This is a genomic window from Dolichospermum sp. DET69, from assembly GCA_017355425.1.
Lineage (GTDB): Bacteria > Cyanobacteriota > Cyanobacteriia > Cyanobacteriales > Nostocaceae > Dolichospermum.
On sequence record CP070233.1, the window covers coordinates 4,178,063 to 4,235,733 of the forward strand.

The 57,671-nt window shown below is 38.0% G+C and carries 60 protein-coding genes (2 of these 60 running past the window's edge); 23 read left to right on the forward strand and 37 right to left on the reverse strand.

What is annotated here, in order from left to right:
- A protein-coding gene (gene cofG / locus EZY12_19095) for a 7,8-didemethyl-8-hydroxy-5-deazariboflavin synthase subunit CofG (protein QSX66856.1) crosses the window boundary here: on the reverse strand, positions 1-589 show its 5' portion. Its footprint begins 374 nt before the window's first position; only the first 589 of its 963 coding nucleotides appear in the window; its start codon is at positions 587-589; its stop codon lies beyond the left edge, outside the window.
- Positions 590-1,126: 537 nt separating this feature from the next.
- On the opposite strand from cofG, the gene psbA reads away from it, so the two are divergent.
- On the forward strand, positions 1,127-2,209 hold the full coding sequence (gene psbA / locus EZY12_19100; GenBank protein ID QSX66857.1) for a photosystem II q(b) protein: 1,083 nt from the start codon (positions 1,127-1,129) through the stop codon (positions 2,207-2,209).
- A gap of 54 nt (positions 2,210-2,263) precedes the next feature.
- Here the strand turns inward: psbA and EZY12_19105 are convergent, their stop codons facing one another.
- Complete coding sequence (locus EZY12_19105; protein ID QSX66858.1) at positions 2,264-2,710, reverse strand: cyclase; 447 nt, start codon at positions 2,708-2,710, stop codon at positions 2,264-2,266.
- Positions 2,711-3,071: 361 nt separating this feature from the next.
- On the opposite strand from EZY12_19105, the gene EZY12_19110 reads away from it, so the two are divergent.
- The 3 genes from EZY12_19110 to EZY12_19120 all read left to right on the forward strand — a co-directional run bounded on the left by EZY12_19110 (position 3,072) and on the right by EZY12_19120 (position 5,822).
- Entirely contained in the window at positions 3,072-3,401 is a 330-nt protein-coding gene (locus tag EZY12_19110) for an RNA-binding protein (GenBank protein ID QSX66859.1), read from the forward strand.
- A 361-nt stretch (positions 3,402-3,762) separates the two neighbouring features.
- The gene (locus tag EZY12_19115) at positions 3,763-4,677 is read left to right on the forward strand and encodes a ribonuclease D (GenBank protein ID QSX66860.1); all 915 of its coding nucleotides are present in this window, start codon (positions 3,763-3,765) and stop codon (positions 4,675-4,677) included.
- Between the two features lie 302 nt (positions 4,678-4,979).
- Positions 4,980-5,822, forward strand: coding sequence for a tetratricopeptide repeat protein (locus tag EZY12_19120; GenBank protein ID QSX66861.1), 843 nt, complete (start codon positions 4,980-4,982; stop codon positions 5,820-5,822).
- A gap of 162 nt (positions 5,823-5,984) precedes the next feature.
- Here EZY12_19120 and EZY12_19125 read toward each other — a convergent pair whose 3' ends face one another.
- Positions 5,985-6,779, reverse strand: a complete 795-nt coding sequence (locus EZY12_19125; GenBank protein ID QSX66862.1) for an Rpn family recombination-promoting nuclease/putative transposase — start codon at positions 6,777-6,779, stop codon at positions 5,985-5,987.
- A 207-nt stretch (positions 6,780-6,986) separates the two neighbouring features.
- Positions 6,987-8,354, reverse strand: coding sequence for a hypothetical protein (locus EZY12_19130; protein ID QSX66863.1), 1,368 nt, complete (start codon positions 8,352-8,354; stop codon positions 6,987-6,989).
- A 170-nt stretch (positions 8,355-8,524) separates the two neighbouring features.
- Here EZY12_19130 and EZY12_19135 point away from each other — a divergent pair, with 170 nt between their 5' ends.
- Positions 8,525-10,033 carry a UbiD family decarboxylase gene (locus EZY12_19135; protein QSX66864.1) on the forward strand — a complete coding sequence of 503 codons (1,509 nt, stop codon included), beginning with the start codon at positions 8,525-8,527 and terminating at the stop codon, positions 10,031-10,033.
- Positions 10,034-10,074: 41 nt separating this feature from the next.
- On the opposite strand, the gene EZY12_19140 is transcribed toward EZY12_19135, so the two are convergent.
- Complete coding sequence (locus EZY12_19140) at positions 10,075-10,956, reverse strand: TauD/TfdA family dioxygenase (protein ID QSX66865.1); 882 nt, start codon at positions 10,954-10,956, stop codon at positions 10,075-10,077.
- A 142-nt stretch (positions 10,957-11,098) separates the two neighbouring features.
- Positions 11,099-11,518, reverse strand: a complete 420-nt coding sequence (locus EZY12_19145; protein QSX66866.1) for a plastocyanin — start codon at positions 11,516-11,518, stop codon at positions 11,099-11,101.
- A 188-nt stretch (positions 11,519-11,706) separates the two neighbouring features.
- Here EZY12_19145 and leuC point away from each other — a divergent pair, with 188 nt between their 5' ends.
- The 5 genes from leuC to EZY12_19170 all read left to right on the forward strand — a co-directional run bounded on the left by leuC (position 11,707) and on the right by EZY12_19170 (position 17,795).
- On the forward strand, positions 11,707-13,110 hold the full coding sequence (gene leuC / locus EZY12_19150; GenBank protein ID QSX66867.1) for a 3-isopropylmalate dehydratase large subunit: 1,404 nt from the start codon (positions 11,707-11,709) through the stop codon (positions 13,108-13,110).
- Between the two features lie 76 nt (positions 13,111-13,186).
- On the forward strand, positions 13,187-13,795 hold the full coding sequence (gene leuD / locus EZY12_19155; GenBank protein QSX66868.1) for a 3-isopropylmalate dehydratase small subunit: 609 nt from the start codon (positions 13,187-13,189) through the stop codon (positions 13,793-13,795).
- A gap of 1,116 nt (positions 13,796-14,911) precedes the next feature.
- Positions 14,912-15,370, forward strand: a complete 459-nt coding sequence (locus EZY12_19160; protein QSX66869.1) for an EVE domain-containing protein — start codon at positions 14,912-14,914, stop codon at positions 15,368-15,370.
- 90 nt (positions 15,371-15,460) lie between these two features.
- Positions 15,461-16,744, forward strand: a complete 1,284-nt coding sequence (locus tag EZY12_19165; protein ID QSX66870.1) for a 50S ribosome-binding GTPase — start codon at positions 15,461-15,463, stop codon at positions 16,742-16,744.
- 487 nt (positions 16,745-17,231) lie between these two features.
- The gene (locus tag EZY12_19170) at positions 17,232-17,795 is read left to right on the forward strand and encodes a hypothetical protein (protein QSX66871.1); all 564 of its coding nucleotides are present in this window, start codon (positions 17,232-17,234) and stop codon (positions 17,793-17,795) included.
- Between the two features lie 379 nt (positions 17,796-18,174).
- Here EZY12_19170 and EZY12_19175 read toward each other — a convergent pair whose 3' ends face one another.
- The 5 genes from EZY12_19175 to EZY12_19195 all read right to left on the reverse strand — a co-directional run bounded on the left by EZY12_19175 (position 18,175) and on the right by EZY12_19195 (position 24,778).
- Entirely contained in the window at positions 18,175-19,275 is a 1,101-nt protein-coding gene (locus EZY12_19175) for a fatty acid desaturase (protein QSX66872.1), read from the reverse strand.
- Positions 19,276-19,811: 536 nt separating this feature from the next.
- Entirely contained in the window at positions 19,812-20,693 is an 882-nt protein-coding gene (fabD, locus tag EZY12_19180) for an ACP S-malonyltransferase (GenBank protein ID QSX66873.1), read from the reverse strand.
- A gap of 50 nt (positions 20,694-20,743) precedes the next feature.
- Positions 20,744-21,745, reverse strand: coding sequence for a ketoacyl-ACP synthase III (locus EZY12_19185; protein ID QSX66874.1), 1,002 nt, complete (start codon positions 21,743-21,745; stop codon positions 20,744-20,746).
- Positions 21,746-21,966: 221 nt separating this feature from the next.
- The gene (plsX, locus tag EZY12_19190; GenBank protein QSX66875.1) at positions 21,967-22,992 is read right to left on the reverse strand and encodes a phosphate acyltransferase PlsX; all 1,026 of its coding nucleotides are present in this window, start codon (positions 22,990-22,992) and stop codon (positions 21,967-21,969) included.
- 313 nt (positions 22,993-23,305) lie between these two features.
- Positions 23,306-24,778 (reverse strand): leucyl aminopeptidase, encoded by a 1,473-nt coding sequence (locus EZY12_19195; protein ID QSX66876.1) that lies wholly within the window; start codon positions 24,776-24,778, stop codon positions 23,306-23,308.
- Between the two features lie 159 nt (positions 24,779-24,937).
- Between EZY12_19195 and EZY12_19200 the strand changes: the two genes are divergently transcribed.
- Positions 24,938-25,438, forward strand: coding sequence for an acyl-CoA thioesterase (locus tag EZY12_19200; protein QSX66877.1), 501 nt, complete (start codon positions 24,938-24,940; stop codon positions 25,436-25,438).
- A gap of 22 nt (positions 25,439-25,460) precedes the next feature.
- On the opposite strand, the gene EZY12_19205 is transcribed toward EZY12_19200, so the two are convergent.
- On the reverse strand, positions 25,461-25,649 hold the full coding sequence (locus EZY12_19205; GenBank protein QSX66878.1) for a hypothetical protein: 189 nt from the start codon (positions 25,647-25,649) through the stop codon (positions 25,461-25,463).
- A gap of 184 nt (positions 25,650-25,833) precedes the next feature.
- On the opposite strand from EZY12_19205, the gene EZY12_19210 reads away from it, so the two are divergent.
- A complete protein-coding gene (locus EZY12_19210; GenBank protein QSX66879.1) occupies positions 25,834-26,175 on the forward strand; it encodes a Dethiobiotin synthetase in 342 nt (113 codons plus the stop codon).
- A gap of 1 nt (position 26,176) precedes the next feature.
- Here EZY12_19210 and EZY12_19215 read toward each other — a convergent pair whose 3' ends face one another.
- The 4 genes from EZY12_19215 to EZY12_19230 all read right to left on the reverse strand — a co-directional run bounded on the left by EZY12_19215 (position 26,177) and on the right by EZY12_19230 (position 28,961).
- The gene (locus EZY12_19215; GenBank protein ID QSX66880.1) at positions 26,177-26,788 is read right to left on the reverse strand and encodes a hypothetical protein; all 612 of its coding nucleotides are present in this window, start codon (positions 26,786-26,788) and stop codon (positions 26,177-26,179) included.
- A 160-nt stretch (positions 26,789-26,948) separates the two neighbouring features.
- The gene (locus EZY12_19220; protein ID QSX66881.1) at positions 26,949-27,971 is read right to left on the reverse strand and encodes an alcohol dehydrogenase catalytic domain-containing protein; all 1,023 of its coding nucleotides are present in this window, start codon (positions 27,969-27,971) and stop codon (positions 26,949-26,951) included.
- 662 nt (positions 27,972-28,633) lie between these two features.
- The gene (locus EZY12_19225; GenBank protein ID QSX66882.1) at positions 28,634-28,831 is read right to left on the reverse strand and encodes a hypothetical protein; all 198 of its coding nucleotides are present in this window, start codon (positions 28,829-28,831) and stop codon (positions 28,634-28,636) included.
- The gene (locus EZY12_19230) at positions 28,815-28,961 is read right to left on the reverse strand and encodes a hypothetical protein (GenBank protein QSX66883.1); all 147 of its coding nucleotides are present in this window, start codon (positions 28,959-28,961) and stop codon (positions 28,815-28,817) included. The genes EZY12_19225 and EZY12_19230 overlap by 17 nt, the downstream gene beginning before the upstream one ends.
- Before the next feature lie 351 nt (positions 28,962-29,312).
- Between EZY12_19230 and xth the strand changes: the two genes are divergently transcribed.
- Entirely contained in the window at positions 29,313-30,095 is a 783-nt protein-coding gene (gene xth / locus EZY12_19235) for an exodeoxyribonuclease III (GenBank protein QSX66884.1), read from the forward strand.
- A 427-nt stretch (positions 30,096-30,522) separates the two neighbouring features.
- On the opposite strand, the gene EZY12_19240 is transcribed toward xth, so the two are convergent.
- Positions 30,523-31,863, reverse strand: a complete 1,341-nt coding sequence (locus EZY12_19240) for a hypothetical protein (GenBank protein ID QSX66885.1) — start codon at positions 31,861-31,863, stop codon at positions 30,523-30,525.
- Positions 31,864-31,963: 100 nt separating this feature from the next.
- Here EZY12_19240 and EZY12_19245 point away from each other — a divergent pair, with 100 nt between their 5' ends.
- Both EZY12_19245 and EZY12_19250 read left to right on the forward strand, forming a co-directional pair.
- Positions 31,964-35,074, forward strand: a complete 3,111-nt coding sequence (locus tag EZY12_19245; GenBank protein ID QSX66886.1) for an alpha-mannosidase — start codon at positions 31,964-31,966, stop codon at positions 35,072-35,074.
- Positions 35,075-35,208: 134 nt separating this feature from the next.
- Entirely contained in the window at positions 35,209-35,487 is a 279-nt protein-coding gene (locus EZY12_19250) for a BrnA antitoxin family protein (GenBank protein ID QSX66887.1), read from the forward strand.
- A 15-nt stretch (positions 35,488-35,502) separates the two neighbouring features.
- Here the strand turns inward: EZY12_19250 and EZY12_19255 are convergent, their stop codons facing one another.
- The 7 genes from EZY12_19255 to EZY12_19285 form a co-directional block, all read right to left on the reverse strand.
- Positions 35,503-35,910: a type II toxin-antitoxin system VapC family toxin gene (locus EZY12_19255; protein ID QSX66888.1), complete on the reverse strand. Its 408-nt coding sequence runs from the start codon at positions 35,908-35,910 to the stop codon at positions 35,503-35,505.
- A gap of 2 nt (positions 35,911-35,912) precedes the next feature.
- Positions 35,913-36,128, reverse strand: a complete 216-nt coding sequence (locus EZY12_19260) for a hypothetical protein (protein ID QSX70734.1) — start codon at positions 36,126-36,128, stop codon at positions 35,913-35,915.
- Between the two features lie 73 nt (positions 36,129-36,201).
- A complete protein-coding gene (locus EZY12_19265; protein ID QSX66889.1) occupies positions 36,202-36,345 on the reverse strand; it encodes a hypothetical protein in 144 nt (47 codons plus the stop codon).
- A gap of 15 nt (positions 36,346-36,360) precedes the next feature.
- Positions 36,361-36,570 carry a hypothetical protein gene (locus EZY12_19270; protein QSX66890.1) on the reverse strand — a complete coding sequence of 70 codons (210 nt, stop codon included), beginning with the start codon at positions 36,568-36,570 and terminating at the stop codon, positions 36,361-36,363.
- Positions 36,557-36,808: a PIN domain-containing protein gene (locus EZY12_19275; protein QSX66891.1), complete on the reverse strand. Its 252-nt coding sequence runs from the start codon at positions 36,806-36,808 to the stop codon at positions 36,557-36,559. The genes EZY12_19270 and EZY12_19275 overlap by 14 nt, the downstream gene beginning before the upstream one ends.
- 344 nt (positions 36,809-37,152) lie before the next feature.
- Positions 37,153-37,326, reverse strand: coding sequence for a hypothetical protein (locus EZY12_19280; GenBank protein ID QSX66892.1), 174 nt, complete (start codon positions 37,324-37,326; stop codon positions 37,153-37,155).
- A 205-nt stretch (positions 37,327-37,531) separates the two neighbouring features.
- The gene (locus tag EZY12_19285) at positions 37,532-38,386 is read right to left on the reverse strand and encodes a DUF2887 domain-containing protein (GenBank protein QSX66893.1); all 855 of its coding nucleotides are present in this window, start codon (positions 38,384-38,386) and stop codon (positions 37,532-37,534) included.
- A gap of 149 nt (positions 38,387-38,535) precedes the next feature.
- On the opposite strand from EZY12_19285, the gene EZY12_19290 reads away from it, so the two are divergent.
- From EZY12_19290 to hetR, 5 genes are all read left to right on the forward strand, one after another.
- Positions 38,536-40,281 (forward strand): FAD-dependent oxidoreductase, encoded by a 1,746-nt coding sequence (locus EZY12_19290; protein QSX70735.1) that lies wholly within the window; start codon positions 38,536-38,538, stop codon positions 40,279-40,281.
- Positions 40,282-40,388: 107 nt separating this feature from the next.
- On the forward strand, positions 40,389-40,622 hold the full coding sequence (locus tag EZY12_19295) for a hypothetical protein (GenBank protein ID QSX66894.1): 234 nt from the start codon (positions 40,389-40,391) through the stop codon (positions 40,620-40,622).
- Positions 40,623-41,490: 868 nt separating this feature from the next.
- Complete coding sequence (locus EZY12_19300; GenBank protein ID QSX66895.1) at positions 41,491-42,735, forward strand: inorganic phosphate transporter; 1,245 nt, start codon at positions 41,491-41,493, stop codon at positions 42,733-42,735.
- A gap of 413 nt (positions 42,736-43,148) precedes the next feature.
- Positions 43,149-45,608, forward strand: a complete 2,460-nt coding sequence (locus tag EZY12_19305; protein QSX66896.1) for an EamA family transporter — start codon at positions 43,149-43,151, stop codon at positions 45,606-45,608.
- A gap of 677 nt (positions 45,609-46,285) precedes the next feature.
- Positions 46,286-47,185 (forward strand): heterocyst differentiation master regulator HetR, encoded by a 900-nt coding sequence (gene hetR, locus EZY12_19310; protein ID QSX66897.1) that lies wholly within the window; start codon positions 46,286-46,288, stop codon positions 47,183-47,185.
- A gap of 98 nt (positions 47,186-47,283) precedes the next feature.
- Here hetR and EZY12_19315 read toward each other — a convergent pair whose 3' ends face one another.
- Positions 47,284-47,832 carry a hypothetical protein gene (locus tag EZY12_19315; protein QSX66898.1) on the reverse strand — a complete coding sequence of 183 codons (549 nt, stop codon included), beginning with the start codon at positions 47,830-47,832 and terminating at the stop codon, positions 47,284-47,286.
- A 251-nt stretch (positions 47,833-48,083) separates the two neighbouring features.
- On the opposite strand from EZY12_19315, the gene rpsD reads away from it, so the two are divergent.
- On the forward strand, positions 48,084-48,692 hold the full coding sequence (gene rpsD, locus EZY12_19320; protein ID QSX66899.1) for a 30S ribosomal protein S4: 609 nt from the start codon (positions 48,084-48,086) through the stop codon (positions 48,690-48,692).
- A gap of 224 nt (positions 48,693-48,916) precedes the next feature.
- Here the strand turns inward: rpsD and moaA are convergent, their stop codons facing one another.
- Positions 48,917-49,903: a GTP 3',8-cyclase MoaA gene (gene moaA, locus EZY12_19325; GenBank protein ID QSX70736.1), complete on the reverse strand. Its 987-nt coding sequence runs from the start codon at positions 49,901-49,903 to the stop codon at positions 48,917-48,919.
- Positions 49,904-50,130: 227 nt separating this feature from the next.
- Here moaA and EZY12_19330 point away from each other — a divergent pair, with 227 nt between their 5' ends.
- Complete coding sequence (locus EZY12_19330; protein ID QSX66900.1) at positions 50,131-50,385, forward strand: hypothetical protein; 255 nt, start codon at positions 50,131-50,133, stop codon at positions 50,383-50,385.
- Positions 50,386-50,871: 486 nt separating this feature from the next.
- On the opposite strand, the gene EZY12_19335 is transcribed toward EZY12_19330, so the two are convergent.
- The 7 genes from EZY12_19335 to EZY12_19365 all read right to left on the reverse strand — a co-directional run bounded on the left by EZY12_19335 (position 50,872) and on the right by EZY12_19365 (position 54,738).
- Entirely contained in the window at positions 50,872-51,348 is a 477-nt protein-coding gene (locus tag EZY12_19335; GenBank protein ID QSX66901.1) for a Uma2 family endonuclease, read from the reverse strand.
- Between the two features lie 135 nt (positions 51,349-51,483).
- A complete protein-coding gene (locus tag EZY12_19340) occupies positions 51,484-51,870 on the reverse strand; it encodes a type II toxin-antitoxin system VapC family toxin (protein ID QSX70737.1) in 387 nt (128 codons plus the stop codon).
- On the reverse strand, positions 51,867-52,148 hold the full coding sequence (locus tag EZY12_19345; protein QSX66902.1) for a hypothetical protein: 282 nt from the start codon (positions 52,146-52,148) through the stop codon (positions 51,867-51,869). Before EZY12_19345 ends, EZY12_19340 begins: the two co-directional genes overlap by 4 nt.
- A 176-nt stretch (positions 52,149-52,324) precedes the next feature.
- Positions 52,325-52,690: a hypothetical protein gene (locus EZY12_19350; protein QSX66903.1), complete on the reverse strand. Its 366-nt coding sequence runs from the start codon at positions 52,688-52,690 to the stop codon at positions 52,325-52,327.
- 561 nt (positions 52,691-53,251) lie between these two features.
- The gene (locus EZY12_19355) at positions 53,252-53,587 is read right to left on the reverse strand and encodes a DUF5615 family PIN-like protein (GenBank protein ID QSX66904.1); all 336 of its coding nucleotides are present in this window, start codon (positions 53,585-53,587) and stop codon (positions 53,252-53,254) included.
- The gene (locus EZY12_19360; protein ID QSX66905.1) at positions 53,571-53,897 is read right to left on the reverse strand and encodes a DUF433 domain-containing protein; all 327 of its coding nucleotides are present in this window, start codon (positions 53,895-53,897) and stop codon (positions 53,571-53,573) included. Before EZY12_19360 ends, EZY12_19355 begins: the two co-directional genes overlap by 17 nt.
- A 133-nt stretch (positions 53,898-54,030) precedes the next feature.
- Positions 54,031-54,738 carry a ribulose-phosphate 3-epimerase gene (locus EZY12_19365; GenBank protein ID QSX66906.1) on the reverse strand — a complete coding sequence of 236 codons (708 nt, stop codon included), beginning with the start codon at positions 54,736-54,738 and terminating at the stop codon, positions 54,031-54,033.
- Positions 54,739-55,160: 422 nt separating this feature from the next.
- Here EZY12_19365 and EZY12_19370 point away from each other — a divergent pair, with 422 nt between their 5' ends.
- On the forward strand, positions 55,161-56,741 hold the full coding sequence (locus EZY12_19370) for a S8 family serine peptidase (protein QSX66907.1): 1,581 nt from the start codon (positions 55,161-55,163) through the stop codon (positions 56,739-56,741).
- An 18-nt stretch (positions 56,742-56,759) separates the two neighbouring features.
- Here the strand turns inward: EZY12_19370 and EZY12_19375 are convergent, their stop codons facing one another.
- From EZY12_19375 to EZY12_19390, 4 genes are all read right to left on the reverse strand, one after another.
- A complete protein-coding gene (locus EZY12_19375) occupies positions 56,760-56,957 on the reverse strand; it encodes a type II toxin-antitoxin system HicA family toxin (GenBank protein QSX66908.1) in 198 nt (65 codons plus the stop codon).
- Positions 56,954-57,157 (reverse strand): type II toxin-antitoxin system HicB family antitoxin, encoded by a 204-nt coding sequence (locus EZY12_19380; GenBank protein ID QSX66909.1) that lies wholly within the window; start codon positions 57,155-57,157, stop codon positions 56,954-56,956. Before EZY12_19380 ends, EZY12_19375 begins: the two co-directional genes overlap by 4 nt.
- A 165-nt stretch (positions 57,158-57,322) precedes the next feature.
- On the reverse strand, positions 57,323-57,550 hold the full coding sequence (locus EZY12_19385; protein QSX66910.1) for a type II toxin-antitoxin system HicA family toxin: 228 nt from the start codon (positions 57,548-57,550) through the stop codon (positions 57,323-57,325).
- A protein-coding gene (locus EZY12_19390; protein ID QSX66911.1) for a type II toxin-antitoxin system HicB family antitoxin crosses the window boundary here: on the reverse strand, positions 57,547-57,671 show its 3' portion. It continues 82 nt past the right edge of the window; only the last 125 of its 207 coding nucleotides appear in the window; its start codon lies off the right edge, out of view; its stop codon occupies positions 57,547-57,549. Before EZY12_19390 ends, EZY12_19385 begins: the two co-directional genes overlap by 4 nt.

Below are 57,671 nucleotides of genomic sequence, written 5' to 3' on the forward strand. Positions count from 1 at the left end.
GAATTACCTCTTGAATATGATGGTAATGGGCATGAGATTCAGAAATAGCCGCTAAAGTTTCCCACCAATCTGCCTCAGTTTCCCCTATTCCTAAAAGTAACCCGGTGGTAAAAGGGATTTTTAACTCTCCGGCCCATTGTAATTGTTGCGATCGCACTTGGGGCAATTTACTCGGTGCATGACGATGGACAGTATTTAATAGTTTTGGTGTCAACTGCTCCAACATCAACCCCATTGACACATTCACAGTTTTGAGTTTTTCCATTTCTGCCCAACTCAGTGGACCAACGTTAGTATGAGGTAAAAATCCCATTTCTAGTGCTAATGCACACAAATCATAAATTCGTTGAAACCACGCTTCCCGTCTAGCTGAATGGGGATGAACTTCACCACTAAGCATGAGGATTTCACAGATATTTTGATTTTTGAGTTGTAATAAAGTTTTTTCAGCTTCCGCAAGAGTCAACCAAGGACTTTGACCCGGTTCGGTGCGAAAATTGCAATATGTACATCTATTAAAACATTCATAAGTGGGAACAACCGTATAAGCAGGGCTATAAGTGACAATATTTTGATTAGATAGAGACATATTGAGCAATTAAAAATTAAAAATAAAACTGAAATACTGACTAGCACCGCAGGGCGGAAGTCAAAAGTCAAAAGTCAAAAGTCAAAAGTCAAAACGAATACAGTATAGGCTTTTGGGAGATTTATCATGGTTGGTTTATTTACGCCGTGCTGTACTAGTAGTCTGTCAAGAACTAATTGACGGGTTCATTCGTTACCATTTTGATTCTTCCTTCTTCCTTCGTGTCCTTCGCTCCTTCGTGGTTCGTTTCTTATCCGTCAAAATTTATTTGACAGACTACTAGTAGGGGCGCAAGGCTTGCGCCCAGGAATTCAATGATCAGTTAGTTTACGAGAAAATCAAAAATTGTTACAAAAAAAATAATCCTGAAAAACCTTACTCTGTCTAGTTTATTGCCATTTGGATTACCCAGTTAGCAAGATTTATTAAAAAATATTACGAAAACCCCTTTACAAATCGAAACATAAGGGCTACTATAAATTCATCAGGTAGAAACGCCTACCAAAACATACATACCTCAAACGCAATTATAAACACATGACCACAACTTTACAACAGCGCGAAAGTGCTAACGTATGGGATAACTTTTGTGAATGGATCACCAGCACCGACAACCGGATTTATATCGGTTGGTTCGGCGTTCTCATGATTCCTACCCTGTTAGCTGCTACCACCTGCTTCATCATCGCTTTCATCGCTGCGCCTCCCGTTGACATTGACGGTATCCGTGAGCCAGTTGCAGGTTCTTTAATGTACGGAAACAACATCATCTCTGGTGCAGTTGTTCCTTCTTCTAACGCTATCGGTTTGCACTTCTACCCAATCTGGGAAGCAGCTTCCTTAGATGAGTGGTTGTATAACGGTGGTCCTTACCAATTGGTAGTTTTCCACTTCTTGATCGGTGCAGCTTGCTACTTAGGTCGTGAGTGGGAACTTTCTTACCGTTTAGGTATGCGTCCTTGGATCTGCGTAGCTTTCTCTGCACCTTTAGCAGCAGCAACCGCAGTATTCTTGATTTACCCAATTGGTCAAGGTTCATTCTCCGACGGTATGCCTTTGGGTATCTCCGGAACATTCAACTTCATGATCGTGTTCCAAGCTGAACACAACATTCTGATGCACCCCTTCCATATGTTGGGTGTAGCTGGTGTATTCGGTGGTTCTTTGTTCTCTGCAATGCACGGTTCTTTGGTAACTTCTTCCTTAGTTAAGGAAACAACTGAAACCGAATCTCAAAACTACGGTTATAAGTTCGGTCAAGAAGAAGAAACCTACAACATCGTTGCAGCTCACGGCTACTTCGGTCGCTTGATTTTCCAATACGCTTCTTTTAACAACAGCCGTCAACTACACTTCTTACTCGCTGCATGGCCAGTAATTGGTATTTGGTTCACCGCTTTGGGCGTTAGCACAATGGCATTCAACTTGAACGGTTTCAACTTCAACCAATCCATCATTGATTCTCAAGGTCGCGTTGTAGCTACCTGGGCTGATGTAATCAACCGCGCTAACTTGGGTATGGAAGTAATGCACGAGCGTAACGCTCACAACTTCCCCCTAGACTTAGCTGCTAGTGAAGTTGCTCCTGTTGCTTTGACTGCTCCTGCAATCAACGGTTAATAAGTTTAGTTAAATGAAAAACGCTCTCCAATCATGGAGGGCGTTTTTTTGTCTTCACTTTTCACATTCGCGCTTAGTCACATAATGCCGATAGCGAAACATTGCTTCTAGCTGTGTTTGTACTAACCAACCACTCATAAATTCCACTCCATCCCCACCAGGCATGGCATAGTTAACATTATCAGTTAATCTAGTTTTGCCGTTTTCTTCTGTAAACTCATGACGATGTACCCAGGACTCAAAAGGGCCAGATATCTGTTCATCAGTAAACAGATGATATTTTTCATAGTCTGTGTGCCGCGCTAACCAAGTTAAGGGTAAAATCCCCAGAAAAAGCCGAAATTCTGTAATTGCACCTGGTGCTAGTCCACCTTCACGTCTGACTACTTGTACAGGTTGCCAAGGTGGCGTGAGTATTTGCAGTATGTCCGGTCTTTCGTGGAATTTCCAAACTACTTCTACTGGTGCGTTAATGATTGAGGAATGTTTAAAGTGCAACATGAACAAAAAACCTAAAATTGAGCCTTTAAATTCAGGCAAAGGGCGATTAAACCGACTATAAACTGGATAAAGTCACGAAAATTGATAATTCTGCTGGCTTTAAATTCACTAAACTAAGTATAGCGAGAGAATACACCGAAAAGCTGATTCTGTAATTGCTAATTGATGTATAAAAAAATATTTTATAAATCTTTTTGAATTTATCCGCCTATATATCTATTTATTATGCAATAATAGGAGTCGAGAAGTAATTCGGTGGACCTCGTTTGTTTTTAGTATTGATAGGCTTTTTCCCTTTGGTATTTACAGACTTTTCTCCGAAATCTAAATCTCTACACTCTTATGATTTTGGAGAAAATCTATGTCAATTTATGTAGGCAACCTCTCTTATGAAGTTACCCAAGATGGCTTGAGCGAAATTTTTAAAGAGTATGGCACTGTAAAACGTGTTCAACTCCCTACCGACCGGGAAACAGGTAAAGTTCGCGGTTTCGGTTTTGTAGAAATGGATTCAGATGCAGAAGAAGAAAAAGCCATTGAAGCCCTAGATGGTGCTGAATGGATGGGACGTGATTTAAAAGTGAACAAAGCTAAACCAAGAGAAGAACGTAGTGGTTCTTTTGGTGGTGGTGGAAACCGCGGTGCTGGTGGTGGTGGCAGCTTCGGTGGCGGTGGTCGCGGTCGCTACTAATATCCATAAACTATCAGGTGGATAGATAAATATCTGCCTCTAAGCTCAGGAATAAACACCTGAGCTTTTTTAATGGAAAATTTTCCCAATAGCAGTTTTGAACCCATTCCACCAAATGGGCTATCCAAATAATTTCTGAAGTTGTAGGGTGGGCAATATCCACCAAAACCCACCCTTTACCTATAGTTCACGTGTCAGCTTGATGATGATTAGTGGTTATAAAATGTTACTTTAGCAATATCTCCGCCATTTTTCTGCTTTGTTGGGTTTCATTCTTCCACCCAACCTACGAATCTTATGATTAGTCATAAAATGTTAATTTAGGAAACTATAACTAATTGATATTTTTCGACATCTACCAATGCCTTATTTTACTGCTGCTGAGGAAATTCGTTCCCTAATTACTGAATATGGTAAAGCTACAACTCTGTGGATAGATACAGAAGTGGCTGATTATAAAACTCCTAATCCGAGATTATCACTAATCCAGGTGTTGGATCATCCAGAAGATATGACTGGTAATAGTGTTTATTTGTTAGATGTTCTCGATAAATCAGATGTGATTGCTGATTTTGTAGAGAGGATTATGACTAATGATGCTATTGAAAAAGTTTTTCATAATGCTTGTTATGATGTGAAATATTTAGGAGGTAAAAAAGCCAAAAATATTACTTGTACCTTAGAAATGGCGAGGAAAATTCCTGTCTATTTACTGCCATTACCTAATTATCAACTGAAAACCCTAGCTACTGAACTTTGTAATTTTTATGATATTGATAAACATGAACAAAAGAGTGATTGGGGAAAAAGACCATTAACTGAAGCACAAATAGAATATGCTTATCTTGATTGTATTTATTTGGCTCAAGTACATTTGCGATTATTAGACTTAGAGGCAGAATTTAACATAGATCCAATTCAGGAAGATTTAAGTTTATTGACTGCTAGATATATAGAAATTGAACAGCAACAAAAAATACTCAAATCAGAATTTGAGCATTTACAGGAACGGGTAAAAAAAGCGATGTTAGTCCAGAATATTTCTGAAACATCATATTGCAAACTTACTAGTTATGAACGAAAAACTGTCAAGACGCAGTTTCAACAATTGGTAGATTTAGTTGAAAATCAAGGTGTTGATTTAGATTTTACAATTACTCTCACCGAAGATATCCGGAAAAATTTGGGAGTAAATCTGGAAAAATTAACTCTAAATGTTGATACAAATACCTATTGGAAAATAAGTCCTAAGAATCAAGAAAGTCAGGAAGATTAAGCACTAATTTTGATCCTACTTCCTGATACTGGTATGAAGATTTTTCTAAAAGTGCTAACAAAATTAACAGAATTATCAGAGGTAGTCTTGTAATAATATAAATGTAGGTATAAAGAATTTTATTTTTAATATTTACTAATATCCGGTGATTGACTAGATAAATTTATCCATTAATTCCAGATAACTTCAGGGAATTTTGTTATTTGAATTGAATATTAATCAAAAAGCGAGAATATTGCCAAAGTAAGCAAGCAATGTAGTGAATGATTTACTCCACGGATAATGACGATTTATAGTAACTTATGAAATGGCAGTTATTGACACACAAACAGCGAGGGGTAAACAAAGCATTCACTATAGCAATGTTTACAATTTTCAGTGCTATTATTTGCATTTCTTGCAGTAATAATCAAGATGTATTGGTGACGGAAAGAGGCGCAAGTACCCCAAATCCACGGATAGGGAGAACCTCTAAAGCGGGGGAATTTTATGTTCAGGGACAAACTCAACATCTTAAAGGTAATTCCCAAGCGGCTATTGCTGCTTATAGTAAATCAATTAGTCTCAATCCTCAATATGCACAAGCCTTTAAGGGGCGGGGATTAGTGTATTTTGATACTGGGAATAAAGAAGGAGCGATCGCGGATTATAATCAGGCTTTAAAGCTAAATCCCAAGGATGCAGAAGCCTACAATAATCGTGGTAATGCTTTAGCATCTATAGGAGATTATAGAAGAGCGATTGCGGACTATAATGAAGCAATTAGTATTACGCCCAAATCTGCCGAAATTTACAATAACCGGGGTAATGCCCGTACTAACCAAGGTGATAAAAACGGGGCGCTAGAAGATTATACTCAAGCGATTCGGATCAATCAAGAATATGCGGTGGCTTATAATAATCGGGGTAATGCTTATGCTTCCAGGGGAGAAGCGCAAAAAGCAATATCCGATTATAATGAAGCTGTTCGCATTAATCCTAACTTCGGTGCTGCTTTCAATAATCGCGGCAACGCCTATGCTGTAATTGGCGATAAACGCGGAGCATTAAAAGACTTGCAACGGGCAGCAGCTATTTTTGACAAAGCAGGAAATAAGGACTTGTATCAACAAGCAATGAAGAATATTGAGGAGTTGAGTAAGTAATTAACAATTAACACCCAGATCCCCGACTGCTTTTTTTATCTTGTAAATAAATTATGAATTGATTTCAGAAGTTGGGGATCTTATATTAAAATCCCTGACTTGTATTAAAAAATCAGGGATATTATTTTTCTCAAAATTGAACCCAAAAACATCGAAGTTACTTTAGTAGGAATTAGAATTTGTTATCTCTTTTTGTAAAGTTTGAACTTGTTCGAGAGATAATTCCGTAACTTCAGAAATTTGTTCTAAACTCATACCAATTCGCAACAAATTTAAAGCTAATTTTTTGGTCGCTTCAGCTTTACCTTCAGCTTTACCTTTAGCTTCACCTTCTTCCAGAATTTCTTGATAAATCACTGATTCTCGCATAATTTCACTCCTGAATATTTTTCTAATTACATCTTTTTTTAACACAAGACCTGCTAAAACTGCACTAGCAGCAGCAATATTCCCTTGTATTTTTTGATCTGTAATGGCTTCTACTGCTTCTCCTACTTGGCTTAATACCATTTTAGGATCTTTTGTCTGACTTAGCACTGCAAAGGGTAATAAACCGGGAACTGTCATAAATTGGTCTGTTGGTTGTTCCCACAGTCTAATTATCTCAAATTGATGGTAAGTATTTTTAAGCTTAAAACTATTTTCACTTACTAAGTTAGAACTTGTTTTTCGCAAATAGATGACTACTTGACGCATTTCTTTTTGAGGAAACCGACGATATACCCTAACTCGATAATCTAACATCCTAAAGGGTATATCATCATCTGGATCTGTTTGAAATTCTGTATGTAAAACTAATTCATCGGATTGTAATAATATTAATGAATCTGCTCTAATTGGTTCACTAGAAAGTTCTGTGGGACTAAGTTCTGTTAATTTGATTGGTGAACCTAGCAACCATGTTGCTAAGTCGTCTTTGAAGTTTTCGGCAATGAATTTACAGATATTGTCATACATGAGAGATTTTAGGAAATGATTGAAAATAATGAATATTAATATTATACCATATCAAATACCGAAAATATTCAGGGTTTAGCATTGCTAAACCCTGAATATAGCAATCTTATTTGATTTATAAATACTGGGAATTTCAGATCCCCGACTTCTTCAAGAAGTCGGGGATTTTTGTGTTCATAATTCATTGAGGATTGCTATACTAAAAAATCAACTAACTGCTAATGATTTTTTACTGTAATATTCAGTTTGAGGGTAGATGCTAATAATGGTATTTCCAACTTCAAAAAATGTCCCTTCCTGTTCATGTTTAGAAAACTGTAAATGGGGATATTTAGTAGCTAATTCATCAGCAGTCATGGCTTTAGCTGATATTTTATTGGGTAAAAGTCCTGTCGCACCAATGTAAAACACCATAGGGGAAATATTTTCTTGGTAAACTTGCTCAACATCAGCTGCTAATTTTTGGTAAGCTGTCGTCATGTCCGCAATTAAATCTTCTCTATTCACAGATTTACCAGCGTGTTGAGCATATAATAACAATGCTAAACTATGATCACCAACTTTGTGGAGAATTTCCCCTACTTTGCCATTTACATTGATTCCTAAAAAGTCGTCAAAAATCGGTTTCATCAAATCATCAACTTTAGTCAGTTTCATTCTCGCAGAAATGGCTTTTTGTCGAAAAGCGATATTTTGATTTAATCCCATTTCTAAAGTTGGTTTCAAGAAAATTTCCCCAGTTTCTTGATCATAAACCTCATATCTCCGCGCTAAAAATTGGTTAGCAGCATATAATTTACCTAAGTTAAGAATATCCTGATTACCAAACTCAATTTTATAACTAATATGAGAATCAATTGTATCTGGATATTCCTGAGTTTTAGGAAAATTTAAATACAGGTTTTTCGATAAATAATGTTGTTTTAATTCCTCTACTTGATTACTGACAAATACATCTGATTGATGGCGTAAGTAAGCAGATAAAATACTCATAACAACTTTGATTTCTGCTAAGTGGGTAAATAACCCATCAATATTACCAAACTTGATATTAACAGGAACTAATGGTAAATTATCTAACTGAATTTTATACTCAGAATTGAAATCAAACTTATCAGCAACAATTGCACCTTTAGCTTGCAATAAATCAAATACTTTCTTGCTGCTGATTTTGAGATTTAAAGCGGAAACATTAACTTTTCCATCCTTGACAATGGTATAATTATTAAAATTATCCAAATCATGAGCGAGCAAACCCGCAACCTCAATTATGGGTGTATTATCTTCAGCTTTTACTATCTTAACCTTCCGTTTTACTAACAGATTAATAGTAGCAGTGTTGCGATTCATAGCAAATACACCCATTTGCACAAAATCACCAACATAGATATCTTCAGTTTGTAACCAAGGACTAATCAAATCACCATTGATATCTCTAATACCTCTAACTCGTTTAATACCAGTTCTGTGGTAATCTTCCTTTAATTTATGTAAATTCAAAATAATATTGTGCCGATGTGCCGATAAAATCTGGATAAGTTCTAACAGAGAAATCTGGTGATTTAACTTCGACATAAAACCTCCTAACTTTTATCAGATAAAAACCCTTTCTTCCTCTTTGCGACTCTGGGTGAGGAAAATCCCTATTTCTCTTATTATAGTATATATGTACTAAAAAGTCAAATTACCGGAATGAAGACTAAGATAAAAATAGCTTTACACTTCTTCATAATTAAAACAAAACAATGGCGCGAGATTTACGGGGATTCATTAAAATTCTAGAAGAAAGAGGACAATTAAAGCGAATTTCGGCTTTAGTTGACCCAGATATGGAAATTGCAGAAATTTCCAACCGAATGCTGCAAAAAGGTGGACCAGGCTTAATATTTGAAAACGTCAAAGGTGCATCTTTCCCCGTTGCAGTCAACTTAATGGGGACAGTGGAAAGGATATGCTGGGCTATGAACATGGAAAAACCAGAGGAGTTGGAAACCCTGGGAAAGAAATTAAGTATGCTTCAGCAACCCAAACCACCTAAAAAGATTTCCCAAGCCATAGATTTTGGTAAAGTGCTGTTTGACGTAGTGAAAGCCAAACCGGGAAGAGACTTTTTTCCCGCTTGTCAACAAGTGGTTATAGAAGGGAATGATTTAGATTTAAACAAGTTACCTTTAATCCGTCCTTATCCGGGAGATGCCGGAAAGATTATTACCCTAGGATTGGTCATTACTAAGGATTGCGAGACGGGAACACCTAATGTGAGTGTGTATCGTCTACAACTGCAATCCCATAACACCATGACCGTACACTGGTTATCAGTGCGGGGAGGTGCAAGACATTTGCGAAAGGCGGCAGAACATGGTAAGAAGTTAGAAATAGCGATCGCTCTGGGTGTAGATCCTCTCATCATTATGGCAGCAGCCACACCCATTCCTGTAGATTTATCAGAGTGGTTATTTGCTGGCTTGTATGGCGGTTCTGGGGTAAAATTAGCCAAGTGTAAAACTATAGATTTGGAAGTTCCCGCAGATTCTGAGTTTGTTTTAGAAGGGACAATTACACCGGGGGAAGTTTTACCAGATGGACCTTTTGGCGACCACATGGGATATTATGGCGGTGTGGAAGATTCGCCTTTAGTGCGGTTTCAGTGCATGACACACCGCAAAGACCCAATTTATCTTACCACATTTAGCGGGTTGCCACCGAAAGAAGAAGCCATGATGGCGATCGCCCTCAACCGCATCTATACCCCCATTTTACGACAACAGGTATCAGAAATAGTTGATTTCTTTTTACCAATGGAAGCGTTAAGTTACAAAGCCGCAATTATTTCCATAGATAAAGCCTATCCTGGACAAGCACGACGAGCAGCTTTAGCGTTTTGGAGTGCGTTGCCACAATTCACTTACACTAAATTTGTGATTGTGGTTGATAAAGATATCAATGTTCGTGATCCGCGTCAAGTGGTTTGGGCAATTAGTTCCAAAGTAGATCCTACCAGAGATGTATTTATTTTACCAAATACTCCCTTTGATACCTTAGATTTTGCCAGTGAAAAACTCGGTTTAGGTGGGAGAATGGGCATAGATGCAACTACAAAAATTCCTCCAGAAACAGAACATGAATGGGGTAAACCATTAGAATCAGATCCTGATATAGCGGCAATGGTAGAAAAACGTTGGCAAGAATACGGTTTAGCGGATTTACAATTAGGAGAAGTTGATCCTAATTTGTTTGGTTACGATATGAAATAATATCCACACTTTCCTTTCTTTGTACGGAAGGGGGTGTGATTTCAAGATTGAAAGTTGGGAGAACATAAGCGAATATAAATCTCTCTTTTTTTATCTGTAAAAGCCCTTCTACCGTGCATTATTCTGGTATTATCAATCATGATAATATCTCCTTTTTGCCAGTTAATATTAGTAGTAATTCTCTCAGCAATTTCATTTAATTCCTCCATAAGTTCAGCAGGAATTTCTGAATCATCGTCAAACTTCAGGATATCAGGATTTAACTGCATTGTTGGTAAAAGGCTATTAATAAAAACCTGATATTTTCCACATCTACTAGGAATAACTAGTGGACAAATATATTCAATCAGAATTGATTTGTCTGCATATATTTTCAAAGATGTATAATTATTTTTACATATTTCTTCTAGTTGATTAATGTTCTCAATTTTGTATTTTTTTTGCCATTCTTCCTGGTTCATGCTAAAATTAAACTTTAGCCGCTTCTGATTGAATAATTCTTGAGTTGAATTACTGAGTTCTGCAAAAAATTGCCTACCATCACAAACTGTAGTTTCACCATCTGTTAAAGCAGGATTAGCACAGAAGAACCATAACATTAAGGGAATATTCTGCTGATAGTACATTTCCCCATGTAACCTAATCTCTGTCTGGAAATCATTAACACTTAAAATAGTTTGATCATTATTAATTACCCTTCTATTGAAAGCACCACCCGCATAATCTAAAAAATCGGTGCTGAACAAATTGCTAAACTCTCTAAATCTTTCAGTATCAGCCGGAAAGCCTCTAAAAAGTAAAACGCCATATTCTTTAAATAGACTGATAATTTCTGCTGGGTATATTTCCAGAATACTCTTATTATCTTGGTTAATGATTTGCTGCCCAATTTTCTCATCAATTGGCTGTGTAATAACATTCATGTTAAATAACTAACCTTAATCAAAAATTTAACTAATTTTTATCTAATAACAATTATAAAAGTATTTTTGTGTCTGGGTGTCTATTATAAGGACTAATTTTACCATCCCCGTTGTGTTAACCGGGATGGTTTATAGCTATATATTAGCCTTCAACAATGATTTTACCAACCATACCAGCACCACGGTGAGGTTCGCAATAGAAGATGTATTCTCCAGCAGGAGCGTCAGCAGGAATAACTGTAGTTTCAGTTTGTCCAGGACTCATTAATAACTTCTTGTGAGACAAAGATTTAGCTAAATCAGCACTCTTAGCGGGGTTTTTAGCAGAATCAAATACAACGTTGTGGGGGGGGACTTTGTTGTTCTTCCATTCAATTGTATCACCAGGCTTAACAGTTAACTTCTTAGGTTCAAAAGCCAACAAACCTTTATCACTACCCAATTTAACTGTATATGTTTCCGCAGATGCAGTGGGGGTAAACACAGCAAAACTACCAAAAATTACAATAACTGTCAATACAGCTAGGCTCAAGCGTCGCAAAGTTGCGGCTATAGATTTCATGCTTCTTTCCTTGGGAATGAATATTTTTATGTTTCTGTTCTCATTTTAAATACAATCAATGCCAAATATGACAGGTCGTCATATATTTATTTTTGTTAACCACCATCACCAGCTAGATTTCTAAAATTCTATTGCCACCGAATTTCTGATACAATCAAAAATCCGACTCCTTTAACATAGATTAACGTATGAGCAAGGGTACACTATTTGACAAAGTTTGGGAATTACACACCGTTGGTACATTACCATCAGGATTAACACAACTATTTATTGGACTACATCTTATTCATGAAGTTACAAGTCCCCAAGCCTTTGCTATGCTCAAGGAGCGGGATTTAAAAGTATTATTCCCAGAACGGACAATAGCCACAGTTGATCATATCGTTCCCACAGAAAACCAAGCTCGTCCCTTTGTGGATAGCATGGCCGAATCAATGATTCAGGCATTAGAAAAGAGTTGTCAAGAAAATGACATAACTTTTTATAATATTGGTTCAGGGAATCAAGGTATAGTTCACGTCATCGCTCCCGAACTGGGACTCACCCAACCGGGAATGACCATCGCTTGTGGTGATAGCCATACATCAAGTCATGGTGCATTTGGAGCGATCGCCTTTGGTATAGGTACAAGCCAGGTTAGAGACGTTCTCGCCTCGCAAACCCTGTCATTATCAAAATTAAAAGTCCGCAAAATCGAAGTTAACGGTAACTTAAAACCCGGAGTTTATGCCAAAGACGTAATTTTACACATCATCCGTATATTAGGCGTAAAAGGTGGCGTAGGTTATGCTTACGAATTTGCCGGCACAACCTTTGCACAAATGAACATGGAAGAACGGATGACCGTTTGTAACATGGCCATAGAAGGTGGTGCAAGATGCGGATATGTTAACCCCGACCAAATTACTTACGATTATCTGCAAAATAGAGACTTCGCACCCAAAGGTGCAGACTGGGACAAAGCCGTTGCTTGGTGGGAATCCCTCAATAGTCATGCCGATGCTGAATATGATGATGTAGTAGTATTTAATGCCGAAGGCATTCCCCCTACAGTCACATGGGGAATTACACCAGGTCAAGGAATTGGCGTAGATGAAAAAGTCCCCACAGCCGCAGAACTCCTAGAAGAAGACCGCTTTATTGCCGAAGAAGCATATCGCTACATGGACTTATATCCCGGTCAACCCATTCAAGGCACAAAAATTGACGTTTGCTTCATTGGTAGCTGCACCAACGGACGCATAAGCGACCTAAGAGAAGCCGCCAAAATTGCCCAAGGTCGTCAAGTTGCAGCGGGAGTAAAAGCCTTCGTAGTTCCCGGTTCAGAACGAGTCAAAAAAGAAGCCGAAGCCGAAGGACTAGATAAAATCTTCCAAGCTGCTGGCTTCGAGTGGAGAGAACCAGGATGTTCCATGTGTTTAGCCATGAACCCCGACAAACTCCAAGGAAGACAAATCAGCGCCTCCTCCTCTAACCGTAACTTCAAAGGTAGACAAGGATCATCCTCTGGTCGTACCCTGCTCATGAGTCCCGCAATGGTAGCCACAGCAGCCATAAAAGGCGAAATCGCCGACGTGCGCGAACTACTGTAAACCCAAATCTCTCTTAAACTCTTCTCTTCTTCCTTCGTGTCCTTCGTCCCTTCGTGGTTCATTTCCCCTTAAAACTATGGTAAGTGAAGTCAAACAAATATCCGGTAACGCCGTTCCCCTAATTGGTAACGACATAGACACCGACCGAATTATACCCGCCCGCTACTTAAAAGCCATCACCTTTGACGACTTAGGAGAAGGCTTGTTTATTGACGACAGAAAAGCCTTAAACGGGGAACACCCATTTGACCAAACCCATTACCAAGGCTCGAAAATCCTCATAGCTAATCGCAACTTTGGCTGTGGTTCATCACGAGAACACGCACCTCAAGCCCTAGCAAAATGGGGAATTACCGCCCTGATTGGTGAAAGCTTCGCGGAAATCTTCTTTGGTAACTGCGTTGCCATGGGGATTCCATGCGTCACAGCTGAATCAGAAGTAGTGAAACAGTTGCAAGAATTAGTCACCGCTAATCCTCAAGCAGTCGTGATCATAGATTTGGAAAAATTGCAAGTGCAAATTGGCGATTTTACCGCTTCAGTTGTCATGATTGAAGGGACAAGAAGTGCCTTTATTGCAGGAACTTGGGATGCTTGCGGACAATTAGTAGCGAATGCCCAACAGGTAAAAGCAACAGCAGCAAAATTACCTTACATTGGTTGGGGGAATTTAGCCGCAAGTTAGTAAATAGTCTGAACTATGATTTGCATGATTAATGTGATTTTTATGATTAATTGATTTAGGAAAGCAATTAATCACATAAATCACAGTTCAGACAATTGCATGATTAATGTGATTTTTATGATTAATTGATTTATGAAAGTAATTAATCACAAAAATCACAGTTCAGACGATTGCATGATTAATGTGATTTTTATGATTAATTGATTTATGAAAGTAATTAATCACATAAATCATCTAAATCACAAAAATCACAGTTCAGACGATGATTAATTAATTTGTCAGTAACCCAGCCCTAAAGGGACTTAAATCAATAACAGTCTGAACTATGATTTGCATGATTAATGTGATTTTTATGATTAATTATTTAGGAAAGTAATTAATCACATAAATCATCTAAATCACAAAAATCACAGTTCAGACGATGATTAATTAATTTGTCAGTAACCCAGCCCTAAAGGGACTTAAATCAATAACAGTCTGAACTATGATTTGCATGATTAATGTGATTTTTATGATTAATTATTTAGGAAAGTAATTAATCACATAAATCATCTAAATCACAAAAATCACAGTTCAGACGATGATTAATTAATTTGTCAGTAACCCAGCCCTAAAGGGACTTAAATCAATAACAGTCTGAACTATGATTTGCATGATTAATGTGATTTTTATGATTAATTATTTAGGAAAGTAATTAATCACATAAATCATCTAAATCACAAAAATCACAGTTCAGACGATGATTAATTAATTTGTCAGTAACCCAGCCCTAAAGGAACTTAAATCAATAACAGTCTGAACTATGATTTGCATGATTAATGTGATTTTTATGATTAATTATTTAGGAAAGTAATTAATCACATAAATCATCTAAATCACAAAAATCACAGTTCAGACGATGATTAATTAATTTGTCAGTAACCCAGCCCTAAAGGGACTTAAATCAATAACAGTCTGAACTATGATTTGCATGATTAATGTGATTTTTATGATTAATTATTTAGGAAAGCAATTAATCACATAAATCATCTAAATCACAAAAATCACAGTTCAGACGATGATTAATTAATTTGTCAGCCCACCAACAATTATGGAATTAATTATTAGATAAAAGTAATGAATTATTGGTTAATGAAGTCAGAACCAGGGGTTTATAGTATTAGTGATTTACAAAGTCAAAATCAGACTATTTGGGACGGTGTGCGTAATTATCAAGCGCGTAATTTCTTGAGAAAAATGCAAATAGGAGATTTAGCATTTTTCTATCATTCTAATGCTGAACCTCCGGGTATTTTTGGCTTAATGAAGATAGTTGAAACAGGTATTGCTGATCCTACACAATTTGATGTAAATAGTAAATATTATGATGATAAATCAACTCCTGAATCTCCCCGTTGGCAAACTGTAAAGGTAGAATTTGTGGAAATTTTTAGTAATCCTCTTTCACTATCAACACTCAAACAAAATTTTCATGGTGATGAATTATTAGTAGTGAAAAAAGGTAATCGTCTATCAGTCATTCCTGTAATAGAATCAGTCGGAAGTAGGATTTTAGAAATGGCAAGAGATATGTAGCGTGGGCAATGCCCACCAAAACCCATTTATGCTAAATTTTTAGTAAGTATAATCAAAATATTCTCTATCAAATTGTAGGGAGTGCAGTTTATGACAAAACAAGGTGATGATAATTCCTGGAAAAAAAGGGTTACTGGGGTTTTTAATCAAGCAAAAGGTAAATTAACCCAACTTTTACCAGTGGAAAGAGTAACACAAACCGTAGGACAATGGTTTAATGTTAGTGATACTCAAGTTGCGGAAATTTTGGAAACTATTCGCGCACAGTTACCAACAACAGAAGCTTTATTATTAGGAAAACCCCAAGCAGGTAAAAGTTCTATTGTTAGGGGTTTAACTGGAGTATCTGCGGAAATTATCGGACAGGGTTTTCGTCCCCATACCCAACACACCGAACGTTACGCATATCCTGCTAATGATTTACCTTTGCTGATTTTTACAGATACGGTAGGTTTAGGAGATGTCAGTCAAGATACTGAAGTTATTATTCAAGAATTAATCGGCGATTTACAACAGGAAACAAATAAAGCTAGAGTTCTGATTATTACTGTCAAAATTAATGATTTTGCAACTGATACTCTGCGGCAAATTGCTCAAAAATTACGGCAGCAATACCCAAATACTCCCTGTTTATTGGTGGTAACTTGTTTACATGAACTTTACTCACCAGAAATTATAAATCATCCTGATTATCCTCCAGATTTTACAGAATTAAATCGGGCATTTATCGCTATCAAAGAAAATTTTACTGGATTATATAATAGTGCGGTTTTAATTGATTTTACTTTAGAAGAAGATGGTTATAATCCAGTGTTTTATGGTTTAGAAGCACTGCGAGATAATTTAGCTGAACTTCTCCCGGAAGCAGAATCAAAGGCCATTTATCAATTATTAGATCAACAAGCTGGAGCAAAATTAGGGAATATTTATCGAGACGCTGGCAGACGTTATATTTTACCATTTTCGATTATGGCTGCAACTCTGTCCGCTGTGCCTTTACCTTTTGCCACTATGCCTGTTTTAACTGCCTTGCAGGTATCAATGGTGGGATTGTTAGGGAAATTATATGGGCAGACTATCACACCGTCTCAAGCTGGGGGTATTGTCAGCACCATTGCAGGTGGTTTTGTTGCCCAAGCCGTAGCACGGGAATTAATTAAATTTATCCCTGGGTTTGGTAGTGTCATTGCCGCTTCTTGGGCAGGGGCTTATACATGGGCTTTAGGTGAGGCTGCTTGTGTGTATTTCGGTGATTTAATGGGGGGAAAAAAACCTGATCCTCAAAAAATTCAAGCAGTGATGCAAGAGGCTTTTAGTGGGGCAAAAGAACGGTTTAAGAAAATTGAAAATGCAGATTACAGAAGTTTTTTTTAATTGGGTGTTCTAATTATATAGAAAGCGTTACTATAGATGATAAAGTTTAAATATCATTGTCAGTAACTCAGCCCTAAAGAGACTGAGCTTGTAAGAAATTGCCAGCTGTACTGACCAGTCTAAGTCTTCACTGACTACGTTTTTTGAGTCACGACACCCCGGAATGCGTAGCTAGTTCCCTGCTCTGTCATTTGCAATTAAACAGTTTTAAAGTCACTGAAACAGTGTTGCAAGTTTAAAAAGCTCTTAAAACATTGACGAAGCTAACATCACCCCGAAAGGGAGGCACATCGCGTGCAACACATTATGCGTACAGAGTTGGGAATTTTGAATCGGTAATTGTCCCGTTGAAAGTACATTACAAAAGTACACCGAATTTACCAACTCCAAGGCGGTAATGAAAAAATATTCAAGGCGGTTAAAACCGCACGAGTCGTTTCCCTCTCAGCACTGAAGTGTCTGAGTTTCCCACTTACCGGGTATTTTTATGACACTGGAAGAAATAGCGGGTACGTTAACGGAGTTATTTAGTGCTGAAGTTGTAACATCTATAGCCCCTGGTTCTTGGCAAATAGAAACTCCTGATTTTCGGTTATTGGTACTGCTTTCAGAAGATAATACTTGGTTGCGGGTATTGCTGCCAATTATGCCTTTACAAGAAGCTGCTGCATTTCTTAGCCAGTTTCTAGAGGCTAATTTTGATGATACTCAGGAAACACGATATGCTGTATATGATGGGGTAGTATGGGGAGTATTTCAGCATAATAGTTGCACTTTAACTAATGCAGATTTTGCTAATGCGATCGCTCGTCTAATTTCATTATATCAGGCTGGTGTTAATGATGTTTTCAATAATTTGGTAGAAACTCGAATCCGGGAAATTATTAAAGCAGCAAAACAACAGGGACAATCTCTGGAAGCAACTATGCAAAATTTAGACCGTTTTTATGCAGAAGGTTTATTAGGAGATATTGACCAAAATCCCCAGGGAAGATCACAAGTTTTAGCAGCTTGGCAACGACAATTAGAACGTCTTTGGGTGGAAATGTAATTGACTAAAATAATAAAATATCAAGCATAATTGTAGCTTGCTTCCCGAAGGGTACGCAGATAAACGCAGATAAACACAGATGAAGATGTATCAATCAATAGACATCTTTAGTAAAGATTGTAGAGACGTTATATGGAAAGTCTCTACATTATGGTTCTACCGTTCCCCTTATGATCAAACATCCTTTTGATATATCCAAAACCATTTGTGTACATGGGTTTGATCTAAATTAATAAGCGATTCCTTCGGAGCGCTTCGCTATCGCCTATTTTCAATAATATTAAAGCCTCAAACCTAATGAGGATAAGGGTTTCCGCCATATTTTTTTGAAAAAATCATAAAGGGAGCGGTAGAACCTACATTATTTATCACCGGATTTCTATTGAAGATGATTTATGGCTAAGATTGGACAGTCTACTGATTTATTCCCAGACCAGTCTGTGAAGGTATTATCATCTTTATAATGTCTGGGTGTTTGCATCATCAATTCCCATGCTTTACCAGCATTCAATAAGTTTAACCGTTCAGGATAATGTGTTTGTAATAGTTCTTGCACCATTGGAGCATAATCTGAATTGATGCCGGGAAAAATGTGATGTTCAGTATGATATGAAAAATTTAAATGTAATAGATCAAATAGTTTAGGAACTCGAATTGAGAGACTATTGATCAGAGGATCATTTACACTTGTCATTCGACATAACATATGATTCGTATAGATATAAAACATCAGCCCTGCATAGCCTATCCAAATTGGTAAGAAGTAGCTAAGAAACAGTTTAATGGGATGGAATTCCAGGTAAGTTAAGATGCTCCCATGTATTCCTATCATCATTAATAATTCTATAGCGATCGCTCGTCGTTCTTTACCACTAACTGTAAAAGCCACCACAGGATATTCGGCTTTACTATTATTGAATAATAAAACTGAGGTTATATTACGAAATGCGTGAACTCCCCAAGCATGACCCATACCTATGAACAATAACAGCGGATTTACCTCAGCCGACGGCACAAAAGCATTCTGAATCCATTTTCCCCAATTTTTAGGTTGACTATCTAAATAATTGCGATCTGGATCTTCTAAGGAATTTGTTTTATTGTGATGTTCTCGATTGTGTATTGCCTTCCATAAAGTTGGTGGCATCCATAACATTGTCAGTCCCAATAAACTAATTATTTGTCTTAACCAGGGACTTGTAATTGTGCGGCTGTGGAGGAAATTGTGGGTGCTAAACAGGAGAGCAATCACACTATTACCCATCACCAATGCTAATGGTAAATAGAGCCAGAGAAAATACCAATTCCACTCATCAAGATGACTAGCAATTCCCCAACCCAAAATCATAATTGCTAGATTAATTAGAAGAATCCAGAGTTTATTAATATCAGGTAAAAATGCTTCAGTTGGCAGTAAAGGACGCAGCTTTTTTGCATATTCTGCTTGCGTCATCCAAGTTTTTTTTTTAAGTGTATTCATGAATCTTTGTAGTTTTCCTTGCAGGGCTATTACGCCGAATTATGAGCAATTTCAAGTAAGTGTTAGGTTAACTTTTGGCGTTATTTGTAGTTAAACCTTTGTAAATTAATAAGTAGGTGAACAAAATAAAAATGAGGGGTATTGCGGTTTGTAAAATGGCTGAAACTCAATCAAAATATCGCATTGAGACAACTTTACATACCGTTACATCCCTTTAAATTTTTCTGTTTACCTACTTAGATTTCACCAAATGAAGAAGGAGTCACCGAGTCAGTAGCCAGAATCAATCAGTCGAGGATTCAGACCTGCGACTGATTAAAGACCACCAAATCTGCGATTTGGTGGGGGTGCAAAAACGCCGGTTATTCATCCGCCACTCGCACAGAATACCCAACTGAATTCTGACTCTGTGACTCCTGAATTCTGTTTGATAAATCTTTAGACAACGAAAATAGACATCATAGAAAGTTTATGTTGCCAATATCATCTATATAAGGACTTATTTAATTTGGAATTAATTTGCTCCCATTACCTATTCATTCAGGTAACTCAGCAGCATTACGAATGTTTTGTGAAATTAAACTGGGAGCAGTCCGTTTAATTAACCCAGTTAAGACGTTACCAGGACCAATTTCCACAACTTTCTCCATGCCATTTTCTGCTAATTGCAAACAAATTTCTCGCCAGCGCACAGAACCAGTCATCTGTTGAGAAAGGCGCTGTTTTAAAGTTTCCGCTGCCACTGCGGGAATTGGATCTACATTAGATAAAACTGGAATATTTGCTGCCCCAAAAATAACTGAATCTAGAACTTCTTGAAATTCGGTTGCGGCTGCTTTCATTAAATGAGAATGAAATGCTCCGGAAACCTTTAAGGGAATAGCTCTTTTGGCTTTGACTTGGGACATTACAGCCTGTACAGCATCTGGAGTTCCAGAAATTACAACTTGGGCAGCACTGTTATCATTTGCTAAAACTACATCAGGTGTTTCACTAATAACTTTTTCTAACTCTTCTCGATCAAAGTTCATTAATGCGGCCATCATCCCACCAGCAGCACTATCCATGAGTTCCGCCCGCCGTTTTACTAAGTGTAATCCCGCAGACCATTCAAAGACACCAGCCACATAAAGGGCTATATATTCGCCTAAACTATGACCTGCAACTAAGTCTGGTTGCTGTCCTTTTTCCCGTAAAATATCAGCAATAATACTTTCGATTACATATAAACTCGGTTGTGTATAAAGTGTCCGTGATAAGGTATCAATATTACTTTGACAGACATCTATCACAGACCAGCCCAAAATTGCCTCAGCTTGAATAAATTTTTCTTTGGCAGATGGTAGATTTAACAAGTCTATTCCCATTCCCAGCACTTGAGAACCTTGTCCGGGAAACACCCATGCAGTTTTTGTCATTTGTTATTAGTCAGTTGTCAGTTGTAATTAGGTTTCTAATTTTTAATTGTCTATCTTCCCCATTTAAAAATTGCTGCACCCCAGGAAAGTCCAGCACCAAAACCAGATGTGGCAATAATATCATTGGGTTTAATTTTTCCGGCTCGCACTGCTTCATCTAATGCCAGGGGAATAGATGCGGCGGAGGTGTTACCATAGTTAGCAACATTGCTGATAACTTTATGTTCGGGAATCTCTAAGCGTTCAGCAACAGAATTGATAATCCTTTGATTTGCTTGATGTAATACTAACCAATCTATATTTTCAACTTTGAGATTAGCTGCAAACAGGGCTTTGTCTATCACTTCTGGGACTTTTTGCACAGCAAAGCGGTAGACTTCTTTACCATTCATGGTAATTGGGTGGTATTTGCCTGTAGATACATGAATATCTGGTGTCAGTTCTTCTGTAGAGGCGTTATAAGCTAGGTTGAGACAATTATTTTGAGAACCATCGCTTTTGAGGCAAAATCCTAAGAGGCGATCGCTTTTATTGGCTTGTAATACTACTGCTCCAGCCCCATCACCAAATAACACACAACTGCGTCTATCCTGCCAATCTACCCAGCGAGAGAGGATATCAGCCCCAATTAAGAGTACATTCTGATAAACACCTGTTCTAATGTATTGTGCGGCTGTGACTAGACCAAAGACAAAGCCAGAACAGGCGGCAGTTAAGTCAAAGGCGACTGCTTTGATAGCGCCTAATTCATTTTGAACGCGGCAAGCAGTTCCAAAAAGATCATCAGGGGTAGAGGTAGCCAGTAAAATTAAGTCTATGTCTGCTGCTGTGATACCTGCGGCATCAATGGCCTTTTTACTCGCAGCAGTAGCTAATGATGCCAGTGAGTCAGGGGGCAGTGCTAACCGTCTTTGGCGAATTCCTGTTCTGGAGGCAATCCACTCATCCGATGTTTCTACCAATTGAGTTAACTCTTGGTTATGTAAACAAGTTGCTGGGACGGCTGAACCACTGCCTGTAATTGCGATACCACTGTTAAAAAAATTTTGCACTTATTTTTTCTCCTCAAATTGTCAGTTGTCATTTTTTAATTGTCAGTTGTCTTGTTTGTAAGCATTAATAACGAGTACCAATGACAATCCCAATTTTAGATTTAAGATTAGGGATTTTAGATTTATCAACAGTAGTTATGAATCTAAAACCCGCAATCTAAAATTGGATGACAAGTGACAAATAGCTGATAGCGTTAGATATCGACCGGGAAAAGAGCAGACTAACTGCTTTCTTCCTGGAGAATTTGATATTGGGATTGGAGTCTTGCTAACACCTGATTATCTACTGCTTCTTTAGCCATACGAATGGCACTGAAAATAGATGGTGCTTGGGAACTACCATGACCAATAAAACAAATGCCACTGACACCTAAAAGCAAAGCCCCTCCATGTTCAGCGTGATCCATCCGCTGTTTGACGCGCTTCAGGTTAGGTTTTAAAATCGCTGTACCGATTTGACCGTGTATTCCTTGGGGTAATTCCTCTCGCAGAATTTGCAGAATTACTCCTCCAACTGCTTCGGCAAATTTTAATAAAATATTACCCACAAAGCCGTCGCAAACAATCACATCAAATTCACCGGATAATACATCACGCCCTTCAGCATTACCAGTAAAATTAATTTGAGTATTTTCCCGTAACAATTGGTGGGCGCGGAGAACTACTTCGTTACCTTTAGTATCTTCTTCGCCAATATTCAATAAACCTATTTTGGGATTTTCTGTTCCCAAAACATACTGACTGTAAATTGAACCCATCACTGCAAACTGCTCTAAAAATTTAGGGCGACAGTCTACATTAGCACCAACATCCAGTATCATTACTGGCTTACCTGCTTTGATGGTGGGGAATACTGTGCCAATTGCTGGGCGGTCTATTCCCGGTAATCTTCCTAAGCGCAGCAATGCTGAGGCCATGGCTGCCCCAGAGTGTCCAGCCGAAAATACAGCATCGGCCTGTTTATTTTTGACTAAATCCATCGCTATGTTGATGGAAGATTTTCGCTTGCGTCTAACTGCGTTGAGAGGCTCGTCATCCATAGTGATCACTTCCTCCGCAGGAACAATCTCCAAGTCCGCCATAGTCGTTTTTGGCGGCATTACAGCCTCAATTTGTTGGGGATCTCCAACCAATAATATTTTTACACCCAATTCTTCTCGCGCCCGCAGTGCGCCGGCGACGATTTCAGCGGGTGCATGATCTCCCCCCATTGCGTCAATTGCGATCCTTACACCAGTCGATCCCATTGCTCAGAGCTTATAGAAACCTTACAAATTTTATCAGATTGCAATACTTAAAAATTCAAAATTCTTAAAAAAGCATAAGAAAATCCACTTTTTTTAAAACTAGTACCGCAGGGGGAATTAAAAATTAAAAATTAAAAATTAAAAAAGCAGACTATACAGGCTTTTTAGATATTTTTAATGGTTGGTTGATTTCCATCGTTATATACGAGGAAAATTGTCAATAAACTTTTCGTAAAATCCGCTTATTAGTATTTATATAGGAACTATATAGACAAAGGGCGAGGAAACCCCGCCCTGTTGAGGTGAAATTAAATTAACTCAAAACCCAGCTAACCAGTGTTCTCACACCAAAGCCGGTTGCACCCGCACCGTTGTAGCCATTTTCCTTGTCAGCCCATACCGGACCGGCAATATCTAAATGCGCCCAAGGGGTATCCTTAACAAACTGTTTGAGGAACAAAGCCGCAGTAATAGAACCGCCATAACGAGGTCCTGTATTTTTCATATCGGCGATACCAGATTTCAGTCCTTCAAAGTATTTATCTTCCATAGGCATCCGCCAAATTTTCTCGCCGGTGCTGTCTGCGGCTGTTTGTAATTGGGAAGCTACAGCATCATCTGGTGTAAATAAACCAGCGATATCTTCACCCAAAGCTACCACACAAGCACCTGTCAGGGTAGCTAAATCAACGATCGCATCTACACCCAATTTATCAGCATAAACCAAGGCATCAGCCAAGGTTAACCGCCCTTCAGCATCGGTATTGTTAACTTCGATTGTTTTGCCATTTGATGCGGTCAAGATGTCTCCAGGGTGCATAGCCTTACCGCTAATCATGTTTTCAGTAACGGCGGAGATAAAGTGAACTTCCACATCTGGTTTTAATTGTCCAATGGCTTTGGCTGCACCCAAAGTTGCGGCCGCACCACCCATATCCATTTTCATGGTTTCAATACCACTACCAGCACCTTTAATGTTCAAACCACCGGAATCAAAGGTGACACCTTTACCAATAATTGCTAGTTTCCGTCTAGGTGTGGTGGCTGGTTTATAGATGAGGTGAATGAATTTCGGTGGTAAATCAGAAGCTTGAGCAACTCCTAAAAATGCCCCCATGCCTAGTTTTTCACATTCTGCCTGTTCCAAAATTTCCAGTTCTAAACCGTGTTCGTGAGCGATCGCTTGGGCAGTTTCTGCCATAGTGATAGATGTCACAGAGTTAGCTGGGGCTGCTACTAACTGTCTCGCCAAAATCACACCAGCAACAATTTGATTAGCGCGGGTAATAGCGGCTTCTTGTCCAGCTAAACCGAGTAAATCAATGGTTTCAATGGGGGGATTTTTATCTTCAATCTCAGATTTAAAGCGATTATCTTGGTAAAGTGCTAATTCTATGCCTTCAGTCAAAGCTTGGGCTGTAGTAGCTGGATCATTATTCCACAGTGGTAAACTAATTCCCAGAGTCTTGGTTTTTTGCTTTTTAGCAGTTCGCGCGACAGTAGCCGCAACCCGACGTAAAGTTTCTAATTTCAGCGCCTCTGGTTTACCTAAACCCACCAAAATCACCTTCCGCACAGAATGAGTAGCGCCTAACCGAATGACAATGGTGCTATTTGCCTTACCTTTAAATTCTTCTTCGGCAATTATTTCTTGGATAATTCCCGCACATTTATCATCTAATCCAGCTAAATCACCAGTTAATTCTCCTGCGTCTTCAAACAGGCCAACAGCTAAAGTATCACCAGTCCAATCTAATAATGTTGTATTTGTAGGTTGAATCGTCATTTTTGTAAGTTCTGTTTATCTGTCTTCATGTACCAGTATTGCTCAAATTTTCGGAATCATGGACGTTTCACGCAACATCTTGAAAATCTGGTAAAATCAGAAATAGGTGATAAATGTCCAATTTACAAAGTTTTATTGGTTTTTTACAAAATTATTAATATGTCTAAAGATACAAATCAACCCCAACTACCACCAACCAGCGCCATTGAGAGTGTAACTAATGTTGCATTTGAAAATTGGTTTGAATATCCAGTTAGAGCGCAACCTCACCATACAGACTATGCGGGTATTGTTTGGCATGGCACTTATTTAACTTGGATGGAGGAAGCACGGGTAGAATGCTTGCGTTCTATTGGCATTGATTTTGCTGATTTAGTGGCTTTAGGCTGTGATCTACCCGTTGTGGAGTTATCAATCCGTTATCATCGGTCAGTGCAGTTAGGGATGGCAGTCCTAGTAAGAACACGCATGGCTGAAGTAACAGGAGTCCGAATGAACTGGGATTATAAAATTATTTCTCTTGATCATCAGGATTTATATATTACTGCTCAAGTCACCTTAGTGGCTTTAGATCGGGAAAAGGGGAAAATTATGCGTCAGTTACCACCTGCGGTTCAAGATGCTTTAGCGAAGATTTCCGGATTTGGGAAGATTGGGTAATTGGTAATTGGTTTTTTAATTCTTACTTCTTTGCTGGTGTTTGGGAAAAAGTTTGAGCAAATTGATGCCAAATATCTTGGGGAGTAATACCGAAGCCAAAGTATAATAAAATTACGATGGCAGCAGATATCATAGCGGTTTTAATGGTGGTTTTGATTAATTTCCAGAGAATGACAAAAACTATCCAAGCTACTATTAAGGTAATAATCATAGAAATAGAGAATAAGGAATTGGTACTGGGTTTTTTCCCAAATTAAACAGCAAAATCAGGATAATAAACTCTTTACTGTTACCTATTACCCATTTTTCGGAAAAATTGCAACCTTCCTGGGCTAGATGCTTCTAATATATTAATAAAGTGTAACTTTTGCACAGTACGGAAACTAGCTAGAAGCATGAACTACGAAATAGCCCGGAAACTACTCATAGACCAGACCGCAACCCTAGATAATCCAGGTACTCTGTTAAGTCGCTTACAACAAGGTAAACCTCCTATTCCTGGTCAAGTTACTTCCACCCTGTTAGCTTTAAAAGTAGTATTTGAAGCCTTGAAAACAGCACCTAACTTAGATAGAGAACTGGCTTTTGCGTTATATCAGTTAGCCATAAAGGCGCAAAGATTTTTTGCAGCAGGACGAAAAGCAGGTGTGGACTGGCCACCTCTGCTTAATGAAGATTTAGTCCGGATTTCCTTGGCGGCTGAAAGTATTTTTTCTGGAACGTGGCAAACTTTATAAATTAGCGGGTTCTTAATTCTGTTTCTAATTTACCTAAATCGGCCTTGAGTAAGACCGTGATATTACCAGTAATAGCTTTTCCTTCTCTGGGTTTGGCAATTTCTACCCAATAAGCATAACGATCTCCCACTCGCAATTCTCCCTTTAAGGCTTCCCGAATCGGTGTTTTTGCCAATCTGGATGTATTAATATCACTCTGATTAGGATATTGATAGACAATTTGAGCCTCATTATAATCTTGATACACATCTAAATTATAAATTACTCGCAAAGATTCTTCTAAACGTTGTAACGTGATGCCATTAACAGCATCGAACATAGTCATGCGCTCAGTGCGGATTGTAGCATGATCTTTGGTAAATATGACTCTACCGGGAGGTAATACAGAGGCTTGGAAGGTGAATCTTTGAGCCGCTGTATCACTTTTACTTATAAATAATCGTTCTCCCTGTCTTGGCTGTAGAGTTGGATGTGCTTGAATCCAGGAGGTTACATCTTCTGTACTTTCTCCAGGTAAGGCTTTTACGGGAGAATTTAGCAGTATTTCTATTGACAGCCAAGGTATTAGAAAAGAAGGTAAAATCAATAATTTTAGTAAAGATTGTTTGAGCATTTTTTTAACGTAAGTTGCCAGTTAGTTAAGGGTTAGAATTTTCACTCTAGAAGTTTTCAAGGGCAAAACCAGTTGTTCAAACAACAGTTTAACCGCCTTAACTACTACACGCACTCTACAAACTCAAAAATCTCGGAAAATTAATAACTCGCAACTTGAATTAGTTATACATCGCTACTTTGATAACTTTCCGTGCCTTCATATCCATGAATACCTGTTCTAGATCCTGTAAAGGTCTATGTTCACTAATGAGTAAGTCAAAAGGAATTTTTCCACTAGCAATCAGCGATAAAGCTGCTTTGACATATTCTGGTGTATTGTGAAATACGCCTTTGAGAGTAAGTTCACTATAATGCAATTTTTCGGTATTAACGGCAATTGTGGTATCTTTTGGACAACCACCAAATAAATTGATAGTTGCACCAGGACGACCGCAAGCGATCGCTATTTCCCATACACTCGGTACACCTGTAGCCTCTATAACCACATCTGCACCCCAGCCGTCGGTTAATTCTTTGACTGTGTTGGCAATATCCGTAACTTGATGATAATTGAAAGTCTGTGCTGCACCTAGCTTTTTACCAATTTCTAACCGTTGGTCATTACCACCCCACAATATTACTTGAGTATATGCTGCTAAAACCGCGACAAACATCAACCCAATCGCCCCATCACCTAAAACAACTACTCGGTCATGGGGTTTAACACCGGAACGACTGATACCATGTAATACACAAGCCAGCGGTTCAGTCATCGCTGCTAATACTAAGGGCAAATGATCGGGAACTTGTAATAAATTATGCCCAACAATGGGAGCAGGAATTCGGATATATTCCGCAAATGTACCATTGTTCCAAGTTAAATGAGGACATAAAGAATATTCTTGGCGTTGACAAAAGAAACATTTCATACAGGGAGCAGAATTATTTGCTACCACTCGTTCTCCCACCTGCCAATTCGTCACCCCAGCGCCGACAGCAACAATCCGTCCTGCACCTTCATGACCAAATAATGTCGGTGGTGTCAACATTTTAGCATGGCCACCCCGTCGCCATACCTTTAAATCTGTACCGCACGTAGTGGCTGCTTCCACCTGAATCACCACCTCTCCGGCTTGGGGAGTAGGGTCAGGAACTTGTTCTAGGCGTAAATCCTCTTGTCCGTAGAGTAGTGCTGCTAACAAATTTTTTCACCTATAAATAAGAAGTAGGAGCGTAGGGTATGCGCCCATAAGTATGGTTTATACCACAATATTCGCATCAATTCAACACGTTTTTGTACCGTCTTGAGTGGCAGCAGCGGATACTTTGTATTTAAAATTAGCAATACCTGATTCTAAGTAAGTAGGCATAATTAAATATAACATGGGCAGGCAAGATGCCCACCCCACAATAAGTATCTGACAGGTGTAGGTTTTTAATATTCTCTGTAAAAGCAAGACCAGGAAGACAAGGAGGGATAGTAAACAAGGAGGATTTTATCCACAAAATACTCGATTTATGGGTTATTTTATGACCAATCATCCCTTTCTTGTCCGGTTTTCCTCCCTTGTGACCTTGTCTGCCTTCCCAAGTCTTGTCCTCAAGACAATGTAAAATACCTACCCTTGTGAGACAATAAGTATAATGTTCTTGTGGGGTAGGATTCTTGACCCCCATAGTCGAAAATATTATTTTATATTTATTTCAGCCCATCTATTTACCTAAATTTTGTTAAAAACTGGACAGATAAATTTGTAGGAACGAAGTTACTAGTACCGCACGACGGAAGTTAAAAGTCTGATGAAATAGAATAGGCTTTTCATCTATTTTAAATGGTTGGTTTATTTACGCCGCAGTGTACTAATTAAGAACTCAAAGCAGTTTGAGGTAAAACTTCTTGATTACGAGTTTCTAACTTGGATAGTGGCTTAGATACACCATTTACAGTTAAAACTGGTACTTCCTGTCTACAGGAAAGACAAAACCAATAAACCTCATGATGACGGACATGACGCAAAATCGAACCACCACAGCAGGGGCAGGTGTTAACTATAATACTCATACCGATGTCCTCCTTTTAAAAAATTAGCTCCAGGTAATGTTAAAATTAATCTAGGCATTACCATTAAACAATTCAAACTTATACTTTTATCTTGATTTACAGCACTTTCTGCTGTTATGAAGTACATCATAGTCCCCTCTCGAAGAGCGGAGAAGGGATTGGGGGTGGGGTTCATGTACCTCACTCAATCAAGAACCGCTGTAATGCCGTTCACTTTTGCAGTCTTTTATTCCCCCCATTCGCAATTCTCCAATTTGGAGAAATTTCTGATGAAAAACTATCAATAAATGCTAAATTAACTGGCTGCTCAGATGTTTCTGCAAATTCATATTTTTTATTAAACCCATGAACAATTAGGAGAACATTATTAAACTATAAACCAGTATAGACCTTATTCATCTATCTTAGGGATCATAAAGATCCAATTTTCTGAGACAATTAATTTAACATTATTTTACTATCCTTCTCAATTTATTAACTAATGAAAATTGCTACTTGGAATGTCAATTCTGTAAGAACTCGTTTAGAACAGGTTATCAATTGGTTAACAGAAAATCCTGTTGATGTTTTGTGTTTACAAGAGACTAAAGTCATAGATCAGGACTTTCCCCTTATCGCGTTTGAAAATTTAGGCTATTATCTGTATATTTCCGGGCAAAAATCTTATAATGGTGTAGCTTTAATTAGTCGTCAACCCTTAACAGATGTAAGTGTAGGTTTTGGTAATATTTTACCGGAGATAGAATCAGAATGGGATGCACAAAAACGAGTAATTTCAGGTGTAATTGAGGGAGTAAGAATTGTGAATCTTTATGTTCCCAATGGTTCATCTATCGGCAGCGAAAAGTATGAATATAAGTTAGGCTGGTTAAAAATCCTCAAGGAATATTTACAGACTTTACTATTATCAAATTCGGCTATTTCTATGTGTGGTGATTTTAATATTGCTTTAGAAGATATAGATATTAATGATCAGGTAAAGATAGACAATCACATTATGGCATCTGTTTTAGAACGTCAAGCTTTACGAGATATCCTCAGTTTAGGTTTTGCAGATGCTTTTCGTAAATTTAACAGCGAAGGAGAAAATTATAGTTGGTGGGATTATCGCACCGCTGCTTTTAAGCGTAATCTAGGTTGGCGTATAGATCATCATTATCTTACACCAAGTTTGTATGAACGCGCCCAAAGTTGCACTATTGATGTTGAACCTCGGAAGTTAGTTCAACCAAGTGATCATACTCCAGTCATTGTGGAATTTTAAATCCCAACTCCACTACGGAATAATTAAACGCAGATAAATGCAGATAAACGCGGATAATAGGATGTTTGAAAAGTATCAGAATTAATCGAGATCCCCCCAACCCCCCTTAAAAAGCTACGGTGTACACACAAGTCTTCTAGAGTTGCCCCACAACGTTTAGATCCCCCCAACCCCCCTTAAAAAGGGGGGCTAAATTCTTCAAAGTCCCCCTTTTTAAGGGGGATTTAGGGGGATCGGATAACGTTTAGCATCCTGTCTAGAGATGTGTGTACACCGTAGCCTTAAAAAGGGGGGCTAAATTCCTCAAAGTCCCCCTTTTTAAGGGGGATTTAGGGGGATCTATGGGTGTCAGATCTCACAGAAAAAAGTTTTCAAACAACCTCTAAATGTGACTCTTTCTTTCTTCTCAATTCCTGACTTTTGTTAATTATCTACCCAACAATAAACCTCTGAAGAAATAAATCATATTGGTGAATATCTGTTCTATCCATAATATAGCCTGATCTAACCATTCAAGTATTTGTTCTAATGGGTGTTTTTCATAGCCTAATGATGTGGCAGAAATATCAATCCAGTCTGGTTTAAAATTAAATTCCTGGCTGGTTTTATTACCTTTTTCGGGAAATTGCTCATTTTCAGATTTAGGTACTTTTTTATCTGTTTTACTGCGATTATTTAATAAGTCCCATTTTGGTTGAGGTGGTTGAAAATTATTAACATCACCATCATCAACTAATTTTTCTGGTATACTTGTAAATACAGGTTCTATTTGATCAATATTCTTTTTTATTTCTCCAAATAAATCAGTCCACGTTAACCAAGGATCTCCGACAACATCACTCTTATTTAACTGATTATTTGGAGTTAAAATTGGTTGATAATCAGGTTTGGTAGCTATTTTCTCAGTAGAAGAATTTGCACCAATTTGATAATTATTTCTTCCTCCAAAAAAGTAATTTATCGCGGCTGCTATTAAATCAGAGATTTGAGGTTTCTGAAGTTGCAAACTATCATTATTTACAGTTAAATTGTGAATAATTTCCTGACTGCGTTTTTGTACAGGTACTAATGCTGTAGTTTCTAAATTAGCAACTAATTGATCCAGAAATCCAAAAAATTTGATGGGATTTAGGAGAGATTTTTGTGCTATTATAGAATCTTCATCAGTTAACTTATTTAGAAGTTGATCAATTTTTGGTAATAATTCTTTTTGCTGGTGAGCAATTAATTGTAAAGAATACCGATATTCACTAATTTCACTATTAATTCTATCTGCTAATTTCACATTTTGCCCAGGTGTGAAAACATCAAAAATCCGATTATCCGCACTCACTAATACCAAATTACGGGTTTGCAATTCTACGGCAATTCCCTGTACTGTTGGTATATGTTGTTGGAGTGTATTTTCCGAAGTTGGAGAATTTTGCTTGGGAAAAACTTTCTCCCACAAAGATCCTAAAAATGCCAAAGGATTTGTTTTTTGGGACTTTGGTAAATCACCATCTCCAGGAGGAAGATTTTTGACTATATCTAATATATTTTGAATTGGTGCGTCACTAGCTGGAGGATTTGCTGACTGTAATTGTTTTCCTGTTTCATTTTGTTGCAATAATTGGTAAAGTGGATAGAGTAGATAACCTACACCTACCTGAGTTGCAACTTGTAAGTTTTTGACTGTACTTTCCCATTTTTGTGTCAACCGCCGAGTATGCTGGTAGACAAAGTTAAAGAGTTTGCTTTGATAGCGATTTGAAGAATCGGAAGACATGGTAGGTAATTATGTGTAAGTTGTAGGGTGAGGTTATGAAACTCCCAGCAAGTTGTTAATTTTCGTCAATATCAATTACTTATATTATTTTATTAGAAATATGAATCTTCCTGTATCCTCATTAAATACCAAATCTATATCCGCCGCAATTGAAAATTTACGTTCTTGTTGTCAAGTTGATATCCAGTCAAGCTGGAGGTATCAAGAAAATGACGGGGTAGTTACTGATTTTATCCCATTTAGTTTAACTGATTGGCAACCTGTTGAGCTAAATGAAAAAGCCCATATTTCCTGGAAAGGGGGAAAACAGGTATTATGGTTAGTGCAAAAATTTTCTGTTCCCCAGAATTTATATAACTTTCCATTAACGGGTTTGTCTTTGCGCTTGGCTTTGGTGTGGTGGGCTGATGCGGCAGAAGTATATGTTAATGGTAAGCTAGTATTAACTGGTGATTTGTTTGATTCTTCACCGCGAGTATTACTCAGTCCCAGTGTAACTCCTGGAGAAGAGTTTACCATAGCTCTGCGCTTAGTGAGTCCGGGACATGACAACGGGGCATTAATGCGATCGCTTGCAATTTACGAGTCAACAGATTACAATAATCCTGATGCTGGTTTTATTGCTGATGAATTAGCAGTTGTAGAGATACTTCTTGAAAATTCCGCACCAGAAAAACTTACTGATTTAGCTGCGGAAGTTGAAAAACTCACAAATCGTCAAGACGCAGAAAATCAAGACTGGAAAACTTATCTGGTTAATTTACGAGAAACTTATTTAGGTTTATCTGAATTTATCAGCAAAGAAAAATTAAATATATATTTATTAGGTCATGCTCATTTAGATTTAGCATGGTTATGGCCTGTCGAGGAAACTTGGAAAGCAGCACAAAATACTTTTGAGTCGGTTTTAAAACTCCAGCAGGATTTTCCCGAATTAATTTTCTCTCATACAACACCAGCGTTGTATACTTGGGTTGAAGAAAACCGTCCCGACTTGTTTCGAGAAATTCAGACTCAAGTTATAGCGGGAAAATGGGAAGTTTTCGGAGGTTTTTGGGTAGAACCAGATTTGAATTTAATTGCTGGTGAGTCTATAGTTCGTCAGTTATTATATGGACAGCGGTATTTTCTCCAGAAGTTTGGAAAAATATCTTCTGTAGTTTGGGTTCCCGATACCTTTGGTTTTTGTGCGACGTTACCCCAATTTTTTGCAACCGCAGGAATTGAGTTCTTTGTCACCCAAAAACTCCGCTGGAATGATACAACTAAATTTGATTATGGCTTATTTTGGTGGCGATCGCCTGATGGTAGTCAAACATTAAGTTTCATGTCCGCACCTATCGGCGAAACCATCGCACCGGTTAAAATGGTCGAGTATGCTTGTGAGTGGAAAACTCAAACAGGTTTACAAAATTCTCTTTGGCTTCCCGGAGTAGGTGATCATGGTGGTGGTCCAACTCGTGATATGCTAGAAACCGCACGACGTTGGGAACATTCCCCAATTTTCCCCAAGTTACAATTCACAACTTCTGAAAAATATCTTCAATTCATAAAATCTGAAAGTCAAAATTTACCAGTTTGGGAAAACGAACTTTATTTAGAATTTCACAGAGGATGTTATACTACCCACGCAGATCAAAAACGCTGGAATCGTCAATCTGAACATCTATTATATAGTGCTGAGTTATTCGCAACTTTAGCAAATATCCTTTGTGGTGCAAAATTTCCGAAAACGGAAATAGAAACCGCGTGGAAAAAAGTTTTATTTAACCAGTTTCACGATATTTTACCTGGTTCTTCCATTACCCAAGTTTATGAAGACGCAATACCTGAATGGGAAGCAGTGGAAAAAATGGGAAGAAAAATACTAGAGGAGTCATTAATAGGAATCACTTCCAAAATCAATATACCACAACCTCCCAATTCTGAAAGTATTCCCGTCATAATTTTTAACTCTCTCAACTGGGAACGTTCCCAAGTCGTTAGTGTTGACTTAGGGAAAATTATCACCATTTCCCCAGACTGGAAAGTTTTAGATATTGAAGGAAAAGAAATTTTATCTCAAAGCTGCGAAAATTCAACTTTATTATTTTTCGCAACAGTTCCATCTATAGGTTACAGTATTTTCTGGCTTTCTCCAGTTTCTCCCCAACCAAAAATCTTTCCTACAAACTGGATTTTAGAAAATGAATATCTACAAATTCAAGTTAACCCCGAAACCGGAGATTTAACCAGCGTCTTTGACAAAATCCAACAACGGGAAATTATCAATGGTGCGGGAAATCAACTTCAAGCTTTTACCGACAGCGGCCAATATTGGGACGCTTGGAACATTGATCCTAATTATAATACAAAACCCCTACCTGCAACCAAATTAAAATCAATTCAATGGACAGAATATGGAGAAATTCACCAACGTTTGCGAGTAGTGCGTCAACTAGGGAAATCGGAATTCTGTCAAGATTACATTTTAGAACTTGGTTCACGACTTTTGCAAATAGCTAATACTGTAAATTGGCAAGAAAATCAGGTATTAGTTAAAACAGCCTTTCCTCTCAATCTCCAAGCCGAATTTGCCACTTATGAAATTCCCTGTGGTGCTATTCGTCGGACTATAAACCCCCAAACCCCCGCAGAACAGGCAAAATGGGAAGTCCCCGCTTTACGTTGGGCAGATTTAACCACAGATACAGAAATCGGAAAATACGGAGTTAGTCTCCTTAATGATTGCAAATATGGTTATGATGCTCAATCTAGTCAACTGCGGTTAACTTTACTCAGAAGTTCCAACTGGCCAGACTCTCAAGCTGATAGAGGAATACACGAATTTACTTATAGTTTATACCCTCATTTGGGCAGTTGGGAAGAAGCAGAAACTGTGAAACGTGGTTATGAGTTAAATGTGCCACTTCAAGTATTAGTAAACCCAGCAAATTATCAATCTAATTTGCATGGTTATCAAAATCAAAGTTTTCTAGATTTATCAGCAGATAATTTGATTTTAATGGCATTTAAACCTAGTGAAGATGATCTGGAAAAGTTTATAATTCGCTTTTATGAATGTCATGGAAAAACAGCAGATTTATCTTTAAAAAGTGAGGTTTTAAGTTTAGGAGAACCTGTTGATTTATTAGAGAATTGTATTAAATCAGAGGAAAATATTCAACCTTGGAAAATTACCACATTTAAAGCTGTAGTCAACATAGTTTAATTTTGCTGGAAGATTCAGATCCCCGACTTCTTGAAGAAGTCGGGGATCTTTGTGTTCATAATTCATTTAGGATTGCTATATATTCTTTTATATTGCTTAATAAACTAATCAAAGACTATTCTATTATACTTTATATGAACAACGAACCTATTTTGAACAAATCGCTAACTGATTGGCAAAGATTAGAGACAATGGAAGATGAAGATATTGATTTTTCTGACTGTCCAGAGATTACCCCCTCTCAATTTGCCAAAGCAACTGTCCATCGTCGGACAAAATCTATACAAACTAAAGAATCAGTAATGTTGAATATTGATGTAGATGTGATTGAGTGGTTTAAATCTCAGGGAGAATCTTATCAAAATCAAATCAATGCTTTATTGAGAGATTATATGCAAACACACCAATCCTAATCTATTCAGAGACAATTATTCACAACGTCGCCAATTCTCTATTTGTAAATTAGGTACTCTTTGAAATTCTCTAACATTGGATGTAACAATAATGTAATTATGGCTTAATGTGGTTGCTGCAATGAGTACATCATAAGCACCAATAAGAGAACCTGCAATTTTCAGAATACCTCTAATTTCTGCCGCTTTTTCTGCTTCTTGTGAGTTAAAAGGTAAGATTGTAATTGAAGTTAAAAATGGTTCAATTAACGGCTGAATTTTAATGGCTTTTTGAGGATTAATTGCTAATCCATATTTTACTTCCATCACGGTTAAAGATGAAATAAAAATATCAGTAGGAGAAATTGATTTGAGTTGCTTTAATGTATTTTGTTCTCCCTTGACAAAATCACTAACTACGCAAGTATCCAGTAGATAACCCATAGTTATAATTCTATTTCTTGAGGTGCTAATAATTCATCTCGATAAGATTCAAAGATGATATTTTCTGCTATACCTTCATGGTTAATAATTATTTCTGGCCAAGTGGTGGGTTTGGTGGGTAAGAATGTCACAAAAACACTGCTTTCTGTAATTCCCTGGGGTGTTTTTGAAAGTTCTATTTTGCCGTTTTTATAGATTCCTGGAATGGTTTGTAACATAGATTTTTCTGAAGTAGTGGTAAAACGATTAGGACGAGCTTTAGTATAATCAAAATTATACTCTGATAATAAATCATTGTTCATAAATCTTTTCTCTGTCTAAATATTCTTCTTTGACATCCAGTTTAAAGGTAGGAAAATGATACTTACGTTTTTTGATGGGAATGATAGTCAATATTTTTTTGATAATATTCCGATATTGTTCTAGTTTATCCATTGCTTGTTGATATAATTAATCTTGCCAATTTTGTTTTGCTCTAGCGAAAATTTCCTCAATACTTTGATCTTGATATATCGTTTTTGAGATTTCTACATAATCAGTAGGAGTTTTGTGTAGCAACGTCAAAAAACGCATAGCTGCTGCTGAACCAAGAGATTCATATAGTGCTTTGATGCCTTTGATTTTAATTTCTGTATCATCCATGATATTATTGATTTCCATAGTTTTCGTTATTCCTAATATAATCAATTGGGTTCATGATGGCTATTTCTAACTCTAATTTCTGAGCTTGTTTCCTGAGACTATCATCACAAGTTAAGAAAAAATCGGCTTGAATAGAAACCGCACAAGCTAAGTGTAGAGCATCTTTGCTGGATAGATTAACTAACTGCTGGAACAAAAGAGCTTGTTCTGCTATTTCAGTTTTTGGAGGTACTTTTATTTTACACAAACTCACCATACCCAAAACCGATAATCTGCCTGGGAATGAATTATTGGTAAACCCGATAACCCGCCTGGGAATGAATTCCCAGTCTAATAGCAAAAGTCATCTAAAGATGACTAAAAATACCCATCAATCTATACTTTACTTTAGTAAACTTTGGTTATTAGCCCTGATAGCGAAGCGTGGCGTAAGCCATAATTCATTTCTGGGCGGGTGTGGAAGCTAACAGATAACTTTACCAACTCTTGATTCTCGGTTAGCAGCAGCAGCTAGTCGTTGTGGTGTTAGTTTGATTGTTTTTGATTAGGGTTGGTTAATGTATGGGTAGAGGATAGAAGGTAAAATAAAGATAATGGTAGCTACAATTTATTCAATATTTTTTGTACTTTTTGAGCATTTTGTGTATTACCTTGTTGTTGAAATAGTTGTTTAGCAGTTTCTAAATCTTTAATCGCACCAGCTTTATCTCCTGATTTATATAGCAGAAGTCCGTTAAAACGGACTAAAAAATTCTTCCATTCAGTCGGTTTCAACCGACTTTAGCTTTCAGACAGGGAATTTATTCCCTGGCTATTGGCTATAAAGAATAATAAATGGGATAATTTGTATAATTTCATAGATGATACTCCTGGTGTTTGATAATTTTACCTCTCTCCAAACCTCTCTCCTACAAGGAGAGAGGCTTTGAATTTTCCTGTTCCCTCTCCTCTTAGGAGAGGGTTAGGGAGAGGTTATTTTTTATTGATGAGATTGATTTTGTTGCAACCAATTTTCTAAATCTTGCAACACAGAAAAATCTAATAAATCTTCAGCTAATGTTTCTATCTTTCCTATAGAAAACTGCTCAACTTTTGATAATAAAACATCAGGAACTTTACCAAAGCGACGGTTTAATAGTCGTATAACCAGTGATACCGCTTCTGTTTTTGCTCCCAGTTCTTTCCAGTCTCTAACGGCTCTGGGTTCTTCTGTAATTGGTCCTAATAACATGGCTTCTACTTCCTCTCTAGTTAATTTGTTGAATTTGTAAGTCATTATTTTCGTAACTAAATCTATTATGGCTTGTTTTTCTACGTTGTCTACCTCCGTATTTTGGGCTTTTTTTAGTAAAGTTTTAGCGGCTTCTTTGGCTTTATTTTCAGGAGTATTGGTTAGTAACATTAACCCTATTCCTAAAGATTGGTCTTCTAAATTTCCTAATTCATCAAGATATATTCTCTTGACTTTGTAACTATCTACCAATATATCATGAATGAGGTAATTAGATGGTTCTAAACTACGTGATGGAAAAATTATGACTCCAAACCAGTTGTCATACCTAACTTTATGACGATAGAGAAAAGTCATGATTTCAGTGAAGAACCGATGATACAAATCTTTATCTTCTTGAAATTGTACTTCAGCAAAAAATGCTATTTTGGGATTAGCATGATCAGGTGGTAAAAATACTCCATCAATTCTAAATGCTGTCTCTTTGACTTCTATAGAATCAAATTGATATTCTGCTGCTTCTGGTGGTTTTTGATCTACCAGTTCAAAGATTAAACCGGGAAATTGTTTAAATAGCTGATAAAAAAGGGTGTCTCGACGCATGGTAGATTTTATTTATCCTTAAATATCTTGAATATATCAACTGTACAAGTTAAATTACTACCAACCAGTAAAGCGAGCATTACTACTGAGTCACAAGAGGATGATCTGTGATAAATGTCTCCTCATACCCCATAACCAATTTACTTAATATTATGAATCAAACCTATACAACAGATGTCCTAGTCGTCGGTGGAGGAACCGGTGGAACAGCGGCCGCTATCCAAGCAGCACGACGAGGAGTAAACACAATCTTAGTCAGTGAATTTTCCTGGTTAGGGGGAATGTTAACCTCTGCCGGCGTATCAGCACCAGACGGAAACGAATTACAAGCATTGCAAACAGGTTTATGGGGAGCTTTTTTACAAGAATTGCAACGTAGACAACCAGGGGGATTAGATAACAGTTGGGTCAGCTTTTTCAGTTATAATCCACGAATAGGTGCAGAAATATTTGCCGATTGGGTGCGAGAATTACCTAATCTTCAATGGATTTCGGGACAAGTCCCATTAGCAGTTTTGCGAACCCAAGATTGTATTACAGGTGTCCGCTTTGCAGATTTCACCGTCAACGCCAAAATTATTCTTGATGGTACAGAATTAGGAGACTTATTAGCATTAGGAGAAGTACCTTACCGTTGGGGTTGGGAATTGCAGTCAGAATGGGGAGAACCCAGCGCACCAGCAAATTTTAACACTCTTACCCAAACCTATCCAGTCCAAGCACCAACTTGGGTAGTAGTCATGGAAGATTATGGAGAAAATATCGCTCCAGTAATTCCCCCCGCCCCTAACTACGATCCATCTCAGTTTACAGGAGCTTGGGATAACTATGGTGCAGAAAAGTTTTTGAACTACGGACGCTTACCAGCAAATCAATTTATGATTAACTGGCCTATTGCGGGCAACGATTACTGCCAAAATGCCAATCGGTTGCTAGATGCGGATGTAAAAAAGCGCGAATTTGTGCAAGAATGTTTTTGGCACAGTCAGAATTTTGCTCACTTCATTCAAACGGAGTTGGGTAGGCGTTACGGACTAGCAGAAAACCTTTTCCCCAGTGCTAACTCCGCTTTTGCCCTCCATCCCTATTATCGGGAAAGTCGCCGTCTAGTAGGCTTAACTACCGTTTGTGAACAGGATATTTTGCCTTTAGCCAACAGTAATACCGCATTACCATTTCTTGATGCTATTGCTGTCGGTAACTATGCCAACGATCATCATTATCCCGGTGTTGAGTTTTCGCTGCAACCTAAATCTATTCGTTGGGGTGGAAGATGGACAGGAACACCCTTCACTATCCCTTATCGCGCTCTGATTCCTGCAAGTACAGATGGTTTACTGGTTTGCGAAAAGAACATTTCCGTTTCTCACATCGCTAACGGGGCCACTAGACTCCAACCAGTAGTCATGGGAATCGGACAAGCGGCAGGTATGGCAGCAAGTCTTTGTATTGTGCTAGAATGTCAACCCAGGGATTTACCAGTGAAGAGTTTGCAGGCTGCATTATTGACAGACGACTATGCACCTGGCGTAATTGTTCCCTTGTTTAACTTATTAACTAATCATCCCGATTGGTTGTACTGGCAAACTTATTATTTAGACCATCCAGAAGCTTATCCTGCTGATGGTAACTGCCCTGGTATTTCGGTGGAGGAAGATCATAAATTAAACCTCGACTGCTTTACAGGCAAATTCCAACGACTGGATTGGCAAAACTACCAATTTAATATTACAGAAAACACCAATTTAACTACGACAAATTGGCAGCTTGTAACGCTTAGATCGCATATAGATCAAGCACTACAAGCTTTTCCCCCAGAAAAAATGCTCAAGATTTGGGGGCGGCCAAATTTGTCTGGAAGTTGGTTACTTGTTGAGCATCTTGAGGAAGTATAAAATGAACTTTTATTCAGTAAAATACAATACTTTTTTGCGAATTTTCCGGATAGACATATAAAAGTTAAGTATTAGTGAAGTAGAGAGTTCTAAAATAGACATCTACTATGCGTGCTGCCATTTCACTTTTAGTATCGAGTCTGGTATGTGGCTCCTTAGCTTTCAACTGCGAAGCAGTACAGACTCGTTTTTCCCCTCTATCAATGGCTAAGTCGGATTCTCAGCTTTCACCTTTGGTAAACCAGAGGTTTAACCTCGCTGATAACTCCAAACCTAGCCCCAATCAACCTGAAAAACCCAATCCTCATCGAGGTAGTGGTCGCAGAGGCTTGGATGGATAACTTGGCAATGTCGGTTCTGTTATTTAATAGTTGGAGGATAAGACCTGCAACGAGCGAGATGATATTACCGGATTATTGGATCTTTCGTATCCTGCATAACGCTTCTTGAATTGAGACGATATAGACAGTTACAGCACTACACTTGTTTGATTCGCTTGTTCAAAATTTTCCTTTGACTGATACCAGATATACACAGTTACATCACTATATCTATCCTCAGTAGTATAGCTCCTGCATCACTACGCAAGCTATCAGTATTTCAATTTCTCTGCTAAAAACATAGACAGTTACGGCACTTCATCTCTCGAAACTCGAAAATTGTTCAATATTTCATCAAAACATCCGGTAATTACTCAAACCTTGGCGTGTATTGGTGAGTAAATCACTAATACACGTACTAACTTCGCCCTTCATAATCGCTTTTGGGGTTCAATGTTTGGGTATTAACAGGTGGGAATAATCACCGGAATCAAGGGAAAAGAGAACTTTTATTTGGATTTGTCAACTTATCACTTTAGATCAAGTTTCTCTCATTAACTTTAGTGTTTATCCATTACCACAAGCAACATCTATGACTCGGAGTTGTCCTTGGGGAATATGGTTAAAAGCTATCAGTTGGGATTTGAGAAGAGACATTTAGCTGAAGTGATAGATAGATCAAGTTTCTCAAGCTTGTCCTCACGGTTTTGTGAGTAAAATCCCAGTAATTATTGTTCGAGATTTTCACCCGATTTTCCGATAAAATTAAGTTCTGTTAACTATTTTGTCGAGTTTCCTAACTCGCTCGAATTCTAACAGCCAAAAACAGGGAAAATATAAATCATTCATCACAATTTTTACCTGTTAATAGGTGTGAATGATTTGTTTTATGGAAATACAAACCGCGATAGTCGCCTTTTTAGCCTTCTACGTCGCCTGGAATTTGGGTGCAAATGATGTTGCTAATGCCATGGGAACTTCTGTGGGTTCTAAGGCTATCACCCTCAAACAAGCAATCATTATTGCTGGGGTGTTAGAGTTTCTTGGGGCTGTCTTGTTTGGACAAGAGGTAACTTCTACTCTTAGCACAAAAATCGTTAATCCGGCTTTATTCGCTACGACACCACAAGCTTTAGTCATGGGGATGATAGCGGTACTCATTAGCGGTGGGGTATGGCTACAAATTGCCACAGCTAGGGGTTTACCTGTATCTTCGTCTCACGCCATTGTGGGAGCGATCGCTGGCTTTAGTTGGGTAGCATTAGGAGTAGGGGCAATAGATTGGTCATCCATTGGTTTAATCACCATTGGTTGGATTTTAACACCAATAATTAGTGGAGCGATCGCCGCTGGATTTTATAGTCTAATTCAACACTGGATTTTTAACCAACCCCATCCTCTAAACCATTTACAGGAATGGATTCCCTGGTTAAGTACAATACTATTGAGTGTATTTGGCATTATTGTTCTCCCCACACTCACTCAACCCCTAAGCCTGTTTTTAGTTGAACAGGGATTTAATATTCCGCCTCACGACATTACCTTATTTACGGGTGGGATAGCTTTAATTAGCCTGACTTTGATCAGTTGGCGACAATTAGCAAATAGTCAAATTGAACCGAAAATTCAAGGTTTATTTGCTAAATTTCAAGTTTTGAGTGCTTGCTTTGTCGCTTTTGCTCATGGTTCTAATGATGTTGGTAATGCGATCGCTCCCTTAGCAGTAATTTCCTACATTTATCAACAAGGTAGAGTCCCCAGTGATGAACTCACCATCCCCTTGTGGATTCTGGTTCTCGGTGCTATGGGAATTGTGGCCGGTTTAGCCGTTTGGGGTAAAAAAGTTATTGCTACTATTGGCGAAAATATTATTTCCTTAGAACCTAGCAGCGGATTTTGTGCCGAACTGGCCACAGCCGTCACAATCTTACTGGCTTCCCGTTTGGGTTTACCCGTTTCCACCTCCCACGCCCTTGTCGGTGGAGTTGTGGGTATTGGACTGGTACAACAAAATATTAAATCAATAAAATTTTCCACTATCCAAAATATCGCCGCTGCCTGGTTAATTACAGTCCCTATCAGCGCCGCCCTCAGTGCCGCTATTTTCAAGATTATGGCAACTTTTTGGCACTAAATTTCCGAGGTTTATAACATCTTCTCCCCGCGGAGAGGATTTTTGCATAATTTCTGCTCATTAACTACAATGATCTATTAGGAGAGACATAATTTGATAGTCTCTAATTGTCAGTAACCCAGCCCTAAAGGGACTGAGTTTCCCGCATACCGCGAGGTCTTATGATGTCAACTGTCAAGCAAGACACATTCCGCACTGATTTGATGCTTGTAGTTAGGTATTTAATATGTAAGACTTTTATAACTATCATTCTCTAAAAAATGATAGGGACTAATCTTGTATAAGTTAATTAAATTTATAAGTTCCGTGAAATTGTGCAGTTTCCGATGTTTTCTCAAAGAAACTTAATACAAGTTTTGATTTGGTATCCGGGGAAGCAACTTAATCATCAAGGTGTTAGAGGCTAGAAACTGATGGGGCGATTTGAGAAACGACCAGAAAACCCACGCATTAGAGGTGAGCTATCCAGAGCCGCTGAAAATGCTCTATGGGATGTAGTTGAGGATTTAGAAAATCTTCAACAAAATGTGCTGAGGTCGTTGCAGGAAGACGTAAAACGGCTAGAAACTGAAAAAAACCGATTATCTAACGATATTCAAAAGTTAATTGAGGAAAAGGAGCATTTACAACAATCACGACAAATCACTGAGCAGCAGGTGTTAATCCGTCAATTAGCAGAAGTTTTAGCCAAACATATATCTTCTCAATTACAATCGTCACTGAAAACTTTAGCTACTCAAGCCGTAGAGCATAACCCCTCTGATCAAGCTGCGCTTCAAAATACTCAATTAGGTAATAATGCAGTTAATGAAATCGAACAGAATGTCAATAATATGCTAGACAGTCTGGATGATACCGTCACTATTGCCTTTAGTTCACTATTACAAGAACTCAAAAACTATCAAGGTGATCTTTCTCAACAGTTGTCACGGATGTATAGCCAACAACAGCAAGGGGAGGTAATATTAGCAGAATTTGTGAATCGTCTGCGAGGTGAGGTAGAAAAAAATCGAGACACTAATTCTGTCAAGGTAGTAACAGGAGGCGCACTCACTGTTTTACAACTACCTAATAGCCCACGTGGCGAAGCTATAGCTTATCAAAATGGGAATGGGGAAAAATCCTCACAAAGAATGATTGTTGAACCAGTTACTTTGATTCCCCATGAATTACCACACGGTGATTCTACATCAGCAGCTAATGCGGTTATATTATCTTCCCCAACCAACAAAAGCCCTGAACCCAGTTCTTTCGTAAATCCAGATTTACCAACAGCAATACCGGAAGATAAAAGCCCTGAACCCAGTTCTTTCGTAAATCCAGATTTACCAACAGCGATACCGGAAGATAAAAATCCTGAATCTAGTTCTTTTGTAAATCCAGATTTACCAACAGCGATACCGGAAGATAAAAGCCCTGAACCTAGTTCTTTCGTAAATCCAGATTTACCAACAGTGATACCGGAAGACAAAAATCCTGAACCTAGTTCTTTCGTAAATCTAGATTTACCAACAGCAATACCAGAAGACAAAAATCCTGAACCTAGTTCTTTCGTAAATCCAGATACATCACAGGAAGACAAAAACCTTGAACCGACTGCTGTTTTGACTTCTAAAGTATTAACAGCACCATCCCTGGGAGATACCCCATCTGAACCACGTTCTGTTTTAACTCCTAATTTACCAACAGGACGACCACCAACACCAAAATTAAGACGGGAAACAACATCCAAACAACAAACAACTCCCAGAGAACAAACTACTCCCAGACAACAAATAAATCCCAGAGAACAAACTACTCCCAGAGAACAAACTACTCCCAGACAACAAAGATCCCGCACATCTCCTAACTGGTCAGAATTACAGATAGGTTTTCTTTTGATCTCTTTGTCTACAGTGGTTTCGTCTCTTTACAACGTAGCCATTAAAGCGATTTTCTTTACAGCTTCTAATTCCTTGGGAGGATTACCAACACAGCAGCTAATCTTACCTACATTGGGTAATATTTTCTTGATTTTGATGCTACGTTTATTAGTGGTTGTGCCATTAATGTTACTTTTATCGCCCATATTACATCCTCCTATTTGGCAAGAGCTAGAAAATTTATTTACTTCATTACGAGCAAATGCAACCCCTATTCAGCAGAAAAGTAAACAGGCTTTATTTTTATCAATCATTAGCGGTTGCTTGTTATTCTTATCACAGGTACTTATTTATATTGCTATTGGTGAAGTCACAACAGGAATGGCGATCGCCCTCTTCTTTATCTATCCAGTTATGAGTGTGTTTCTGTCGTGGTTTCTATTTCAAGAACGTCCTAATGTACTGATTACTGGGGCAATGGCGGCAATTTTTTGTGGTGAACTGTTGATTTTAGCTAATCAGTCTATAGGGGTGAATAATACCTCATTAGGAAGCATTACAGCTATTTTCTCTGGGGTAGCATTTGCAATGTACGTCGTTTTTACCAGGATATGCGCCACTAAACTCAAATTACATCCGGTATCTTTGACTTTAATTAACTTCACTACCATGTTGTTATTAAGTTTTATTTGCTTAATTATCCCTTTACCCAGTAATTTAGCTTTAGCAATTAACTCATCTAATGGACTCGAACTGGTATTAAGTGCTTTTATATTAGGTGTTCTGACTTTATGCGGTTACTTATTCAATAATTTTGGTATTCGTAAACTAGGCTCTCCCTACTCATCTTTGATTGGAGCTACAGTCCCCATTTTAACCGTGATTTTCGCTGGTGTAATGCTCCAAGAATCTCTAGATATTGTCCAAGTTATAGGAGTTATCTTAGTGACGATTGGTACAGCAAGTATTACCTGGAAAAAAACACCCAATCAGCCACAACCATCTAAATAGGAGTCACCGTAGGGGCAATCCCCCCGTGGTTGCCCCTCTTGTGGAGTCACCGTAGGGGCAATCCCCCCGTGGTTGCCCCTCTTGTGGAGTCACCGTAGGGGCAATCCCCCCGTGGTTGCCCCTCTTGTGGAGTCACCGTAGGGGCAATCCCCCCGTGGTTGCCCCTCTTGTGGAGTCACCGTAGGGGCAATCCCCCCGTGGTTGCCCCTCTTGTGGAGTCACCGTAGGGGCAATCCCCCCGTGGTTGCCCCTCTTGTGGAGTCACCGAGTTTAGGAGAAAAGAGAAAGAATAAAGAAAAATTACCAATTACCTATTCCCCATTCCCGAAAAATTATTTGAAAAATGTATGGATATTTCAGAAATAGGAAGTTATAATAGTTTCTTAGATACAAAATACAAATCATCTAACGTTCCTCCGTTTTACCCTATACTCCTGCATCCCAACACCCTGGGTATCTTAAAGTCTTCGAGTCATACCAGGGGAGGGGGTTAGTTAGTCAGACGCGAGAAACTACCAATTCACACCCCCAACATTTATCACCTAAAAATTCCCGAGTCAAACAGTAATTTTAGGTTGAAATTTAGATTTAAATTATTTGTGTCCAACTGGGTGTATAATTCATAGTTTGATTTGAATATCACACTTGTAAACAAGCCATTTATCCGTCTGTAGAATATGACCAACGACATCGATCTGATCAAGCGTCTTGGCCCTAGTGCGATGGATCAGATCATGCTTTATCTAGCCTTCAGTGCCATGCGTACCAGTGGTCACAGGCATGGAGCATTTTTAGATGCAGCCGCAACAGCAGCCAAGTGTGCAATTTATATGACCTATCTAGAGCAGGGGCAAAACCTGCGAATGACTGGACATTTACATCACCTTGAGCCAAAACGAGTTAAAATCATTGTTGAAGAAGTCAGACTTGCTTTAACTGAGGGCAAACTTCTAAAAATGCTGGGTTCTCAAGAACCTCGCTATCTGATCCAACTTCCCTATGTCTGGATGGAAAAATATCCTTGGATACCAGGAAGATCCCGTGTTCCCGGTACAAATCTAACCAGTGAAGAGAAAAAACAAATTGAGCAAAAGCTCCCTGAACATCTTCCTGATGCCAAGCTAGTCACCTCATTTGAATTTATGGAGTTAATTGAGTTTCTCCATAAGCGATCGCAGGAAGAACTACCCCCTGAGCATCAGATGCCCTTGAGTGAAGCATTAGCGGAACATATCAAGCGCCGTCTACTGTATTCAGGAACGGTAACACGCATTGATTGTCCGTGGGGAATGCCATTTTATGCTCTTACTCGTCCGTTCTATGCTCCTGCTGATGATCAAGAACGCACTTACACGATGGTAGAAGATACGGCTCGGTATTTCCGCATGATGAAATATTGGGCAGAACGTAAACCAAACACGATGCGGGCTGTGGAAGAACTGGATATTCCCACGGATCAGATTGATCGAGCAATGGAGGAATTAGACGAAATCATTAGGGCTTGGGGGGATAAATATCACCACGAGGGAGGAGTACCGATGATATTGCAAATGGTTGTTGGTAATAAAGATGAATAGAAAACACAATTTTTATGTGGGGTAGGGTGGTATATTTACCAACCCTACAGTTATGAATCTATTTAATTATAGGAATTGAGGGGTAAGGCGAAAGTCTCTTATTTAGGGTTAACACCCAAGGGCTTTGTAGACACCGCGCCAGAACCGCTAGATCCTTCACTGGCATCAATACAAGTATCTAATGCCTGAGTAGGACTCAAATCAATTTCTCGACGTAAACCAACTACACATTCAGCAAAGGTTACTGGTAACAAACTGCGACTACAGGATGTTAAAGTAGCTGAATTTTCAGAACCCTGATAACTTTTACTAATGCTAACTACACAGGTTGCTAAATCCTGTGGACGGCGAGCTTGACGACAGGAAGAAAGGGCATCCACAGGTGTATTTTGTGTAAGCTTATGAATTTCTGCTACACATGAGGATAACTCTCGTGGTCTCAGTGCAGAGGCACAACTTTGAGATGCTTGGTTTTTGCTGACACCTACGCTCAATAGTTGAGCAGCACAAACCCGATAGTCATTCCGATATGAATCGGTAACAGCCATAGTAGGTAAACTACTGGTTAGTAATCCACCTATAGTTATAAATGATGCTGTAAATGCTCTGAAGGAATAATTTGTTTGTTTGTTCCCAAAGTTACTCATTTTTTTTTCGCTTTTTAACATAACCGTTTTCGATTCAACCAAGGTTATGCTACCGTAGAATCTGCTCCCAATCTTCTACCACGGTGCAATCACCAGAAATTTACCGAAAATTGGTAAATTTAACGGATTGATTTATCTGAATATTAATGGTGAATAAAAGACAATTTAGCTATAAATGTCTATGCTTCTGGGAACTATGCCATAATGGTAGGTCTGAATAAAATTTTAGAAGGATTAAATTAAGGAAACTCATGTCCCGATATAGAGGACCCCGCCTCAGAATTGTCCGTCGTTTAGGCGAATTACCAGGTTTAACTCGGAAGAGTGCTAGACGTGCTTATCCCCCAGGACAGCATGGCCAAAACCGTAAAAAGCGCTCTGAGTATGCTATCCGTCTAGAGGAAAAGCAAAAACTCCGCATGAACTACGGTTTAACCGAAAAACAAATGCTCCGCTATGTTCGTAAAGCCAGACGAGTTGCTGGTTCTACTGGGCAGGTGTTACTGCAATTGTTAGAAATGCGCCTGGATAATACCGTTTTCCGGATGGGTATGGCTCCCACAATCCCAGCCGCCCGTCAATTGGTGAATCACGGTCATTTAACTGTTAATGGCCGCGTTGTAGATATTGCCAGCTATCAGTGCCGTCCTGGTGAAGAAGTTGCTGTGAGAAACAGAGAAGCTTCTAAGAAGTTAGTGGAAGCTAATTTGCAATATCCCGGTTTAGCTAACCTTCCTAGTCATCTAGAGTTTGATAAAACTAAGTTGTCTGGTAAGGTCAATAGTGTAATTGAACGGGAATGGGTAGCATTACAAGTTAATGAACTACTCGTGGTGGAATACTACTCACGTCAAGCGTAGTAGTCAATGGTCAGTGGTCAGTGGTCAGTGCTTATTAGACAACTGACAACTGACAACCAACAACTAACTAATGACTAAGAAACTTACAAATAAAAAAATATCCCAAATTTTCTTGTGATGCAGGCATTTTAATAATAATATCAGGACGGGCAAGATGCCCATCCCACAAGATTTGGTTATCTTTTTGTGGAATCCTCTAATGACTAATGACCAATAACCAATGACTAACCACCAATCTGCGACATAGTACGGGTGTATGTGCCGACAGTACCAGAGTCGCGTTGCTTAAAGTTTATTTCTGATTTAATATTTAAAATTTTTCTGACTTCTGCTTGCAATTCATTTGTACTCATGCCAGCCCGTAAAGCTGTTTTTAAGTCAATTTGACCTGTTTCGTTTAATAAGCAGGGACGTAGCCAACCATCGGCACTTAAACGCATCCGATTACAGCGATCGCAAAAACATTCTGACATTTGACTAATAAATCCTATTGTTCCTTTAGCACCAGGAATTTGAAAGACATCAGCCGGTCCATTACCGCGAATTTGGGATTCTGTTAAGCCCCAACGCTCACGAATGGATTGACGTAAATCCGCTGAAGATATCCAACCGCGATCGCTAAATAAGTCTCCGTTGCCAATGGGCATAAATTCAATAAATCTGACGTGCCATTGTTTATCAATGGTTAAAGCAGCCAAATCTAAGATTTCATGGTCATTAACGCCAGGAATTACGACTACATTTAATTTTAATGGGCTGAATCCTACTTTATAAGCAGACTGGATTCCTTGCCATACTTGCTGCCAGCGTCCACGTCCATTATTACCGATTATTTCTTCAAATATATGTGGATCTAGAGAATCTAAACTTATATTAATTCTTGTTAAACCTGCATCATAGAGATTTTGGGCAATGGGAGCAAGTAAAAATCCATTTGTAGTCATTGCTAAATCTTGAGTTTCGGGAAGATGAGCAATTTTTTCGACTAAATCAACTACATGAGGACGAAGTAAGGGTTCACCACCTGTTAAGCGAAAGCGGGTAAAACCAACAGGGATAAAGACTTCTTGAATGAGGGTAAGCAGTTCTTTATCAGTTAATAATTGCTGTTTGACGATATAGTCAAGTTCTGCACCTGCTGGCATACAGTATTGACAACGAAAGTTACAGCGATCAATTAAACTGATGCGGAGGTAGTCCACTTTGTTTATAGTTGCGCTGGTTGTCATATTTAAAGAAGGGGTGACAGATTAAACAATTTTATTATAGAGCCTATGATTGCCGGAAGGTACACAAAACTCAAAATTTAAAAGGTAAATTCCACAAGCATTTTAGGAATTTGTTAGAATATCTTGAGAAATCCGAGGATTGCAAGCTGTATTTTTCTGAATTTTAAGTTATGAAATAAACTCAGTTATATTTAGAGGAAACTAATTCCATGAATACCGAACAAATTTTATTAGAAAAATGGCGCATTTTACCTTCTGAAAAACAACTTCAGGTATTAAATTTGGTTAATACTCTTATTGAAGAAAATCGAAATCAGCTAACTCTATCTTCCTATCAACCTAAAACATCTTTAGGGGCAAAGTTGTTGGCAATTCGTCAAGAAATTATGCAAGAACAACCTCCGCTAGAATCTTGGGAAGAATTAGAACAAGAAATAGGAGAAAGACGAGGAGAGAAAGAGTGATTTTTTTACATCCATAAAATTAATATATTTGGTATTAAATAGGCTGATTTTCCCAAAAATCAAATAGTTGATATAGAATTTAGGACTTACGCATTGATAAAAAAATTAAATATGTATGGCTGTAAAAACCACATTTATCGTAGGGGTTTAGCACTGCTCATTGGTGTCAACTTAGGCTACAGATGGCTTATTTGTTGGTTTCCACACCCGCCCAGAACTGAAGTTCAGGGCTAATAACCGAAGTCTACTGAAGTAGACTAAAGATTTTCGGGATATTCAGTCATCTTTAGATGACTTTTGCTATTAGACTGGGAATTCATTCCCAGTCGGGCTATAGGTTTTACGTTAATTTGACACCTATGAGCACTGCTAAACCCCTACCTCACAGTTGATTTATCGGTCAAAATAGCATTAATTGCCGCCTGAAATAAGGTGTTTTGGTGAAAGCATATCATGATTGATTTGCACAGCGCGTAAGTTCTAGAATTATCGTTTAATTTGGTTAGGAAAGTCAGGAACTAACAAAGATTGTGATAGTTCACCTTGTTCATTATAGAATTTTATTTGACCTTGTTCATTACATAACCATACTTCAATTGCTTGAGATTCTAAATATAATTTTTTCTTAAATTCCATTTCCTCAAAGGTATTACCAGTGGATTTAACTTCTATACAAATTTCTGGGGCTATAGAAGCTGATATTTCATCTTGAATTTGATCAAATCTTTGGTCTGAACACCAAACTACATCAGCAACTTTAACTCCATCTGATGTATTAATTGCACATTCTGGCATGACTTCACCAGTTTTCAATAAAGATTCTAATAGACGTTGGATTCTTCCTTGATAAAATGAGTGTTTAATCTTTACAGGACTCATGATGATTTGCCCCCATTTATTCAATTCAATCTTGAAGGGTAAATCTTGTAATTGTTTATTTTCACAAACTTCTTCCCATCTCATAGTCATTTACCTAGAGTGATAAGATTCATCTTAACTGATTTTGCAAAGGAATAAAACAAAGAAAAATGATAAGTTAGCGATTTCCATAGAGCGATTTGCGATCGCCACTTATACTAGAAGAGTTAGCGTTAGCGATTACCAAATTACAGGACAGTCATAGTTCTGGAAAACTGAGTCTCGACTAATTAATGTTGCATTTTCAACTTTACATTGAGCTATTAGAAGTCTATCAAATGGATCTTTGTGGTGTAGAGGTAAGTTTTTTAGTTCTAGAATATGGAGAAAAGTTATAGATATTAAGTTAATATTATTTTGTTCCTGCTGAGTCTTTAGCATAAGTTCTAAATCATCTCTAAGAGTTAGTTTTCCTAACTGAATTTTGATTTGCATTTCCCATAGGCTAACGATGCTTAGAAGTAACTCATTATTAGGATTTTGAAGTAATATTAGCGTCTCTCTAGGTATACGGTCTGGTTCGCTATGCCACCACATAAAAGTGTGGGTATCGAATAGTAATTTTATGTTTCACCAAGCCAAAACTCATCAGGTAGTGGATCATCAAAGTCATCATTGAATACACAAGAACCTAAACCGAGTCCTGGCTGTCGTAATCTTTTATTTGGCATAGACTGAGGTTCTTTATTAATCTTTACTTCTACCCATTGCAATAACTGTGTGGCCAGTTGAATTTGCTCCTTTTCATCAAGACTTTTGAGAAGATGTTCAGCAAGCATCGCTCTGTATAGAGGAGGTAAAGTTAATACTGCTCCAAAAATTTCATCGTAAGTAACGTTAGCCATACAGAAAACTCCTTACAGAGTGTGGTAATGGCATTTTAGCATAAATGCGCTTAACCTACCCTACAGACTAGGGGTGATAATTAAGCGTGTATCAATATATCCCCATCAGAGACTCACGCAAATGGTAAGTCTCATAAGGGAGAATATAAAGCGAAATCAAGCTTCAAAAATATGCTTTAGACAGCTAACCTCAACTGCTGAGGTAGTTGTTGCAAAATTAAGTTGATGACTTCTGGACTCCATTTGAGAACTCGACTACTGAAGTCTGCAAACTGCTTACCTTTAATAGTGGGTTCCCATTGCCAATAATGCTTTTGCTGGTACTTCATATTTTCCAGCATTTCATTAACACGGCGAGAAGTCCAGTTTTCTCCAGTCCTTTGACTAAGATGGTAGGCTATCTCTGTAACAGTGAGAGATTTTTTGGGAGGTGCTTGGTTAATGAGTCCCAAGTCTACCTTGACTGTGATTTCTAGATGTTCCAAAACTTCAAAGTTGCTGATTGCAAAATGAAGTGGTTGAAGATTGGCATTTTGTGCCATAATAAATTTGACTCCTGTTTGTTGTAAGGAATTGGACTTCGTGATTCGTCAAAATCAGGAAGAATATATGAGAGATATATGTCAGCGCTGCTACCACGTAGGCTGACATTTAATTTATGGATGTTAAAGGTTAAGTTTTACTACCCATGCTCCAATAATAGCAAAGTAAATAAAATATGTCAAAAAAATTTATACAGTGGCTCTATTTTATATCATGTACATATTATGTACCCCAACTACTAATAATGTCAATACTTAATATAAAAACAAAAAAATATACAGACTACGGAAACAGAACTTTTCATAGCGTGAAAATTTTGCAGAGAAGCAATCCCAGAAATTTAGGTGATTACTTCAATATCGCTCTTAATGAGGTAATTACGTTAATTATTAATTTTGCGTAAGCCCTACATTAGTTTTGATTAGGGTATTAGCTTCGCCAGTACCTAACCACCTGATTGCTTGATTCAATAATCTAGAAGTCTGTCAATTACAGAGATTTACATGATTTTTGTATGAAAAATCTACTACTTAACCCAAACTACAATTTTATTAACTGAACTACAAAAATTCAATATTATTATACATATATTCAGGTTCTAAACATTCCCAAACTAAAACTAAATCACTAATAATTTTTCCAATTGACTGACGCTTTTGGCGAGCATAAATAACACCGCAATGTTCAATTCCTGTAGAAGCTAAACTCAGAAAATCATCATCAAAGGTAAAAATCACTCGTTTTTGAGATAAACAAAAAGCTAATTGTTGTTCATCAGATGCACTAATTAGCCCTTGTTCTGGCGAAGTTGTTGTATCAATTCCTCGTATTCTCAATCCAGTTGCTATGGCATTACCAACATTTTCATCAAGGTGAAATTTAATCTTGTTTGACACTTTCACCCTTTAAGATTTTTTCAATTAAAGATGGTTTATTTCCTTGTAATTGTTTAGCAAAATTTTCGCCTTCTTCAATTTGCTGTCTAATTTCTTCTCGATGATCATGATAATAGGCTAAAGCCGCATAAACATCAGCTAACGTAATGCTAGGATGTTGATAAATAATTTCATCAGGCGACATTCCCATCCTTTCATGCCAAATTACAATATCTTGAACTTTGATGCGATGTCCAGCAATGCGTGGTTTTCCTCCACATACTCCGGGAGTGATCACTATGTGTTCTTTACTAACAGAAATTGTACTCATTGATTTTCATGAATTTACAAAATAATTCATCTTAATATGTTATTATATTTTGATTTTGATCACAAGTCATTTAATTAATAATAGTAATGGTGCGTTATGAATAAATATAACGCACCCTACAGGCTGACAGCTATTACACTGCTGCTAATTCTGGAGTTGGACGCTTACTGTTACGGATATTGGTAATCGCTTCAGCATAATCAGGAGCATTGAAAACAGCCGAACCCGCTACAATAGCATTAGCTCCTGCTTCCAAAACTTGCCAAGTATTATTAGCTTTTAGTCCCCCGTCAACTTCAATCCAAGGATCTAAACCGCGTTCATCACACATTTGACGCAATTTGCGGATTTTAGGAACTACACTAGGAATGAAGCTTTGACCACCGAAACCGGGGTTAACGCTCATAATTAGCACTAAATCGCACAATTCTAGGACATATTCAATTAACTCCAAAGGTGTACCAGGATTAAGGACAACTCCAGCTTTTTTACCGAGTTCTCTGATTTGTCCCAGAGTACGGTGTAAGTGAGGGGAAGCGTTATGTTCTGCGTGTATGGAAATAATATCAGCGCCAGCTTTAGCAAAACCTTCTACATACTTTTCTGGTTCCACAATCATCAAGTGGACATCCAGTGGCTTAGTTGTAATCGGACGAATCGCCTCCACAATCAGAGGACCTATTGTAATATTAGGTACAAAACGTCCGTCCATTACATCAACGTGAATCCAATCTGCTCCAGCTTTGTCTACGGCGCGAATATCGTCACCTAGACGGCTAAAATCTGCTGATAGGATGGAAGGAGAAATAACTATAGGTTTTTGAGATGAATTTTGGGTCATGGCTAGTGGGTTTTTAAGCGTCTTCGTCTGTAAGTATTGTAACAAAATATGGGAAATTGTTAAAAATTAATTCAAAAATGAAAATTAAAAATAAAATTGCTCTCTTTTGTTTCCTTTCCCACTGGAAGAATATGGATTAAATGAACCACGTATCCCTGACGGGACCGGAGGGATATAGGGACGTTCGCGGAGCGTTCCGATAGCTTGCGTGGCGACGCAGGAGCCATAGGAATAGGACACGAAGGAAGGAAGAAGATAGGCTGAAATAATATCAAGATGATATTGTTGACTCTTGGGATTCCACCAAGCCCACCCCACAAAAATATTATACTTATTGTGGGGTGGGCAACATGAGCGCCCATATTATATTTAATTGTGCCTACCTACTTAATTTTGATTTGGGAAGGGAGTAACAAGCGGCTATGAATAGAAATTGGTTAATTTTTTGGAGTTTAGGTTTTTCTTGTTTGACTTTACCTGTCTTTGCTAGGGTGAAGTTTGCAAATTTTTTAGGTACTAATGGTATTGATGCACTGAAACTACATCAAGCTCCTTATAATTTGACTGGGCGAAAAATTGCTATTGGTCAAGTGGAAATTGGTCGTCCAGGGATGTTTGGCTGGGATAAGGCTGTGTCTAAAAATCGGGCTGTATCTCCATTTGCGGTGTTTTCACGTAATGTCCCCGCTAAATCTAATGTTGGTGTTGATCCTCATGCCTATAATGTTTCTGGTGTAATGGTGAGTCAGGATAAGGCTTTTCCTGGTGTAGCCCCCAATGCGCGACTATATTCTTCGGCTGTAGGATCTACAAAAAAAATCGGACAACCGGAGGAGTGTTTATCAGTACAACACATTGCTTTACAAAATGGTGGTGATGTCCGGGCGATTAATTTGAGTTTTGGTGAACCTCTTGATCGTGATCCTCGACCAGAAGCTATGTTAGATGGTAATGCTTTACTAACTTTATGTATTGACTTGTCTAGTCGTGTTCATGATGTTGTGTATACTATTGCAGGTAATCAAGGCAAAGGCGGGATTCCCATTCCTACAGACAATTTTAACGCAATTAATGTGGCTTTTTCCTCGGAACGAGAGGGAATTTTTAATAAGGTTCACGTTTCTAATTTGGCTAGTATTAATCAAGGTATAGAAAATCGTTTGGCTGGGAAAGAATTTAATATTAATGAAAGAAGCGCAATTAGTTTAGTTGCTCCTGGTACTAATATTCCTTTACTTAATCCTGATGGTAAATTAAATAAATCTACTGGTACGAGTTTTGCTTCACCACAGGTTACTGCTACTGTGGCATTATTACAGGAATTTGTGGATAGACAGTTGCGAACTAAACAACCAAATTGGACTACTAATGCTCGTCGTCATCAAGTCATGAAAGCAATATTACTCAATTCGGCGGACAAAATTCAAGATAGTGGTGATGGTTTACGGTTGGGAATGACGAGGACTTTAATTGATAAACAAAATAAAGATTGGTTAGCAACGGACGCTTATAAAAATGCTAAAATTCCCCTAGATGCTCAAATGGGAGCGGGTCACTTAAATGCTTTTCGAGGTTATCAACAATTGAATGGTGGTGAATGGAAATCTAACGCACCTGTGCCGCCTATTGGTTGGGATTATGGTACTGTTAATGCTAATTCTGCTAAAGAATATGTTTTAGAAAAGAGGTTGAAAAAAAATAGTTTTGTCGCTATTACTTTAAGTTGGGATCGTTTGGTAGAGTTGGATGATAAAAATAATAATCAGGAATATGATATTGGAGAAACATTTAAAGATAAAGGATTAAATAATCTTGATGTTTATTTAGTTAAAAATAATGAAGTTGTTGTTTGTGATTCTGTGAGTGAAGTTGATAGTGTTGAACATATTTTTTGCCCAGTTTCTACTAATGGAAATTATAAAATTCGGGTGCAATTTAGGAAGCAGGTGAATAAGGCTATTCAATCTTATGGTTTGGCTTGGTGGACTGTGGCTGAAAAGTGATATTTTGTAATTGTAATATTAAGCAATTAAATCATCTTCCAATAGTTCAGCCATTTTCATTATTGATTTTAAATCTTGATTTCGATGTACAGGAATAGAGATAATTTTAGTCTCATCAGGCTTTTCATAAATATGATGACTACCTGTAGTTTTTTTGAGAATCCAACCTTTTCTCTCAATAATTTTACATAGTTTTTTCCCTGAGATTGATTTCATACTGCAATTTCAATAATTTGTGAGATAGGATCTGGTTTTTGGATTTCATTCGCTACTTCTAACCAGCCTTGTATGGCATCTTGAAGGTTATTAACCAATTCTTCCATTGTATCTCCTTCGGTTATACAACCTGGGAGAGCAGGTACTTCAGCCCAATAACCACCTTCTTCAGCAGGATAAATAATAGCTTTGATTTTCATTGCTTTTACCTTTATGGTTGTTGATCTGAACAAATTATAACATAATAAATACATCATAGTTTAGCTTGCCGGACTAGACCGAAAAATGATATATGTTAATTCTAACAATTGATTACCATCTCAAGCTAAATTAACAGTAAACCAAAAGGAAAGCGACAACTACACTTAACCATCTAACAGATCAATAAATTCATCAACATCTAATTCTGCTTGTCTAATAATTGCTCGTAGTGTTCCTTTATCGAGAGTTTTATGATTTGGAATTACCACTTCTGCAAAAGGTTGATCCCGACAGAGAATAATATGACTGCCTTTTTGCCGTTTTATATAAAAGCCAGCCTTACCCAAAGCTTTGATACACTGTTTTCCTGAAACTTGAGGTAATTTACTCATACAGCAAGCATTACCGTTTCAACTTGATCTTCTGGAATAACACGACCTTCTTCTTGAAGTAGCTCAATATACAGTTCAATTGCTTCTTTAATATTAGCGATCGCTTCTTCTTTTGTTTCCC

Excerpts from the sequence above, each read along its gene's own strand:
- psbA (QSX66857.1), top strand. The coding sequence starts at position 1,127 with ATGACCACAACTTTACAACAGCGCGAAAGTGCTAACGTATGGGATAAC.
- EZY12_19105 (QSX66858.1), bottom strand. The coding sequence starts at position 2,710 with ATGTTGCACTTTAAACATTCCTCAATCATTAACGCACCAGTAGAAGTA.
- EZY12_19110 (QSX66859.1), top strand. The coding sequence starts at position 3,072 with ATGTCAATTTATGTAGGCAACCTCTCTTATGAAGTTACCCAAGATGGC.
- EZY12_19115 (QSX66860.1), top strand. The coding sequence starts at position 3,763 with ATGCCTTATTTTACTGCTGCTGAGGAAATTCGTTCCCTAATTACTGAA.
- EZY12_19120 (QSX66861.1), top strand. The coding sequence starts at position 4,980 with ATGAAATGGCAGTTATTGACACACAAACAGCGAGGGGTAAACAAAGCA.
- EZY12_19125 (QSX66862.1), bottom strand. The coding sequence starts at position 6,779 with ATGTATGACAATATCTGTAAATTCATTGCCGAAAACTTCAAAGACGAC.
- EZY12_19130 (QSX66863.1), bottom strand. The coding sequence starts at position 8,354 with ATGTCGAAGTTAAATCACCAGATTTCTCTGTTAGAACTTATCCAGATT.
- EZY12_19135 (QSX66864.1), top strand. The coding sequence starts at position 8,525 with ATGGCGCGAGATTTACGGGGATTCATTAAAATTCTAGAAGAAAGAGGA.
- EZY12_19140 (QSX66865.1), bottom strand. The coding sequence starts at position 10,956 with ATGAATGTTATTACACAGCCAATTGATGAGAAAATTGGGCAGCAAATC.
- EZY12_19145 (QSX66866.1), bottom strand. The coding sequence starts at position 11,518 with ATGAAATCTATAGCCGCAACTTTGCGACGCTTGAGCCTAGCTGTATTG.
- leuC (QSX66867.1), top strand. The coding sequence starts at position 11,707 with ATGAGCAAGGGTACACTATTTGACAAAGTTTGGGAATTACACACCGTT.
- leuD (QSX66868.1), top strand. The coding sequence starts at position 13,187 with ATGGTAAGTGAAGTCAAACAAATATCCGGTAACGCCGTTCCCCTAATT.
- EZY12_19160 (QSX66869.1), top strand. The coding sequence starts at position 14,912 with ATGAATTATTGGTTAATGAAGTCAGAACCAGGGGTTTATAGTATTAGT.
- EZY12_19165 (QSX66870.1), top strand. The coding sequence starts at position 15,461 with ATGACAAAACAAGGTGATGATAATTCCTGGAAAAAAAGGGTTACTGGG.
- EZY12_19170 (QSX66871.1), top strand. The coding sequence starts at position 17,232 with ATGACACTGGAAGAAATAGCGGGTACGTTAACGGAGTTATTTAGTGCT.
- EZY12_19175 (QSX66872.1), bottom strand. The coding sequence starts at position 19,275 with ATGAATACACTTAAAAAAAAAACTTGGATGACGCAAGCAGAATATGCA.
- fabD (QSX66873.1), bottom strand. The coding sequence starts at position 20,693 with ATGACAAAAACTGCATGGGTGTTTCCCGGACAAGGTTCTCAAGTGCTG.
- plsX (QSX66875.1), bottom strand. The coding sequence starts at position 22,992 with ATGGGATCGACTGGTGTAAGGATCGCAATTGACGCAATGGGGGGAGAT.
- EZY12_19195 (QSX66876.1), bottom strand. The coding sequence starts at position 24,778 with ATGACGATTCAACCTACAAATACAACATTATTAGATTGGACTGGTGAT.
- EZY12_19200 (QSX66877.1), top strand. The coding sequence starts at position 24,938 with ATGTCTAAAGATACAAATCAACCCCAACTACCACCAACCAGCGCCATT.
- EZY12_19205 (QSX66878.1), bottom strand. The coding sequence starts at position 25,649 with ATGATTATTACCTTAATAGTAGCTTGGATAGTTTTTGTCATTCTCTGG.
- EZY12_19210 (QSX66879.1), top strand. The coding sequence starts at position 25,834 with ATGAACTACGAAATAGCCCGGAAACTACTCATAGACCAGACCGCAACC.
- EZY12_19215 (QSX66880.1), bottom strand. The coding sequence starts at position 26,788 with ATGCTCAAACAATCTTTACTAAAATTATTGATTTTACCTTCTTTTCTA.
- EZY12_19225 (QSX66882.1), bottom strand. The coding sequence starts at position 28,831 with ATGAGTATTATAGTTAACACCTGCCCCTGCTGTGGTGGTTCGATTTTG.
- EZY12_19230 (QSX66883.1), bottom strand. The coding sequence starts at position 28,961 with ATGATGTACTTCATAACAGCAGAAAGTGCTGTAAATCAAGATAAAAGT.
- xth (QSX66884.1), top strand. The coding sequence starts at position 29,313 with ATGAAAATTGCTACTTGGAATGTCAATTCTGTAAGAACTCGTTTAGAA.
- EZY12_19240 (QSX66885.1), bottom strand. The coding sequence starts at position 31,863 with ATGTCTTCCGATTCTTCAAATCGCTATCAAAGCAAACTCTTTAACTTT.
- EZY12_19245 (QSX66886.1), top strand. The coding sequence starts at position 31,964 with ATGAATCTTCCTGTATCCTCATTAAATACCAAATCTATATCCGCCGCA.
- EZY12_19250 (QSX66887.1), top strand. The coding sequence starts at position 35,209 with ATGAACAACGAACCTATTTTGAACAAATCGCTAACTGATTGGCAAAGA.
- EZY12_19255 (QSX66888.1), bottom strand. The coding sequence starts at position 35,910 with ATGGGTTATCTACTGGATACTTGCGTAGTTAGTGATTTTGTCAAGGGA.
- EZY12_19260 (QSX70734.1), bottom strand. The coding sequence starts at position 36,128 with ATGTTACAAACCATTCCAGGAATCTATAAAAACGGCAAAATAGAACTT.
- EZY12_19265 (QSX66889.1), bottom strand. The coding sequence starts at position 36,345 with ATGGATAAACTAGAACAATATCGGAATATTATCAAAAAAATATTGACT.
- EZY12_19270 (QSX66890.1), bottom strand. The coding sequence starts at position 36,570 with ATGGAAATCAATAATATCATGGATGATACAGAAATTAAAATCAAAGGC.
- EZY12_19275 (QSX66891.1), bottom strand. The coding sequence starts at position 36,808 with ATGGTGAGTTTGTGTAAAATAAAAGTACCTCCAAAAACTGAAATAGCA.
- EZY12_19285 (QSX66893.1), bottom strand. The coding sequence starts at position 38,386 with ATGCGTCGAGACACCCTTTTTTATCAGCTATTTAAACAATTTCCCGGT.
- EZY12_19295 (QSX66894.1), top strand. The coding sequence starts at position 40,389 with ATGCGTGCTGCCATTTCACTTTTAGTATCGAGTCTGGTATGTGGCTCC.
- EZY12_19300 (QSX66895.1), top strand. The coding sequence starts at position 41,491 with ATGGAAATACAAACCGCGATAGTCGCCTTTTTAGCCTTCTACGTCGCC.
- EZY12_19305 (QSX66896.1), top strand. The coding sequence starts at position 43,149 with ATGGGGCGATTTGAGAAACGACCAGAAAACCCACGCATTAGAGGTGAG.
- hetR (QSX66897.1), top strand. The coding sequence starts at position 46,286 with ATGACCAACGACATCGATCTGATCAAGCGTCTTGGCCCTAGTGCGATG.
- EZY12_19315 (QSX66898.1), bottom strand. The coding sequence starts at position 47,832 with ATGAGTAACTTTGGGAACAAACAAACAAATTATTCCTTCAGAGCATTT.
- rpsD (QSX66899.1), top strand. The coding sequence starts at position 48,084 with ATGTCCCGATATAGAGGACCCCGCCTCAGAATTGTCCGTCGTTTAGGC.
- EZY12_19330 (QSX66900.1), top strand. The coding sequence starts at position 50,131 with ATGAATACCGAACAAATTTTATTAGAAAAATGGCGCATTTTACCTTCT.
- EZY12_19335 (QSX66901.1), bottom strand. The coding sequence starts at position 51,348 with ATGAGATGGGAAGAAGTTTGTGAAAATAAACAATTACAAGATTTACCC.
- EZY12_19345 (QSX66902.1), bottom strand. The coding sequence starts at position 52,148 with ATGGCTAACGTTACTTACGATGAAATTTTTGGAGCAGTATTAACTTTA.
- EZY12_19350 (QSX66903.1), bottom strand. The coding sequence starts at position 52,690 with ATGGCACAAAATGCCAATCTTCAACCACTTCATTTTGCAATCAGCAAC.
- EZY12_19360 (QSX66905.1), bottom strand. The coding sequence starts at position 53,897 with ATGAGTACAATTTCTGTTAGTAAAGAACACATAGTGATCACTCCCGGA.
- EZY12_19365 (QSX66906.1), bottom strand. The coding sequence starts at position 54,738 with ATGACCCAAAATTCATCTCAAAAACCTATAGTTATTTCTCCTTCCATC.
- EZY12_19370 (QSX66907.1), top strand. The coding sequence starts at position 55,161 with ATGAATAGAAATTGGTTAATTTTTTGGAGTTTAGGTTTTTCTTGTTTG.
- EZY12_19375 (QSX66908.1), bottom strand. The coding sequence starts at position 56,957 with ATGAAATCAATCTCAGGGAAAAAACTATGTAAAATTATTGAGAGAAAA.
- EZY12_19380 (QSX66909.1), bottom strand. The coding sequence starts at position 57,157 with ATGAAAATCAAAGCTATTATTTATCCTGCTGAAGAAGGTGGTTATTGG.
- EZY12_19385 (QSX66910.1), bottom strand. The coding sequence starts at position 57,550 with ATGAGTAAATTACCTCAAGTTTCAGGAAAACAGTGTATCAAAGCTTTG.